Annotated in this window: 54 protein-coding genes, 1 tRNA gene and 1 rRNA gene (1 of these 56 running past the window's edge); 18 read left to right on the top strand and 38 right to left on the bottom strand. The window is 47.3% G+C overall.

Annotation, left to right across the window (positions count from 1 at the left end):
- The 3 genes from KWJ01_RS08530 to KWJ01_RS08520 form a co-directional block, all read left to right on the top strand.
- Positions 1-1,000 carry the end of a VCBS repeat-containing protein gene (locus KWJ01_RS08530; RefSeq protein WP_224996008.1) on the top strand. The gene continues 2,594 nt to the left of window position 1, outside the view, so only the last 1,000 of its 3,594 coding nucleotides appear in the window; its start codon lies beyond the left edge, outside the window; it ends in the stop codon at positions 998-1,000.
- Between the two features lie 223 nt (positions 1,001-1,223).
- Positions 1,224-1,796, top strand: coding sequence for a CDP-alcohol phosphatidyltransferase family protein (locus tag KWJ01_RS08525; RefSeq protein ID WP_224996007.1), 573 nt, complete (start codon positions 1,224-1,226; stop codon positions 1,794-1,796).
- An 86-nt stretch (positions 1,797-1,882) separates the two neighbouring features.
- Positions 1,883-2,116, top strand: coding sequence for a hypothetical protein (locus tag KWJ01_RS08520; RefSeq protein ID WP_224996006.1), 234 nt, complete (start codon positions 1,883-1,885; stop codon positions 2,114-2,116).
- A gap of 18 nt (positions 2,117-2,134) precedes the next feature.
- Here the strand turns inward: KWJ01_RS08520 and KWJ01_RS08515 are convergent, their stop codons facing one another.
- From KWJ01_RS08515 to KWJ01_RS08490, 6 genes are all read right to left on the bottom strand, one after another.
- Complete coding sequence (locus KWJ01_RS08515) at positions 2,135-3,391, bottom strand: SpoIIE family protein phosphatase (protein WP_224996005.1); 1,257 nt, start codon at positions 3,389-3,391, stop codon at positions 2,135-2,137.
- 9 nt (positions 3,392-3,400) lie between these two features.
- Positions 3,401-3,841 (bottom strand): response regulator, encoded by a 441-nt coding sequence (locus KWJ01_RS08510; protein WP_224996004.1) that lies wholly within the window; start codon positions 3,839-3,841, stop codon positions 3,401-3,403.
- 27 nt (positions 3,842-3,868) lie between these two features.
- Positions 3,869-6,160, bottom strand: coding sequence for an ATP-binding protein (locus KWJ01_RS08505; protein ID WP_224996003.1), 2,292 nt, complete (start codon positions 6,158-6,160; stop codon positions 3,869-3,871).
- 208 nt (positions 6,161-6,368) lie between these two features.
- Positions 6,369-7,271 (bottom strand): histone deacetylase, encoded by a 903-nt coding sequence (locus tag KWJ01_RS08500; protein WP_224996002.1) that lies wholly within the window; start codon positions 7,269-7,271, stop codon positions 6,369-6,371.
- Between the two features lies 1 nt (position 7,272).
- A complete protein-coding gene (locus KWJ01_RS08495) occupies positions 7,273-8,046 on the bottom strand; it encodes an enoyl-CoA hydratase/isomerase family protein (protein WP_224996001.1) in 774 nt (257 codons plus the stop codon).
- Positions 8,043-10,115 (bottom strand): ComEC/Rec2 family competence protein, encoded by a 2,073-nt coding sequence (locus KWJ01_RS08490; protein WP_224996000.1) that lies wholly within the window; start codon positions 10,113-10,115, stop codon positions 8,043-8,045. The genes KWJ01_RS08495 and KWJ01_RS08490 overlap by 4 nt, the downstream gene beginning before the upstream one ends.
- A gap of 88 nt (positions 10,116-10,203) precedes the next feature.
- Here KWJ01_RS08490 and KWJ01_RS08485 point away from each other — a divergent pair, with 88 nt between their 5' ends.
- Both KWJ01_RS08485 and KWJ01_RS08480 read left to right on the top strand, forming a co-directional pair.
- Positions 10,204-11,106, top strand: a complete 903-nt coding sequence (locus KWJ01_RS08485) for a mechanosensitive ion channel family protein (RefSeq protein ID WP_224995999.1) — start codon at positions 10,204-10,206, stop codon at positions 11,104-11,106.
- Between the two features lie 30 nt (positions 11,107-11,136).
- Positions 11,137-11,688 carry a hypothetical protein gene (locus KWJ01_RS08480; RefSeq protein ID WP_224995998.1) on the top strand — a complete coding sequence of 184 codons (552 nt, stop codon included), beginning with the start codon at positions 11,137-11,139 and terminating at the stop codon, positions 11,686-11,688.
- A gap of 113 nt (positions 11,689-11,801) precedes the next feature.
- Here the strand turns inward: KWJ01_RS08480 and KWJ01_RS08475 are convergent, their stop codons facing one another.
- Positions 11,802-12,233, bottom strand: a complete 432-nt coding sequence (locus KWJ01_RS08475) for a GNAT family N-acetyltransferase (RefSeq protein WP_224995997.1) — start codon at positions 12,231-12,233, stop codon at positions 11,802-11,804.
- A complete protein-coding gene (locus KWJ01_RS08470; RefSeq protein ID WP_224995996.1) occupies positions 12,208-13,197 on the bottom strand; it encodes a PhoH family protein in 990 nt (329 codons plus the stop codon). The genes KWJ01_RS08475 and KWJ01_RS08470 overlap by 26 nt, the downstream gene beginning before the upstream one ends.
- 98 nt (positions 13,198-13,295) lie before the next feature.
- Between KWJ01_RS08470 and KWJ01_RS08465 the strand changes: the two genes are divergently transcribed.
- From KWJ01_RS08465 to KWJ01_RS08445, 5 genes are all read left to right on the top strand, one after another.
- Entirely contained in the window at positions 13,296-14,144 is an 849-nt protein-coding gene (locus KWJ01_RS08465) for an S-adenosyl-l-methionine hydroxide adenosyltransferase family protein (RefSeq protein ID WP_224995995.1), read from the top strand.
- Between the two features lie 99 nt (positions 14,145-14,243).
- Positions 14,244-14,576: a putative quinol monooxygenase gene (locus KWJ01_RS08460; protein WP_224995994.1), complete on the top strand. Its 333-nt coding sequence runs from the start codon at positions 14,244-14,246 to the stop codon at positions 14,574-14,576.
- Between the two features lie 59 nt (positions 14,577-14,635).
- Positions 14,636-14,720, top strand: a tRNA-Leu gene (locus KWJ01_RS08455).
- A 592-nt stretch (positions 14,721-15,312) separates the two neighbouring features.
- On the top strand, positions 15,313-16,623 hold the full coding sequence (locus KWJ01_RS08450) for a phosphatidylserine/phosphatidylglycerophosphate/cardiolipin synthase family protein (protein ID WP_224995993.1): 1,311 nt from the start codon (positions 15,313-15,315) through the stop codon (positions 16,621-16,623).
- 203 nt (positions 16,624-16,826) lie between these two features.
- Positions 16,827-17,702 carry an alpha/beta fold hydrolase gene (locus KWJ01_RS08445; RefSeq protein ID WP_224995992.1) on the top strand — a complete coding sequence of 292 codons (876 nt, stop codon included), beginning with the start codon at positions 16,827-16,829 and terminating at the stop codon, positions 17,700-17,702.
- A 169-nt stretch (positions 17,703-17,871) separates the two neighbouring features.
- On the opposite strand, the gene KWJ01_RS08440 is transcribed toward KWJ01_RS08445, so the two are convergent.
- The 4 genes from KWJ01_RS08440 to KWJ01_RS08430 form a co-directional block, all read right to left on the bottom strand.
- Positions 17,872-19,341: a glycoside hydrolase family 28 protein gene (locus KWJ01_RS08440; protein WP_224995991.1), complete on the bottom strand. Its 1,470-nt coding sequence runs from the start codon at positions 19,339-19,341 to the stop codon at positions 17,872-17,874.
- Between the two features lie 116 nt (positions 19,342-19,457).
- Complete coding sequence (locus KWJ01_RS27965) at positions 19,458-19,586, bottom strand: hypothetical protein (protein WP_255651046.1); 129 nt, start codon at positions 19,584-19,586, stop codon at positions 19,458-19,460.
- A gap of 21 nt (positions 19,587-19,607) precedes the next feature.
- A complete protein-coding gene (locus KWJ01_RS08435) occupies positions 19,608-21,791 on the bottom strand; it encodes a hypothetical protein (protein WP_224995990.1) in 2,184 nt (727 codons plus the stop codon).
- A gap of 251 nt (positions 21,792-22,042) precedes the next feature.
- Entirely contained in the window at positions 22,043-23,074 is a 1,032-nt protein-coding gene (locus KWJ01_RS08430; protein ID WP_224995989.1) for a glycoside hydrolase family protein, read from the bottom strand.
- A 501-nt stretch (positions 23,075-23,575) separates the two neighbouring features.
- Here KWJ01_RS08430 and KWJ01_RS08425 point away from each other — a divergent pair.
- From KWJ01_RS08425 to KWJ01_RS08400, 6 genes are all read left to right on the top strand, one after another.
- Entirely contained in the window at positions 23,576-23,872 is a 297-nt protein-coding gene (locus KWJ01_RS08425) for a hypothetical protein (protein WP_224995988.1), read from the top strand.
- Positions 23,873-24,280: 408 nt separating this feature from the next.
- Complete coding sequence (locus tag KWJ01_RS08420) at positions 24,281-24,484, top strand: hypothetical protein (RefSeq protein ID WP_224995987.1); 204 nt, start codon at positions 24,281-24,283, stop codon at positions 24,482-24,484.
- Between the two features lie 445 nt (positions 24,485-24,929).
- Positions 24,930-26,405 carry a circularly permuted type 2 ATP-grasp protein gene (locus KWJ01_RS08415; RefSeq protein ID WP_224995986.1) on the top strand — a complete coding sequence of 492 codons (1,476 nt, stop codon included), beginning with the start codon at positions 24,930-24,932 and terminating at the stop codon, positions 26,403-26,405.
- Between the two features lie 99 nt (positions 26,406-26,504).
- A complete protein-coding gene (locus KWJ01_RS08410; RefSeq protein ID WP_224995985.1) occupies positions 26,505-27,470 on the top strand; it encodes an alpha-E domain-containing protein in 966 nt (321 codons plus the stop codon).
- On the top strand, positions 27,471-28,340 hold the full coding sequence (locus KWJ01_RS08405) for a transglutaminase family protein (RefSeq protein WP_224995984.1): 870 nt from the start codon (positions 27,471-27,473) through the stop codon (positions 28,338-28,340). It begins immediately after the preceding gene.
- 354 nt (positions 28,341-28,694) lie between these two features.
- Positions 28,695-29,414 carry a LysE family transporter gene (locus KWJ01_RS08400; protein WP_224995983.1) on the top strand — a complete coding sequence of 240 codons (720 nt, stop codon included), beginning with the start codon at positions 28,695-28,697 and terminating at the stop codon, positions 29,412-29,414.
- Between the two features lie 76 nt (positions 29,415-29,490).
- On the opposite strand, the gene KWJ01_RS08395 is transcribed toward KWJ01_RS08400, so the two are convergent.
- The 18 genes from KWJ01_RS08395 to hutH all read right to left on the bottom strand — a co-directional run bounded on the left by KWJ01_RS08395 (position 29,491) and on the right by hutH (position 43,893).
- Entirely contained in the window at positions 29,491-29,829 is a 339-nt protein-coding gene (locus tag KWJ01_RS08395; protein ID WP_224995982.1) for a hypothetical protein, read from the bottom strand.
- A gap of 345 nt (positions 29,830-30,174) precedes the next feature.
- Positions 30,175-31,368: a DUF2062 domain-containing protein gene (locus KWJ01_RS08390; RefSeq protein WP_224995981.1), complete on the bottom strand. Its 1,194-nt coding sequence runs from the start codon at positions 31,366-31,368 to the stop codon at positions 30,175-30,177.
- Positions 31,369-31,383: 15 nt separating this feature from the next.
- Positions 31,384-31,749: a 3-hydroxyacyl-ACP dehydratase gene (locus tag KWJ01_RS08385; RefSeq protein ID WP_224995980.1), complete on the bottom strand. Its 366-nt coding sequence runs from the start codon at positions 31,747-31,749 to the stop codon at positions 31,384-31,386.
- Positions 31,736-32,395 carry a hypothetical protein gene (locus tag KWJ01_RS08380; RefSeq protein ID WP_224995979.1) on the bottom strand — a complete coding sequence of 220 codons (660 nt, stop codon included), beginning with the start codon at positions 32,393-32,395 and terminating at the stop codon, positions 31,736-31,738. The genes KWJ01_RS08385 and KWJ01_RS08380 overlap by 14 nt, the downstream gene beginning before the upstream one ends.
- Complete coding sequence (locus KWJ01_RS08375) at positions 32,361-33,011, bottom strand: outer membrane lipoprotein carrier protein LolA (protein ID WP_224995978.1); 651 nt, start codon at positions 33,009-33,011, stop codon at positions 32,361-32,363. The genes KWJ01_RS08380 and KWJ01_RS08375 overlap by 35 nt, the downstream gene beginning before the upstream one ends.
- Positions 33,012-33,072: 61 nt before the next feature.
- Complete coding sequence (locus tag KWJ01_RS08370) at positions 33,073-33,831, bottom strand: polysaccharide deacetylase family protein (RefSeq protein ID WP_224995977.1); 759 nt, start codon at positions 33,829-33,831, stop codon at positions 33,073-33,075.
- Positions 33,828-34,910 (bottom strand): beta-ketoacyl synthase chain length factor, encoded by a 1,083-nt coding sequence (locus tag KWJ01_RS08365; RefSeq protein WP_224995976.1) that lies wholly within the window; start codon positions 34,908-34,910, stop codon positions 33,828-33,830. Before KWJ01_RS08365 ends, KWJ01_RS08370 begins: the two co-directional genes overlap by 4 nt.
- A 1-nt stretch (position 34,911) precedes the next feature.
- On the bottom strand, positions 34,912-36,114 hold the full coding sequence (locus KWJ01_RS08360; protein ID WP_224995975.1) for a beta-ketoacyl-[acyl-carrier-protein] synthase family protein: 1,203 nt from the start codon (positions 36,112-36,114) through the stop codon (positions 34,912-34,914).
- A 3-nt stretch (positions 36,115-36,117) separates the two neighbouring features.
- Positions 36,118-36,372 carry a phosphopantetheine-binding protein gene (locus tag KWJ01_RS08355; protein ID WP_224995974.1) on the bottom strand — a complete coding sequence of 85 codons (255 nt, stop codon included), beginning with the start codon at positions 36,370-36,372 and terminating at the stop codon, positions 36,118-36,120.
- A gap of 16 nt (positions 36,373-36,388) precedes the next feature.
- Positions 36,389-37,003, bottom strand: a complete 615-nt coding sequence (locus tag KWJ01_RS08350; RefSeq protein ID WP_224995973.1) for a hypothetical protein — start codon at positions 37,001-37,003, stop codon at positions 36,389-36,391.
- Complete coding sequence (locus tag KWJ01_RS08345; RefSeq protein WP_224995972.1) at positions 37,000-38,163, bottom strand: beta-ketoacyl synthase N-terminal-like domain-containing protein; 1,164 nt, start codon at positions 38,161-38,163, stop codon at positions 37,000-37,002. Before KWJ01_RS08345 ends, KWJ01_RS08350 begins: the two co-directional genes overlap by 4 nt.
- 10 nt (positions 38,164-38,173) lie before the next feature.
- The gene (locus KWJ01_RS08340; protein WP_224995971.1) at positions 38,174-38,593 is read right to left on the bottom strand and encodes a thioesterase family protein; all 420 of its coding nucleotides are present in this window, start codon (positions 38,591-38,593) and stop codon (positions 38,174-38,176) included.
- Position 38,594: 1 nt separating this feature from the next.
- Positions 38,595-39,035: a hypothetical protein gene (locus KWJ01_RS08335; RefSeq protein ID WP_224995970.1), complete on the bottom strand. Its 441-nt coding sequence runs from the start codon at positions 39,033-39,035 to the stop codon at positions 38,595-38,597.
- On the bottom strand, positions 39,013-39,933 hold the full coding sequence (locus tag KWJ01_RS08330; RefSeq protein WP_224995969.1) for a lipid A biosynthesis acyltransferase: 921 nt from the start codon (positions 39,931-39,933) through the stop codon (positions 39,013-39,015). Before KWJ01_RS08330 ends, KWJ01_RS08335 begins: the two co-directional genes overlap by 23 nt.
- Positions 39,933-40,193, bottom strand: coding sequence for an acyl carrier protein (locus tag KWJ01_RS08325; RefSeq protein ID WP_224995968.1), 261 nt, complete (start codon positions 40,191-40,193; stop codon positions 39,933-39,935). Before KWJ01_RS08325 ends, KWJ01_RS08330 begins: the two co-directional genes overlap by 1 nt.
- Before the next feature lie 22 nt (positions 40,194-40,215).
- On the bottom strand, positions 40,216-41,433 hold the full coding sequence (locus KWJ01_RS08320; RefSeq protein ID WP_224995967.1) for a beta-ketoacyl synthase: 1,218 nt from the start codon (positions 41,431-41,433) through the stop codon (positions 40,216-40,218).
- Between the two features lie 15 nt (positions 41,434-41,448).
- Complete coding sequence (fabG, locus tag KWJ01_RS08315) at positions 41,449-42,174, bottom strand: 3-oxoacyl-ACP reductase FabG (protein WP_224995966.1); 726 nt, start codon at positions 42,172-42,174, stop codon at positions 41,449-41,451.
- A 183-nt stretch (positions 42,175-42,357) separates the two neighbouring features.
- Positions 42,358-43,893, bottom strand: a complete 1,536-nt coding sequence (gene hutH, locus KWJ01_RS08310) for a histidine ammonia-lyase (protein ID WP_224995965.1) — start codon at positions 43,891-43,893, stop codon at positions 42,358-42,360.
- A gap of 252 nt (positions 43,894-44,145) precedes the next feature.
- On the opposite strand from hutH, the gene KWJ01_RS08305 reads away from it, so the two are divergent.
- Positions 44,146-45,384: an NAD(P)/FAD-dependent oxidoreductase gene (locus tag KWJ01_RS08305; protein WP_224995964.1), complete on the top strand. Its 1,239-nt coding sequence runs from the start codon at positions 44,146-44,148 to the stop codon at positions 45,382-45,384.
- A gap of 111 nt (positions 45,385-45,495) precedes the next feature.
- Here the strand turns inward: KWJ01_RS08305 and KWJ01_RS08300 are convergent, their stop codons facing one another.
- The 7 genes from KWJ01_RS08300 to KWJ01_RS08270 all read right to left on the bottom strand — a co-directional run bounded on the left by KWJ01_RS08300 (position 45,496) and on the right by KWJ01_RS08270 (position 55,837).
- The gene (locus KWJ01_RS08300; RefSeq protein WP_224995963.1) at positions 45,496-46,131 is read right to left on the bottom strand and encodes a hypothetical protein; all 636 of its coding nucleotides are present in this window, start codon (positions 46,129-46,131) and stop codon (positions 45,496-45,498) included.
- Between the two features lie 116 nt (positions 46,132-46,247).
- Positions 46,248-47,537, bottom strand: a complete 1,290-nt coding sequence (locus KWJ01_RS08295) for a phenylacetate--CoA ligase family protein (RefSeq protein WP_224995962.1) — start codon at positions 47,535-47,537, stop codon at positions 46,248-46,250.
- Entirely contained in the window at positions 47,534-47,920 is a 387-nt protein-coding gene (gene acpS / locus KWJ01_RS08290) for a holo-ACP synthase (protein WP_224995961.1), read from the bottom strand. Before acpS ends, KWJ01_RS08295 begins: the two co-directional genes overlap by 4 nt.
- Positions 47,913-49,595, bottom strand: coding sequence for a C45 family peptidase (locus KWJ01_RS08285; protein WP_224995960.1), 1,683 nt, complete (start codon positions 49,593-49,595; stop codon positions 47,913-47,915). The genes acpS and KWJ01_RS08285 overlap by 8 nt, the downstream gene beginning before the upstream one ends.
- A gap of 171 nt (positions 49,596-49,766) precedes the next feature.
- Positions 49,767-50,417, bottom strand: coding sequence for a YdcF family protein (locus tag KWJ01_RS08280; protein WP_224995959.1), 651 nt, complete (start codon positions 50,415-50,417; stop codon positions 49,767-49,769).
- 55 nt (positions 50,418-50,472) lie between these two features.
- Complete coding sequence (locus KWJ01_RS08275) at positions 50,473-51,984, bottom strand: NAD(P)/FAD-dependent oxidoreductase (protein ID WP_224995958.1); 1,512 nt, start codon at positions 51,982-51,984, stop codon at positions 50,473-50,475.
- Positions 51,971-55,837 carry a 1-acyl-sn-glycerol-3-phosphate acyltransferase gene (locus tag KWJ01_RS08270; protein WP_224995957.1) on the bottom strand — a complete coding sequence of 1,289 codons (3,867 nt, stop codon included), beginning with the start codon at positions 55,835-55,837 and terminating at the stop codon, positions 51,971-51,973. The genes KWJ01_RS08275 and KWJ01_RS08270 overlap by 14 nt, the downstream gene beginning before the upstream one ends.
- 434 nt (positions 55,838-56,271) lie before the next feature.
- Here KWJ01_RS08270 and KWJ01_RS08265 point away from each other — a divergent pair, with 434 nt between their 5' ends.
- On the top strand, positions 56,272-57,138 hold the full coding sequence (locus KWJ01_RS08265) for an aldo/keto reductase (RefSeq protein WP_224995956.1): 867 nt from the start codon (positions 56,272-56,274) through the stop codon (positions 57,136-57,138).
- A gap of 235 nt (positions 57,139-57,373) precedes the next feature.
- Here the strand turns inward: KWJ01_RS08265 and rrf are convergent.
- Positions 57,374-57,485: ribosomal RNA gene (gene rrf / locus KWJ01_RS08260) — 5S ribosomal RNA — on the bottom strand.
- Positions 57,486-57,671 lie beyond the last annotated feature (186 nt).

The following is a 57,671-nucleotide window of genomic DNA, read 5'->3' as shown; positions in this document are numbered from 1 at the left end:
TGGCGGTAAAAGAGCATTCACCAACATCACTCAGGCTGCAGGTTTAGCCAATACCACTGGCTGGTGGAACAGCATTGCGGCCGGCGATTTTAACGGCGACGGCCACATGGACTATGTTGCAGGAAACCTCGGCCTGAACAGCAGGTACCAGGCTTCCGTCTCTGAACCTGTTTCGCTGTATGCCAAAGATTACGACAACAATGGCAATCTGGACCCAATCATGTTCTACTACATCATGGGCGAAAATTACCCCGCGCACCCCAGGGATGCTTTAACCGGCCAGCTCCCCATGATGCGGCGCAGGTTCAAGAAATATGCTGATTATGGCAAAACCCCATACAAAGACTTTTTTGCTGAAGATGAAACAGCAGGTGCTTATGTACTGAAAAGCTATGAGTTCAGGTCTTCTGTGATCAGGAATGGGGGCGATGGTACCTTTACTGTAGCTCCCCTGCCAGCACTGGCACAGCTTGCGCCTGTGTCTGGCATTCTATGCAAAGACTTTAATGATGATGGTTTTACCGACCTGCTCCTGGCTGGCAACTCTTATGCAACAGAAGTGCACACGGGCAGGTATGATGCCTCCATTGGTAATTACCTAGTCGGTGACGGTGCTGGAAACTTCAAAGCTGTAGCAGCTAAAAACAGTGGTTTTTATGTTGATGGAAATGCCAGGGCAATGGCAGAACTTGTTAACCAGCAGGGCCAGTCGCTAATTCTGGTAAGCCAGTATGCCGATAAGCTGAAAGTCTTTGCGCCTGCGCAACAAGCAGCTGTGTTTACGTATCAAGCGGGGCCTATGGACCAACGGGCCGATCTGTATTTAAAGAATGGCACAAAGGTGGTTCATGAATTTTACCACGGCGCCTCTTACCTTTCCCAATCCAGCAGGGTTTTACCCATTAGCACCGAAGTTGACTCTATTGTGGTTTTTACTTATTCAGGCATCAAAAAGGCTTACGCCTACCCCACCAAGGCTACAATTGCTGCTAAACAATAGTCGAAACCATGAATATGCGTGAATGGTGAAATCGCTCTCCGGAATCTGAAACTCCTGTTCCGGCAGGGCTGTCGGATTACGGTAACACTGTAACATAAACAACAGAAACTGCCGCTGCCCCGAAAGCAAACTGTTTTTTTTTAAGCCCGGCGATAAAGCTTAGTAAGTTTAAACCAAACAACTTGCCGTTGTTTGGTATTCTTTTTCTGATAAGAAAAAAGATATGAACCTGAAAAGGCTTAATGCAGCCGAATTGTTTGCCCTCTGGCGTGTTGTTTCGTTTCCAATTATTCTTGTATTCATCTACCTGGGAGACAGGCATGTTACCGCATGGTTGTACATGCTCTTTTTTTCGACCGATGCCATTGATGGTTTGCTAGCCAGGCTGTTTGATATGGAAAGTGTAAGAAGAGCCCGGCTCGATACCCTGGGTGATATACTCTACCTGCTTACGGGCGTGCTTGGTTACTATGTTTTTGAAACCATCCATTTTGCAGAGCACCTCTTCCTGCTGCTTCCAGTATTAGGCTTATACCTCATTCAGTTTATCCTGGCCATGAGCAAGTGGGGCCAGCCCAGCACCTACCACACCCTGCTGGCTAAACTTGCTGCTTTTGTGCAGGTGGTGTTCCTGGTGTGGGTATTCTTTTTTGGAGTATATCAACCACTCTTTTACCTGGCTGTAGGCATTAGCCTTGTAGATGCCCTGGAAGATATTATCATCACTATAATATTGCACAAGCAAAAATCTCATATCCTGGGCCTGCCATGGTTGCGGAAGAAGAAAGAAAAATAAGCTCTGGGGCTGGATTTTCTTTCAGGGGAAGATGCTCAGAAACTATCATTACCTTTGCCTATCAGCAAATTTCACAAAGTACCAGTATGCGCATTATCAAAGAAGTACCGCTGCCCGACATGAAGGTTACCATCTACAACTGGAACAACAAATACCTCTTTAAACTGGAGCAGGGCCTGCTGGAGCAGACTTATAAAATACCCGAAACTGAAATTACCAGCGAACAGGAGCTGGATGTGCTGCTTGGCGAAGCTTTTCTGAACAAGGCACGGAAACGCTTCCGCGACATGATGTCAGATCTGCAGGAAGCGCTGTTTTGATCCTGCCTTTGTCAGAGATCAGGTCAGGAATTTTACAGAAATCAGGGTAATGTCGTCATTGATCTCGCCTGCTGTCCACTCCAGCTTAAGGGCCACCATGTTCTGGATAATGGCTTCGGCTGAGTGCTGTGCACTTTGCAGGTAACGCTTTTGCACAGGTTCAATGCCCATAGGCTTGTGATCCTTATTAAAGAGCTCAATAAGGCCGTCGGAAAGCAGCAATAAGCCGTCTCCTTTTTTCATGTTCAGAATTTCAGTCTGGATATCGAAAGCAATGCTCGAGCCCATGAACGGCCCCTTGAACACATGGATATCCACCTTTTGCTCCTCGGCAGAATAACGCAGCAGTGGCGGCATGCCGGAGGAGGCAATGGTAACCTCATGCCCGCGGATGCGCAGCAGCGTAAGGCCCATATACAGGTTACGCACCTTAAGGTTTCGGATGCCATCAGACATTTGCCGCAGCAGATCGGCAGGCTCCATCTGGTGCCCAAAGGTGTGAAAGTAGCTTTTGGCAACGGCCACCACGGTACCAGCCATTACACCATGCCCGGTAGCATCGCCAATAATAATGTAGAAATCTCCGTTCTCTGTTTCGAGGTAATCGTAATAATCGCCTCCTACCTCTGCATAGGTTTGCAGGTACATCTGCATCTGGATGTGTGAAAGCTTAGGCGGCTGAACAGGAAGCATGGAGAGTTGTAAGCGCTTGGCAGCCTCAATTTCTTCTGCCCTGCGTTTATTCTCCTGCTCAATGTCAATCATGGTAATGGAAGTCTGCAGCTGCATGCGTATCAGTTCACGCTGCCTTTCTTCCAGCAACATCTTTGCTTCGCGCAGCTGGCGGTTTTTCTCTACCAGCTCCTGCTTGCGTTTTTCTTCCTGCTCCTTTTCCCTGGCCCTGAGAACAGCATTTTTTACAGTTGTATAAAAATCCGGACCAATGCCCGACTTCTGTATATAATCGTAGGCGCCGGCCTTGAATGCCCTTGCCGCAATCAGCTCATTTCCGGAACCAGTCATGAAAATAATGCACAGCTGATGGTTAAATTCCTGCTGTAACAGGCTGAGGGCCTGCAGGCCATCCATATCAGGCAGCATATAATCCAGCAACACACAATCTGGCTTATGCTGATGTAAAGCGCTGAAAGCCTCCGATATAGTAGAGGTTTCTTCAAAAGTTACATCACTGCCATTCCCGGAAGCGCCCTTCTGGATAAAGCGCTTCAGGATCTCCCTGTCTTCCCGGTTGTCGTCTATGATTAAGAAGTGCATAGGTTCCGTTTATGCTATTGGTTCCATCTTGAAGGGCATCACAGACACTTCAAGCCAGTACTGTTTTATTAGTTGAACAACATTTAAGAAATCATCGAACTGCTGGGGTTTTCGCAAATAACTGTTGGCACCCCTGCGATAACACTCATTTATATCTTCTCTGTTGCCGGAAGTGGTAAGCACCACAACCGGTATTCTTTTCAGCACCGGTTTGTTCTTGATCCAATCCAGGAACGACCTGCCATCCATATACGGCAGGTTCAGGTCTAACAAAATTAAACACGGATAACGGTCCATCTGCTGTTCTTCTGCCGATAACAGGTATTCAGCGGCTCCCATACCATCGGAAAAACGAACAACAGGCAAGCTTATACAACATTTGCTGAAAGCCCGCTGCAGGATCAGGAAATCTTCATCACTGTCTTCTACTACAAGAATATAGGATTTCATCCCTGCTTTAACGTGTTTATGTGCATTTTAAGGTTCAAGTGTAAAGTAGAAAGTTGTGCCTTTTTCTTGTTCAGATTCCAGCCAGATCTCGCCCCCATGCCTTTCCACCAGTTTTTTTACAATTGTAAGCCCTACACCCGTTCCCCCACCAAAGGACTGGCGGGCATGCAGCCTCCTGAAGATACTAAACACAGCATCAAAATGCTGCTTATCTATGCCAATACCATTGTCTTTTACATAAAAAACCTTTCTGCCTTCTTTGAGATCAGCACGTTCCTGCGCAAACCAGCCTACTACTATCTTTACTTCCTCGCAGTTATTGTACTTAATGGCATTGGCCAGGAGGTTCTGAAAAACTTCATGCACCAGCAGCTCATCGCACTCCACTGCAGGCAATTCTTCTGCAATTGTAATAGTAACCTTTTTGCCTACCAAACGCGACTGCAGCGAATCCTGCACCGATTCCAGCACTTGATTCAAGTCTACAGTGGTTTTCTGCAGATCGGAACGCCCAACCCTTGAATAATGCAACAGCGAATCTATTAACTGCTCCATGCGCGTACTTAAGCGCATGAGTGTCGTTAGCTTTTCCTTGCCTGCATCATCCAGCTTATCATAATAATCTTCCAGCAGAAACTGGCTGTAATTATGTATGCCCCGCAGTGGTTCCTTTAAATCATGAGAGGCAATATAAGCAAAAGAGTCGAGTTCGCTATTGCTGCGCTCCAGTTCCTTGTTAAGGCGGGCCAGAATGCCTGCCCTGAGCTTGAGCTCTCCGGATATCCGCAGCACTACATCTACCAGCACTCCTCTGATTTCTTTTGCAGCACCAAGCTCCACAGGAGTCCAGGGCAACGAGGCTCCGCTCACCTCCTCGGCCCAGACTGCAAATGATTTGCGCGGACTTAACTGCAGTATGCCATCCGCTCCCTTTTGCTCATCTTTTTCAGGGCGGCCGGCCCAGCGAACGGTTTCCAGCACCTCGGGCCTGAACCAGAGTATGTACTCCCGCTGCACCCGTGAAATATTAATGGCAAGCAGCCCGCTGGCTTTGGCTTTATATGCAGCTGCGGGAGCATACAGCTGCGAAAGTGAACGGGTGCTGAATACATCTTCCTGTACCTCCTGCTGCAGCCAGCCTATGAGCTGCAGTATCTGCTCCATTTCGGGCGTGTCGCCCATGGTATAAAAATCATCACCAAAGCAAATAGCACAACCAGTACTGGGTATCAGGTCTTTGATCGTAGGGTTCTGGGCCTGCAGACTAAGTGCATAGTTTTCTGAATGCGAGATACGCTCCAGCAGCCTTGTCTGCATTTCCCTTACATACCTGAGGTAGCTTTCTTCTTCAATGCGCAGTTTATCCTGCAGAATGGTGGTAAAGCTGCGGCCAAGCAGGTAGCAAGTCTCCTGAAGTGCGTAAGAGAGCTGATAAGGCTCCCGGTGATGGCAGGCTATCAGGCCCCAGAGTCTGCCATTCAGGATCAGGGAAACAGACATGGAGGCCTGCACACCCATGTTCTGCAAATACTGCAGATGTATGGGTGATACACTTCTGAGAATACTTAGTGATAAGTTTAAAGCTTTGCCTGTAGCAGGATTCTCCCGTGGCAGCAGTGCCACAGGCTGGTAGCGGGTATCAGGAATGATCCTTAAGGGGTTGTGGAGGTAAAGCAAGCGTGCCTGCGCAGGAATATCAGAGGCAGGATAATGCAAGCCCATGAAAGGCTCCATGCCCGCAGCACTTGCCTCTCCTACCACCTCACCATGCTCATCATCATGAAAGCGGTACAGCATAACCCGGTCAAAGCCGGTAAGGGACCGCACTGCTTCGGCAGCCTTCTGGCAAAGCTCGTCTACCCCTGTGCTGGCCTGCAGCTTCTGCAGCATTTCACTGTACTGAGTTACCGTTACCTCCCTGGGTTGGCGTGCACATGAAAGTATTTCCAGTACAAAGCACTGCTCGTTCCGGTGCAGCACTACTTCGCAGGGCGCATCAAACCCTTTTAACGACAGATTGAAATTATGTTTGAAGGTAAGCGTTGCTATCTTTTTGCTTACCTGTTCGGCCAGTCCTTCTCCAATTATCTGCTCAAGCTTTTGCCCCAGCAAATCGGCAGGCTTACTGCCAAAGAATTCTTCTGCATTTTCACTGATCTGGCAAACTACCAGGCTTTCGTTAAGCACCATCAGCAAGCCGAATGGTTGTATAGCCCCCGGCACATGTATAGGTTCCCTGTCGCAGTTGGTGAGGTCTACAGCACTATTCAAAATAAAATTAGAACCATCGAAGAGGTTGAACACACTACCCTGCTGCATATATCATTGAAAATATTAGTACTGGTATAGCAGAATTATACCAGATAACTTCTGCCAAACATCAAAAATAAGGGACCGCACCAAAAATAACACAAAATCTTCACCATTTGAACCTGCAAAAACCGAATTATCAGCAGCTATTTAGCCAATTGTAACAGCTGCAGCTCATCAGCATTGAACCTTTCCTGCTATACAAGCCCCTGTTCTCTCATTCATAAAGCTGAAAAGCAGTGCGAACGGTATTGCAATGTGCATCAATAAGTTCTGATAAGGATGAATGGTAGCCGCCGCCCAGCGTTACCACCACAGGTAGCCTGTTGTCTCTGCAATAGCGAAGCACAAGCCTGTCGCGTTGGCGGCAGCCCTCTTTGCTTAGCGACAGCCTGCCCAGCCGATCACCTGCCAGCACATCTACGCCTGCCTGGTACAGCACTATATGGGGCCTGAACTGCTGCACCACATCCAGCATTTGCTGCTCCAGCAGCTGCAGGTATGCAGCATCGGCCATGCCAACAGGCAGCTCAACATCCCTGTCCGACTGCTCTTTCCGCAGCGGATAGTTGTTTTTGCAATGCATGCTGAAGGTAAATACCCCCGGTTCCTCCCTGAAGATACTGGCAGTTCCATTGCCCTGGTGTACATCCAGATCCAGGATGAGCACCCGCATACCGGCCTCCTGCTGCTGCAGCCATGCGGCAGCCACTGCAAGATCATTCAGGAGGCAAAAGCCCTCAGGCCTGCCCGCAAAGGCATGATGGGTGCCACCACCCAGGTGGATACCAATACCACTTTGCAGGGCATGCCGGGAGCTGATGAGTGTGCAATGAACGCTGTTCTGCGCCCTTAGCACCGTTTCTGTCACCAACGGCAGGCCCAGCTCCCTTACAGCTTTGGGTGGCAGGCTCAGTGCTTTTGCCTGCTCCCAGTATTGGTAAGTATGTATTCTTACAATATGTTCCTCTGGGCAAAGGCCGGGATCGAGCAGCTGCTCAGGCTGCACCAGCCCTTCGTACAATAGCTGCTCCCGCACCAAAGCATATTTAGCTATTGGAAAGCGATGGTTTTCGGGCAGCGAAGGGTAATATTGCCCGGTGTAGGTTAGCGGCAACACACTACCACTCCAGTTCTTCCTTGTTCAAAAAAGAGGAGATACCCCTGCGGCAGTCTTCCGTAGCCCGGGCAGCGGCATTTTGCTCTGCTGCATACTGCAGGGCCTCTTCCAGCGGCAACTCCTGTACCCTGGCTATCATTTGCTTGGTTAAAGCCATAGACTGTCCACTGTTTTGCGTACACAGCATGGTGGCAAATGTTTCAACCCGCTGCTGTAGCATACCGGTATCCACCACTTCGTTTATAAGGCCCCACTGTGCTGCTTTATCGGCAGTAATCAGCTGGCCGCCGAGCAACAATTCTTTTGCCCTCCCCTCTCCTATTTTTCTAAGCAGAAATACCTTAACGATTGCCGGTATAAACCCGATCTTTACTTCGGTGTAGCCAAACTTTGCCTCTGGCACAGAAAAAGAAAAATCGCAAACAGTTGCCAGGCCACAACCACCAGCCAGTGCATGTCCGTTTATGGCTGCTATTACAGGCTTGTTTAAGGTGTAAATCTGATGGAAGAGCTGCATCAGGTGCTGGCTGTCGGCCAGGTTTTCTTCAAAGGTATTGTTTTGAAGCTGCTGAAGATAAGCCAGGTCGGCACCTGCACAAAAAGCCTTTCCCTCGCCACCCAGCACGATAACCTTTACGGCACTATCTGCTGTAGCCTCCTTAAAAGCCTGCTTCAGCTCCGATACGGTTTCGGCATTCAGTGCATTCCGTTTTTCGGGACGGTTTAAGGTTATGTATGCAATGCGGTTTTGGATGTGGTAACGTATTGTATTCATAAAGAAATAATAAATGCGCCTCTGTCTGAGGTTACATAAAAGGGTAAATCTAAAGAATTTGCTGCAGAACTAAACTGCTGGCGGTACCAGCGGCTGTTGGAGGCATCCAGCACCAGGTGCCGAACCTTAAAGGCCTGCTGAAGAAACTCCGGAGCAAGCCGGGGGCTTTTCCTCAGCAGCAGCACATCTACTTCAAGGGGCTCATCGGGAAGAAGCAACGGTTTTCCTCCCTCCACCACAGCCACTGTTATTCCATTCCAGACTAAGAGCTGTACACCTCTTATGCTTTGTGAGGGCAGCTGAAAGTCCCGGGGCAGTTGCTGGTGCACCGGGCTGGATGCTACCCCAGCTGCTATGCGGGCAGGCTCTACATGAAATCCCAGCTGCTGCTCTGTTGGCAACGGGCCTATGGGCAACAGCAGCTCCTCCTGCCCATGCACAAACTGAAGGAGCGTATGGCCGGAAACCTGGTAAATGGTAAACTGGCGCTGGTTGCGGAGCTGGTACGTTCTGTAAATACCACTACAGGCCAGCAGCAATAAAAGTGAGAAAGTAGCACCCACCCAGAAGAAACTTCGGCGGCGCAGCAGCACCAGCAGACTGATGATGCCTGCATAAAGCAGCAGTGCATCCCAGCTGTTGATGAATGCCAGCAGCCTGCTGGCGGGCAGCTGTCCGGTAAGGTTCACCCAATCGTTCAATCCTATGGCCAGGTGCATCACAACCCAGCCGATCAGTACATTTAGCAGGGGCAGCCAGTGCAAAAGCAGCAGCACCAGTGTGGCAGCAAGAATAAAGAAAGCCAGGGGAACAGCCAGGATGTTACTGATAAAAAAGTAGGTAGGAAACTGGTGAAAATAGTAGAGGCCCAGCGGAAAGGTAGCCAGCTGTGCAGCAAGGGTTACAGTAAACAGCTGCCATAACTTTTTCAGAAAAGGATGCTCCGGCTGATACCAGCGCACAATCCGGGGCTGCAGGTATACAATGCCGATAACTGCCGCATAGCTTAGTTGGAAGCCTACCTGCTTTATCAGGAGGGGATTGATCACTAACAGCAAAAAGGCAGAAAATCCAATTGAGTTGTAGATGTTGCCCTTTAGTTTGATGGCCTTACCTGTGGCAATAACAGAGAACATCAGGGCTGCCCGCATGGCCGAGGGTGCAAGGCCTGTAATCCATGCGTATATCCATAATACCAGCAGGCAAAGAGCAAGCCAGCAGAGGCGCTTCCAGAGGCCCCGCTGAAAATAACGAAGGAGGAACAGCAAAAAGCTGTACACAATGCCCACATGCAGCCCCGAAACGGCCAGTACGTGCATCACTCCTGCATCTGCATAGGCCTGCCGCAAACTGCGGTCAAGCCCGGCACGATGGCCCAGCACCATGGCACTCACCACCCCTGCAGCCTGCAGATCTGTAACATAGCGCCTCACTACCTGCAACAGGTACTTTCTGCTGCCCAGGGCAGTGCGCTCCAAAGCCGAAAGTGTATTTATATGTTTACTCAGGGGCAGCACTGCCTGTGTAAAAAGCTGGTAGTGTATTCCCTGCAGGGCCAGGTAATCTTTATAGTCGAACTCCTGCGGGTTGAGAGGTGCGGGCACCTCCTGCAGCTGTCCTTTTACAAACAAAAGCTGGCCGGGCACGGGCGGGTCTGTTACCGCAGTTAGCGGAACCGTAAGCAGGGCCTCTGTTTTGTTTATAGCCCCGGCTGTATCCCACACACTGGCCCTGAACCGGTAGCTCCTGGCTGTCTGGGCAGGCTCCTCCTCTACCGAAGCAAACCATACACCGGCAGTGGCATCTGCAGGCGCTACTACCTCCAGCGAAATTGTGGTACGCCAGTAGCCAAAGCACAGGAGCATGGCAAAAGCCAGAATTCCCCATAGCAGTTGCGCAACAGCACTGTTCTTTTTCAGTAAAAAAACCAACAGCAGTAAAAGCACTGCTGCAGTAAGGGCAACATATAATGCAAGCATACCCCAGCCCCGGAAGTAGAAAGCAGCCAGAACTCCCGGAATAAGCCACAATACGTATCGAATCCATGGAAAAGCCAGCCAGTGCTGCATGTAAAACAGTTTTGTTTAAGAAAGAAAGGGTATCTTCTCAACCTTTTTGGCAGCTTCAGGTTTTAAAATGGAACTTGTTTAGAATCATATGGAAATAGCCAACGCATCAGAACTTATTTTAGACAAACTGGAGAACTGGGCCCGCGCCATTATACACATGCTGCCAAATTTTGCCCTGGCAGTGCTAATTGTAGTAGTTGCCTACCTTATTGCCCGCCTGGCACGTAAACTTGTGGCAGGCCTTATGCACCGGGTAACGCCGCAGCGCACCCTCCAGCACCTGTTAGCGAACATAGCATTTGTTGCCGTTTTATTGTTTGGTGCTTTTATTGCACTGGGACTGCTGCAGCTGGACAAGACTGTTACCTCCCTGCTGGCAGGTGCCGGTATTATTGGCCTGGCCCTTGGCTTTGCTTTCCAGGATATTGCCGCCAACTTTATGTCTGGCATCATCATGGCCATTCGCATGCCCTTCCGCGAAGGCGACATTATCGAGGCAAAGGATAAAATGGGAATCGTAACAGACATGAGCCTGAGGTCAACCATTATTCGTTCCTTTCAGGGCCAGTACCACATTATTCCCAACAAGGATGTTTTTCAGAACATCATCACCAACTACAACACCTATGGCAAGAGAAGGGTAGATCTGCCGGTAGGTGTTTCCTATGGCGACGACCTGGAGAAGGTAAAACAGGTGGTGCTTAATGCAATTAAAACCGTACCGCAGGTAAGGCAGAACGATCCTATTCAGCTTTTCTATAAAGAGTTTGGCGACAGCTCCATCAACTTTGAGGTTAGGTTCTGGGTAGATTATAAGTTACAGCCCGACTTCCTGGAGGCGCAGAGCAATGCGATCATGGCCATCAAGAAAGCCTTCGACGAGAACGACATCATGATTCCATTCCCAATCCGTACGCTGGATTTTGGTATCAAGGGTGGAGAAAAGCTGGACAGTATGTGGCCTGCAACCTTTCAAAATGGTAACCGTTAAAATACGGGAGAACCAATTTTTTTGGATATTATGAAACGCAATAACATTTTTAAATCCGCAGGTACTCTTTTAGTTGCTGGTATTTTTGCAACTACTTTTGCCGCCTGCGACGGCGATACAAACAGACAAAAAGGCTCAACTTATGAAGGAGCTGAAGAAATAGTAGAAGCCGAAGAAACAAGAATAAATCAGCCAACTGTAGAATACGAAAACGGAGATTATAACATAGACCAGGAATATGCTTACGAAGACCGTGAGCTGGTAAGAAACAGGCTACGTCAGGATATTGACCGTGCAGACCGCTCCCTGGAGCAGATCGAAGCTGATATGGAACGTGGCGGTGAAAACGTAGAAGCCCAGACCAGACAGGAGTGGGAAGAAAGCAAACAGGCTATACAGCGCGAGCGCGACAGGTTAAGCCAGCGTCTTGACGAAGTAGAAAATTCTACTGAACAGAACTGGGAACGTGTGCGTAACGATGTAAACACCACCCTGCGTGACTGGGAGCGCGAGTGGGACAATCTTAGAAATAAAGATGTAGATGTTGATGTAAATGTGCGTGATGAAGGCACTGATCAGTAATCTGCACAGAGACAGAGATTAAACTTTTAGAGAACTACTCCCTTATCTGAGGATATCTCTCTAAACCAAAAGAAGAGCAATGCCAAGCATTGCTCTTCTTTTTTATATTGATATTATTTTTTCATGAGATAGTGCCGTATGCCACATTCCAGGAACTCCGGCCCATCAGGCTTAAAGCCAAATTTAGAGTACAGGGGCATTGCGGTTATTTGGGCATGCAGGTACAGGGTTTTGCCATCAGCATCGGGCTGTGAGGATATATCATCCAGCACCTTTTGCACCAGCGCAGCCCCTGCTCCTTTGCCCCGCTGCTCCCCGAGTACGGCAAAACGTTCCAGCTTTATACCTTTAGGGGTATACCGCCAGCGGGCAGTGCCACAGGGCAAACCTTCGGCAGTGTAGGCCAGAAAATGACGTGAGCTTTCTTCAAACTCATCGTACTCTTCCTCGGCAGGTACCTCCTGTTCTACTACAAAAACCTTACGGCGAATTTCGAAAGCAGCATCCAGCTGCTGCTGGTTAGCTACCTGTTTTACTTGCACCATAGCTATTACCTCTTCCGGATTCGCCTACATCAGCTTTATCGTAAGCGTCGATAATTTTGCGTACCAGCCTGTGGCGTACCACATCTGATCCTTCCAGCTGTACAAATCCTATGCCTTCTACGCCAGCCAGAATGTTAAGCGCCTCTATAAGTCCGCTTTTTTGCCTGCTGGGCAGGTCAATCTGGGAAACATCACCGGTAACAATCACTTTAGAATTAGGCCCCATCCGCGTCAGGAACATCTTTAGCTGCATAGGGGTGGTATTCTGGGCTTCATCCAGCAGAATATACGCATTCTGCAGGGTACGGCCACGCATATAGGCAAGTGGCGCAATTTCTATGATGCCATTCTCCTGGTAAAACTTAAGTTTTTCTCCGGGAATCATTTCATGCAGGGCATCATAGATCGGGCGCAGGTAAGGATCAATTTTTTCCTTAAGGTCGCCCGGCAGAAAACCAAGACTCTCGCCAGCCTCTACCGCCGGGCGGGTAATGATGATCTTTTTAACCTGCTTGTTCTTAAGCGCCTTAACCGCAAGGGCAACAGAAACATAGGTTTTACCGGTACCCGCGGGGCCAATTACAAACACCAGATCATTGTTTATAACAGCATCCACCAGCTTTTGCTGGTTAGGCGTTTTGGGCTTGATACCAAAGCCGCCGGTGCCGTAAAGCAGCGTCTGGTCATTGGCATTGTCAAGCACTGTCTGCTCTTCCTGCTGCAGGTAGGTTTGAACGTTATCGGTGGTTACTTTACCGTAGCGGTGATAGTGCTGCAGCAGGGAGTTCAGGATATCGTTAATCTTCAAAATTTCAGGCGCAGACCCCCTTATCCTAATCTCATTTCCCCTGGAAACGATCTTACTTTTAGGGAAAGCCGCAGCTACTTCCTGAATATTTTTATTTTCCACTCCCAGGAAATCCGGCAGCGAAATGTTCTCTAACGTAATGACTTTTTCTACCAAAGGCTATCTAAATAAATTGGTTGCTCAAGTTCTAAACCTCTACAAAAATCAGTAAGTTTGTTTTCTATCAAATCTACGAAATAAATCCATCTTCGGCTATGGCAATAATCACATTTATGTCCGACTTCGGCACCACAGATCATTATGTGGCAGCAGTGAAGGCGCGCATGATGGCCATCCGAACCGATCAGATGATCGTAGACATCAGTCATCATATAGAACATTTCAATATAGCACATGGTTCTTTTGTGCTTGGTAATGTTTTCCGTGAATTCCCTGAGGGCAGCGTTCACCTGGTAGCCGTACATGCCACCGGTAACCTGGGCGAGCCTTATATAGCCATTAAAATGGAGGGCCACTATTTTGTTGGTACTGATAATGGCTTGCTTGGCCTGATCAGCGAAAAAGAGCCTGATGAGATTGTAATACTGGGCCATACCGAGGAGGAAAAGCAACTGGCACGCAACACCACCTTCCCTGCCCGCGACATACTGGCACCAGCCGCGGCACTCCTGGCGCAAGGCACCCCGCTTAGCAGCCTTGGGGAACCTACCCAGTATTTTAACCGGATGATTCCGCGCAAGCCAAGGCTAAGCAAACAGCTTATTGCCGGCCATATTATTCATATCGATCATTATGGCAACCTGGTGACCAATATTGTGCAGCATGAATTTGAGCAGCTGGTAACGGATAAGTTCCGCATTAAGCTGGGGCGTGAACAGATCAATAAGATCCACAAGACCTACAACCTGGTAGACGCCGGCGAACTGTTTGCCGTGTTCAACAGCATAGGTTTGCTGGAGATTGGCGTTCACAGCGGGCATGCTGCAGAATTGCTGGGAATGGAGTATGATAGCCCCATTCTGGTACACATTGCCACAGTTGATGAAGGTGACAGCATGCTAAAAGACAGCACCCGCAACAGAGGGCTTCGCCGCAGCTTCTAATTATTTCCGATTTATTCCAATTCTTCAGAGTTGCGTGTTGGATAAGGCTACCAAAGAGTGTAGTTTTGCGCCAAAACTGTTTAACCATTCCTACTGCTTATGGTAATCCGCGTAGTACGCATGTATTTTAAAGAAGAGCACATTGAGGATTTCCTGAAGCTTTTCAACGATACCAAAGACCGTATCCGGGCCTTTGACGGCTGCCTTAGGCTGGAGCTGTTACAAGACCACGGCCAGGAACATATATTAACAACCTACAGCTACTGGCGTGACCTGAAAGCCCTGGACAATTACAGGCATTCTGCCCTCTTTATGGAGGTGTGGTCACAAATGAAGAAATACTTTGCTGCCAAGCCTATTGCCTTCTCCTGCAAGAAAATAGTGGAAGTAGATGGGCAGGAAGCGCTACAGGAAGAAAAAGCTGAAAATTAAACCTACTCTGTTTGCAGAGCAGGCGTAATATCTATAGTTTTGTAAGCAACCAGACGCATGCCTGAATGGCGGAACTGGTAGACGCGCACGACTCAAAATCGTGTTCCTTCGGGAGTGCCGGTTCGATTCCGGCTTCAGGTACCATAAAGCCTCACGCAAGCTGATATCATAGCTAGTAGTGGGGCTTTTTCTGTTTACGAACAACAACCGAAACAACAATCATCATAGGCAATAGCATTTGGGTGTTTACGGGCTGGCTTGAAAGCTAGCATTTTTAGAGTATGCCAGCGTTCCGGAATGTACCTGCTTCGCCTAGCGCAGGCGGCAAGGTTCTCACACTAAAAGTAGCTGTCCTTAAAAGCATAAAAAACAGAGAAAAAGGCGCCCTGAAGGTGTCTTTATCTTTGCTATGCCCCATAGAACCGCAGCTGTGATAAAATTTGAAATATTTTTTTATGAGCTGTTTTCCAAAAGCAGTGCTTCAGCAATATATTTTGTTTTAGTATACAGGGAGCAGGCTGTTTAGCTTTTCAGGTGTTAAAGGTTTTTGCTTAAAATCATCTGCCTGCGCTTTAGCCTTAAAAGGTACTGGGGTATCAAAAACTTTAAGGTGAGAGAATTAGTCATCATTAGGCACCGCTGAAGGACGAAAGCCCAGGGCTTATACTGATTATACATAGTCCTTCATCCGGGCAAATCCAGAATATTTTTTTTGAGCACTCATTTTTTAATTGCCATGACTGAACAACCTTCTGATATAGCCCCAGAACTTTTTTCGCCTGTACGCACTGAAGGGAATCATACAGAGCTTTTTGTGGATGGTCCTGATTCTCTTGCAATGCTCCTGAGAGAGATTAAGCAGGCCCGCCACTACATTCACTTCCAGGTTATGCTGTTTTACAGCGATGAGGCTGGCTTCAAGATAGCAAAGGCACTGGCTGAGAAGGCTAGAGAAGGCGTAGACGTGAGGGTGATGAGTGATTCTGACATGAGCAGCATTGTTCGGATGCTGGAAAAATACCGCTCATCGGGCAGCTCTGACTTTTCTGACTTGAAAGATCTTTTTGTGCAAGCAGGTGTAAAATTCGTTGCCTCCGACAAAGAATCCTATAAGATGGATAACTGGGACGAAGAAAGGGCCAAACTGCGGAACAAGGGTGTGCCGGAAGAATTTCTGGCGATGCAGGATGTTATTCAGCAGGGTATTACGCTCAATGCCGATACCCTGGATCATAGAAAGATATTAGTTTTTGATGGTGAGAGTGCCGTAATAACCGGTATGAATATTGGTAATAAGTACCTCTATGAACAGTCGCCGGCAGACGAGCAGGAAAACATCGGGGAAATGTGGCATGATGGTGCAGTACTGATCAAGGGGCCATGTGTGGCTGTACTGAACAAGAATTTTGCTTCTAAATGGATGGTACGGGGTGGCGATATTTTTGACTTCCGGAAACGCCACAACAGCCAGGAAAGCTATGGCAATGATGTTTGTACCGTCTTTGGCTATTTTCCGGGCATGAAGGAGAATCATATCAGGAACTACTACCTGCAGAAGTTAAAAGAATGCAAAGGCACTTTTATTATCGAAAACCCTTATATAAACGACGAGCATTTCTGGAAGCAGTTATCTGAACTGAAAGAGGAGCAGGCAAGAAAGATCGTCCTTATCAACCCATACAAGGCCAAGGGGAATGATTATATGCAGAATGAAAGTGCGATTCAATGCCGCATGTGGGAGCCCTTACAGAAAGGAGTATCCTTCTACAGTTACAGAAAAAGAATGACGCACTGGAAAATTGCACTGGATGTAGCCAATAATGAAGTGTTCTTTGGTTCTTACAACTTAAACCACAGGAGTGCCCTGCACGATTTTGAAGTAAATGTACTGGTGGAAAGCCCTCAACTGGCCAGGCAGGTACTGGCAATGCTGAAGCATGATATAGAAGATGCTTCTGTTAAGATTAGCGATGCCAGTGAATTTCACCAGCACCCGCACCTGCACCCTTCCTGCCTGCTGTTGAATGCAACCGAATATTTTGAATAAAAGAAGCTATGCTTTGCCGCAATGGCATTTATTACAAAAATGCGGAAGAATGGTAAAGTAAGCCCCTGCTGTGTGGCCGGTGCACTAAACATTGCTTTTATCGAGGCAGCGGTAAACATACTGTCTGTTCTTAAGAACAAGGTTTAGATTGGGCTGTTTATCCTTGTGCAAGAGAGAAGGTTTAATATTCAAAGCTAAAGAACATGAGCAGCAGGTCGGCAGAGCAGGTAATTGAGGAACATAGTGCTTCCGGTAAATATGTAAATGTAGACGGGGTAAAGACCTTTTACCTTGACCGTGGGCAGGGAGAACCTGTTTTCTGTATTCATGGAGTCCCCACTTCTTCTTTTCTGTACCGCAAGGTACTAAAAGAGCTGGAAGCAAAGGGTTTGCGCGGTATTGCCATTGACCTGCCCGGGCTGGGACTCTCTGACAGACCCGAAGATTTTGACTACTCTTTCCCAAACTTTGCCCACTTCTGCGCCCGTGCAGCCGAGCAGCTGGGTTTAAAACGCTATCACCTAGTGATACATGACATTGGAGGCCCTATTGGTTTTGCCCTGGCTGCCCAAAACAGGGAAAAGATCCTGTCACTCACCATTCTCAACACCTGGATAGAGGTAGATAAATTTCAGAAGCCCCTGCCCATGCGCCCATTCGAAAAGCCTGTACTGGGCGAGGCACAGCTGGCTGCTACCACCCACACCACCTGGCAGCTCCTGTTTAAAACCATGGGTGTTTCCAATTCCGATCCCATTCCAACAGAAGAAATCAACGCTTATGTTGACCTGTTGAAACGGGATGATGGAGGGAAAGCCTTCCTGAAAATCATGCGCAATTTTGATCACTCCGCTGCTTTTCGGGAGCTCTGCCACAAGGCTGTACAGGATGTGCCTTATCCGGTGCAGGCCGTATGGGGTGCCGAAGATCCAGCCCTGGATTACGAACGCTATGGTGAGGAGATCAAACAGGTAGCCAGGCTAAAGGAAGTACACAAGCTGCCTGCCAAACACTTTCTGCAGGAAGATCAATGGAAGGCTATTGCAGCAAATATTGCTGCAATAGCCACAAAAAAATAGGGGTATTCCAGCAGCCGGATGTGTCCATAGATTACCCCTGGTTTTAGGGGTGATTCATGATGATGCAACCTATCCAGTATGGCTTCTATTACATTAAGCCAATCCTAATGCTATTCTCCCACTCATTCATGAGAGGGAAAGGAAAAGGCGGCAAACTTGTATTCTTCTGTTAATTGGCACCAGCCACATTACCAGCCCCGGCGTAAGGCTTACCGTTTATTGTTACATTTTCAAACTCCATATCTTTTACATGATCTGCCTGTACCGGAATTTCCACACCATTGATGGTACAGTTGATCAGCTTTAAGTTTTCTACAGGAGACTGTTCATAGGCGTTTACCAGCACCCCGTATTTACCGCCATTCTCCACCTGCAGATTTTCTACTATGATGTTCCGGATCGTGGGGATATGAGCACCCTCCTCTTCATAAAACATATTGCATTTCACAGCAGCTTCACGATAGGTACCTACTTTTACATTCCTCATGAAAATGTTTTCTACGGTACCGCCTCTCTGCGAGCTGGTTTTGATTCGCAGTACCCTGTCGAGGTTCGGGCTGTCCATGGTACAGTTTTGTGCCCAGATGTTGCGGGCACCTCCTGAAATTTCGCTGCCAATAACCACACCACCATGTCCTTCTTTCATGATACAGTCTTCTATGATTATGTTTTCTGATGGTCGGCCAATTCTTCTGCCATCTTCGTTTCTGCCGGATTTGATCGCGATGCAATCATCGCCAGTATCGAAATAGCATCCCCTGATCAGCACATTTTTGCAGGATTCGGGATTACAACCGTCATTATTCGGTCCCAGCGATTCTACCCTGATGTTCTCTACTGTTACATTTTCGCACAGCACCGGGTTTACATTCCACATGGGCGAATTAATAAGTCTGATGCCGCTGATCAGTACATTTTTGCATTTGTAGGGCTGCACAAACTGCGGACGCAGGTAATGACCGGGACCGTATATCCGCTGCTCTGTCGGAACTTGTTCCCGGTTTTGCTGATGCAGCAGTGCACGTGCAGGATTCTGCCTTCCCAGACCTTCCTTCCAGCCGTACTTTCTGGCTCCGCACCAGTACCACCAGTTGTCGTTATCTGAATTTCCATCCAGCGTTCCATTGCCGGTAACTGCTATATTTTCCTGCTCATAGGCATAAATGAAGGGCGAGTAGTTCATCAGCTCCATGCCTTCCCAACGGCTAAACACCACAGGCAGATAATCGGCTGTATCGCGACTGAACAGGATCGTAGCATCATCAGTAAGGTGCAGGTTTACATTGCTCTTCAGGTGAATGGCTCCAGTTAACCAGGTCCCTTCCGGCACTACTACCCTGCGGCCGCCACTATCGTGGCAGGCTTGTATGGCCTGTTTAAAGGCTTCAGAGTTTTTTGTTTTACCATCTCCTACTGCGCCAAAATCGGTGATCAGGAAATCTTTATCCGGAAACCGGGGTGCATTGATCTGGCTTCTGACGGTCTCCAGCCCTGCCCAGGGGTCATCTGCATCTGCTGCAATACTTTCGCCAGTACTGCTACGCTGCTGCTCCGAGCTCCCGGAGCAGGTGGCCATCAGGCCCAACACTGCTAAGCAGCTAAGGCCTGATAACCATTTCTTAAGAATGGTAAATTTCATAGGTTCATTCATCTTGTTTCTTTCTTATTTATCCAGTTCAGGATTCGCCAACAGAGCAGGGCCAGTACCTTATAGATTATTTAACCCTTTGGCCAGGGCATACACAACTCTACCATTTACAGGGCTTTCTGCGCCGCTGCTGCTGAATTTGCTGCTAAGGCAAAGAGGAGCAGGCGGGACAGCAAACCCTCTACCCCAATGTTACTATTACACTTATTAAACTCGTATTTTATGATAGACAGCATGTTGTCTGTTTCATTAAGCGTTCAGGGCATTTTATGCAGTCCTTCCCAGCGAACCTTCCAGCTACCGTCTTTAGGGAAGCCGGGGGCATGGAGATCGGGAGCACCGTCCCAGCCGGCAGCCATCATGCCTACTGCCGTGAGGAGACCTCCGTTTCCTGGCAGATATATGCGAAGCCTTTTGTCCTGGTAATTATGCCCGTTGGGCAGGTAAGTGTTCTTTTGCAGGTTCATGAAGAGGGCATCAACTGCTTTTTCCGGCATGTGAAGGCGGGCTGCATTCATGGCCATCATGGGGTAATCCCAGCCCCAGGTCGATTCCCAGTCCCATCTTTCCAGTACTTTATGGTGAGTGGCCTTCATGACTGCGGTATCTATCTGATCATAATGAGGCAGCATACCAAAAGTGCCCAGCACAATGGGGTGGTCTCTCATGTATTCAGGATTGGTGTAAGCATCGGGATGCGCAGCCGTGGGAAAGAGAACACCGTCTACAACCGGAAGGGGCGCTAACTTATCCAGCACTTCCTGCCACTTTTCATTTGGCTGCATGCCAAGGCGCGCTCTCCACTGCTGGGCCATGTTAAGGCCAAAATGCCAGTAAGCCAGTTCAAAAGGAGGGTCCAGGGTTTCGTTCGATGGCCACAACTCCTGCGCAGGCTTTACAGGAGCACAGAGATGGTAATAGCCGGTTTGGGGATTGTACTGCGGAAAAGAGGCCATAAAATCAGCTGTTTCAAATACCAGCTCCTTGTATTTCTCCAGGGTCTCTGCCGTAGGATGCTGCCGGTAGATCAGTTCTGTGAAGTATAAAATGTGCGGTTGCTGCCACACCAGGTATGGCGCTACGCTGGAGGGACTTTCATCTCCGTAGGGATCGGTCATTTTCTGCCACCTCGCCCCGCTAAAACCCTGCATTTTTGCCACAGCCTTTGCTTTTTCCAGGGATTTAAAATACCAGGGGAGTGATTTTTCCAGCAGAGGCAGGCGATCCCAGAGAGCGAAATGAACACCGTGCCACCAGTGCATTTCAACATGAAACTTGCCATACCAGCTGTTGAAGGTAAGACCGGTTTCCTGCGGCGGCAGCGAGCCTGCACAGTTAATCCTGGTAAGATACTGCGAAAGAACCACTCTTCTTTCCAGCTCATGTGCCCTGGGGTCGGTAGATCCTGAAAAGTCCACTACGCCACCTTCTGTCCAGAATTCCTCCCATCTTTTTTGGCTGTTACTCTGGGTAGCCGAAAAGTCAGCCATTTTTGATTTAGCCGCTTCCTTATCAAAAAGAACACTGAATTCAAAAGTACCCTCCGAAGAAGCAGGCGTCAGCTCAAAAGAGTGCTTTGCTTTTTCTATAAGCTGTCCGCCCCTGCCCCACTGTATGTGGGTGTAGTAAAGGGTGGTATCCAGCTTCCGCTCCAGCTGTGCTTTGTTTTCACCTGTGTTTGTAAGCCTGGTGGAGTGGGCGTCGGGCTGACTCCAGTCATAGCCAGGGCACACGTGGCAGCCAGAACCATAAGGAAATTTAAGTGTAACTTTCAGGCGGTTTTGCTCAATGAGCGGAGAGCTGATGCGGGCAGCAACCTGGTCCTGGTCCTGATGGCCAAAAAGCTCCACCGTCACAGGAACTCCTTCTACTTCGTAGCGGCTCTTAATTTCGCCCGTCCACATGTTCAGCTCCTGGTTTATGTTTTGAAGATCGTGAACGGACGCCACTTCTCCGTTTTCCTTTAAAAGCTGGAGCCCAACTACGCCTAAATGTAAGCGATGTGGGTTTGTTCTGAGCCAGTCGGCAGCCCTTTGCTCCCGGCCACCATTATGCTGCACCGGATGCGCAATAATGTTGCCGGTACAGGAAGTGTCGTAGCGGTAGGTTTCTTCTACCCTATAATGCTGGTCGGTAGGAATTACATGCCAGCCCCACTGCGACTGTGTACCAAGCGCAACGCCTCTTTCGTAATATTCAGGAAAGCTTTGCAGGCCGCTTACATCTACCGTAAAGGCAAACTCCCCATTTCCTACAGAAAGGGAAGCCAGTGTATCCGCACTATTCAGCTTTACACTGTGGCGGGTCACCAGCGCCTGGCGGTCAATTTTGTCTGTTTCAGTATTGCTTAACTCGCTGGTAGTACAAGCACCAATATGGAGAGCAAAGGCTGCCAAAAACACCCACAGCCCCCTTTGGGCAGAAAAGGTTTTCCTTGTCATTATTATTTTGCACTAAAAAATTATTCAATTTTAATGGCCTGAAGCCTGTTTCTTTCTTTCTACACAAGGCTCACCCCATCCGTTCTATTACTTTATAGCCGTCACAACATGGGTTTTGCTGTAACGAACGCTTTTCTACAGAAGGGAGTCAGCCTCCTTCTGTGCACAGGAGAAGGGGCTGAAAAGGCAAATGGCTGCTCCTGCGGCTAAGCCTGCCCTTGTTATAAAAGCCTTGTAGTGTAACTCCTCACCTATCCAATTTTAAACACAAAAGTACTGGAGGTCATGTATGCCCCTCCCTGAGTAGTCAGGAACAGGTAAGCAGGCTTTCCATTCTGCAAAAGCAACTGCGGCCGCTCAAAGCGCCCGTATTTCGACAGGTGCCTGGGCGCAGGCGGTTGCCTGAAATAATGATCCGTTTGATAATAGGCGATCTGTGGTTCACGCCAGTTGATACCATCTTTCGATTCTGTGTAAAGGCCATACTGATGATTGAAGATGCCCATATCGCGCATTACCATTTTATATTTATCCTCTTCAAACCACACATAAGCATCCTCTGCCTGCACGTTTTTTCCCGGTCGATTTGAGTAATCGATCACAGGGTTGCCTGCATATTTTACATAAGGGCCCTGCAGGGATTCAGCAATGGCAAGTCCATACTTTCTGTTGCCCCGCACTTTGGGATCGGTATAATTTTCATATTCTTCCGTATTCCAGGATTTATAGTACAGTCGGTACTGCCCTTCCGGGCTTTTTACGAAAGATGGGTTAGAGGTACAGTGGCTATCCCATGCCTTATCGTCCTTGCTGGCATCTATTAAAAAATGGTCCGGACGCTTCCAGGGGCCCCATGGGCTGTCTGCAACTGCAAGTCCTACTCTTTTGGTGTCTGTTTTCCTGTTGGCATTGCCCATGTAAAACAGGCAGTATTTTCCATCCACAAACTTTATATGGGGATTATGGCAGGTGGAGCCATCCCAGAAGCCCTCACCGCGTGGCGCTAAGACTGTAGACACATAATTGAATTCAGACTCAGGCGTACTGGCAACAGCATGGGCGATCTCCGATTTATGGATCCACCCTCCCATTCCGTATTCTTTCGGCCATCGGGAGTAAAAAACATGAATCTTTCCGTCCGGTCCTTCAACAGGACTTGTTCCCCATACGTAATAGCCTTCTGTTTCCAGCCGGCGGCCTATGGGCCTGAGCTTTTTGCAGAAGTCAGATTCCATTCCCTCCCCTTCCCCGGGCTTTTTTTGTGCCTGCGCAATCGATTGCACTTTCCGGGCAAAAAAAGGGGAAAGTATTGGAGACAAAGCAAGCAGGGAAAAAAATGACCTTCTGTCCATTGGAGGTTTAAGGGTATTAGTATCTGGTACTGCTAATTACAGCTTCCATAAAAAGAGCGGTAAAATATCATTGCCGTGCTGCCGCGTTACAAGAAAGATGGCCCTTGGTTAATATAAAGTACCACCCTAAAGCTGGTAAGCACAGCCCCACCGTTAAATGACAAGATAAAGAAAAAATGTTCATCCGCCTGACTTCCAACAGAAATTGAGCAAAAGATTAAGCTGCTAAAGGTTTTGTGTTATTAAGAGCCTCCATTTGTGCAGGTGTAGGCAAACCCGGGCAGGAGCAACTCAGCAGAGCGAAACAGCCTGGTGCTGCACTCCGCTGCCGCCGATACTTTCTGCCACAGCATTATTAGAGTTTTTCATCTTCCTGCTATCCACCTAAAGCTCAATTCTGCGTATAATCCACTACATAACAGGTGATTACCCATGGAAGCATATACCGACCCAAATATCATCATACAACGTATAACAAGACTCCTACAGGATGAAGACACCCGCAACTGGAGGATTGGTGTTGGCCTGATCAGGACACTAGGAAACCCTTATGAATTAGGTGTTGAGCAGATGCATACGTTCAAGTGCTCCCCAAAGATAACCTTACAGGTCATAGACTATTTATTCAAGCATCTTGGTGTTAAAAGAGACGATGGCTGGACATATCCCGAGATTGACAATACAGAGCTGGTTCTTTACAAAAAGAAGGCTAAGTCTTTAGCAGCGTAACTCCCTGCAATGGGATGCATTATATGAATTTTCTTACTGCCGCTTTTCCCTGGAAAACCATTGATAGAAGCAGTTCTATTCCCGTTCTTCTGTTGTCAATGGTTTTCAATTTCGGCGCATAAAGCGGCCAAAACCTTTAGAACCTCAAAAACAGGTCCTACTAGTTTAACATTTTTTGTTTCATGAAAAGCCAGTCGTCCCCTGCTGTATTGTTCAATACACAGATGTATGGTTTGGCTGTTTTTTTAATAAAATGTGGGCTATATCTAAATATAAAATACTTTAATGCTATTAATAGTGTAGTGGAAACGATTGCTATGAACTTTCTAAGACAGTAATGTTTTGCCTCTGATCAACTTTTTAAGGGTATACCCTTAGCCTAATTTTGTTAGGAATTATAAGGGTGACATGAAAAATACAGATAATAACAAGGCAGAAGACTTGATTCAGAGGTTAAAGCAACTTAATGAGTTTTTGAAAGCTTCAATCAAGCGGATAAACCACGAAGTGGTAGACATGGAGAACGAGCTGAAGCAGGCAAAAACCACTTATTTAAGAAAACCGGTAGTGTGCAAAGAACTCTTGCTTGGCATAAATTTCAGCCTGAACTAATAATTACCTTATTCCATATTGAAGGTGTAAAACCTGTTGTACGAAGCTTAAGAGCCTGCCATAGTGGTAGGCTTTTTTATTGTTTCAAAACTCCTTACAGGCTTTTGCTCCCCCTTGTTTGTTCCCAATCCTCAAAAATTAGCTATCCTTTGCGCTTCAGATACCGGAGCGCACTAATAATAGACACAGCTGCATTGAGTACCCTTTCGGGTACAGACTGCGCAGATGCAAGCTTGCAGCCTCCCGGGTACAGCAGGCTATTCCTGCAGTTTTAATGATATTCTGAAACAAAGCACCAATATTCAAACGCTTAGATCAGGCTTTTCTATGTTTTTCCTGGTGTTAAGGGTCAATTTGAAGGCTGCTCTGTACAAAGGCTAACGCACCACATGTATAAATTGATTTATTATGCTTAAATTATAGAAGCATGTAAAATCTACTTTTTATGATCCCGGAAACCTTTTTAGAAAATCTGCTCAAGGATTACCCCAATGCACCTGGCTTTTATGATGAAGTATTCGACGAGAACAAGTACATAAGGGAACACTACCGGAAAATTACAGATCATCTTGCTAAAATCAGGCTGGAAGATTTCCAAAACATGAATGAATATGCCCGGAGGTCTTCTTTTGAGCAGGGGATCACTTTTAATGTATACTCTGATACTTCACAGGGGGTGGAGCGTATATTTCCCTTTGATCTGCTTCCCCGCATTATTCCGGCTAAGGAGTGGGATACGATAGAAAGGGGGCTTGCTCAGCGTAACCTGGCCTTAAACATGTTTCTGAAGGATATATATAATGAGAAAAAGATCCTGAAAGACAAAGTGGTGCCGAAAGAACTGCTTTTCTCCTCGCAGCACTACAGCAAGTACATGATGGATTTTGTGCCTTACTCACAGGTCTATGTACATATATCGGGCACCGACCTCATCCGCCATTCAGATGGAGAATATTATGTACTGGAAGATAACTTACGCACACCCTCTGGTATTAGCTACGTGCTCTCCAACCGTATTTCTACCAAGCGGATCCTCCCCACCCTTTTCTTTAACAGTAATGTACAGCCGGTGGTTGATTATTCCGAATCGCTGCTGGAGGTGATTAAAAGTGTTGCGCCACAGGGGGTAGATGATCCCGTATGTGTGGTGCTTACGCCTGGTGTATACAACTCAGCTTATTATGAGCATGCCCTGCTGGCACTGCAGATGGGTATGCAGCTGGTAGAGGGGCGCGACCTCTACGTAGACCATAACTTTGTGTACATGAAAACCATTCATGGACCCAAGAAAGTAGATGTGATCTACCGCCGTGTTGACGATGATTATATAGACCCCCTGGCATTCAGGCCTGATTCTACCCTGGGCGTACCAGGCCTTATGACGGCCTACCGGCAGGGAAATGTAAACCTGGTAAATGCACCGGGCACAGGCGTGGCAGATGATAAAGCAGTTTATACCTATGTACCTGATATTATCCGCTATTACCTGAATGAAGAGCCCATTTTAAAGAACGTTCATACCTACCGCTGCGAAAAAGACAATGACCTGAACTATGTGCTGGAACACCTGAACGAGCTGGTTGTAAAGCCGGTGGATGAATCCGGAGGATATGGCATTTTTATCGGTAATAAGGCCAGCCAGCAGGAGTTAAGGGATTTTAAGGAGGTGATTAAAGCCAACCGCCGCAAATATATTGCCCAGCCAACAATGGCGCTGTCGGTACATGCCACCTATATCGAAGAGACTGGTATGTTTGAGCCCCGGCATATAGACCTGCGAACTTTTACCCTAAGCGGCGATCGGTCTACCTACGTTTGCAAAGGCGGGCTTACGCGGGTGGCGCTGCGCAAGGGTAACCTGATTGTGAACTCATCACAGGGTGGCGGATCTAAAGATACCTGGGTATTGCAGGATGAATAAGCCTGTACTATAGCCCCCCAACCACCTTCATTGCCCTAAACTCTTTAAATCAATTCCGGAGGCACTGCTCTGGCAGTTGTTTCCTAAAATATCAGCTATATGTCATCATCCTTTATGCTTTCAAGAACAGCAAACAGTTTGTTTTGGATAGGCAGATACATTGAAAGAATAGAACATCTATCCAGGTATATTAACGTTCAGTACCTGTCTTCTTCAGATGCACCGCGTGCCTTCAACAAGCAGCTCATGCTGGAATCTATGCTGTATATGGCCCATGCCTGGGATAGCTATCATGCCTGTAATTCCGGTATGTACGATAACCATGTGGTCTATTTCCTTACAATTGATGATAAGAACCCTTTTTCGGTAAAGAATTATGTAGGTTTGACCCGTGAGAATGCAAGGGGGATCCGTAATAACATCACCACAGAATTGTGGGAATCTATCAATCGCTTTTACCACACCACTAAAGGATTCAACAGGGATTCTTTAGAAAAGAAAGGTCCCTACGATTTCTGCAAAACTGTAATGGAGTCTACAACCATTATCAAAGGTGTAGCAGACGACACCCTACTGCATAACGAGGCCTGGTCGATGATCAAAACAGGCATTCACCTGGAAAGGGCTATCCAGATTACCCAGATCATCTTATCAAAACTAAATGATATAAAAGCCACGGGGCACTCCCCCATGAGTCAGGCCATTAACAGCTACCACTGGGCAGCCCTGCTGCGTAGTTCCGGTGGTCTCGATGTAAGCCGCAACTTTTATGGTGGTGTACCACCCAGCCGCGAAAGAGCCATTAGCTTCCTGGTGCTCAATGATAAATTCCCAAAATCGGTGCTCTTTAATCTGCAAAAGCTAAAGACAGATTTAAATATCATCAGCAACAACAAACCCATCACACCGGATTGCGTTGAGTTTACTATTGGAAAGCTAACTGCAAAAATGGATTATTGTACCCTGGATGAAATTCTGAATAATGAGGAGGAGTTTGTGCTGACTCTTCAGGAAGATTTAATCCAGATTGGAGTACAGCTGGAAAAACAATATCTTACTTATTAGATGGTTACTTATCAGGTTATTTACGAGGCTGAAAATCATTATGAGCACGAAGTGACGGAAGCCTTATTCAAATTTCTGGTGCTTCCCTGTACAGATGATACTCAGGAAGTGCTGGAAGAGACTGTTGAAAACTCTTTAGATTTACCTGTGTTCCATGCCAGTAATGTTTTTGGATACCAGCTAATCTGTATTCGGGTAGCACAGCCTTTCCAGCATTTTAAATTAAAGGTGAGCTGCACGGTCAGGAAAAAGACCACTGGCATGCTGCACATTACTGAAGAAAGCCTGCCGCTTGAAGAAGAACTGAAGGTGCTGCAATCAGAAGATTTTATCGTAGACCATTTTCTCTACATTCAGCAAACATCCCTTACTGATCTTCCTGTTGCAAGAATCCCCCGGGACCTCCTGTTTCAGAAAGATAAGCCCCTGTTCGATTACATTACTGATCTGAATAGCAGGCTGCACAATATGATGGAATATCAGACCGGTGTTACTACTTTTTCCACACGTGCCTGCGATGTACTGGATAATCCAAGAGGTGTTTGCCAGGATTATACTCACCTGATGCTGGGCATTCTCCGCCAGCAACAGATCCCCTGTCGTTATGTATCGGGCTATTTAAACCAGGGACAGGTATTTTTAGGCTCACTCCAGATGCATGCCTGGTTAGAAGTGTATATCCCAAGCATGGGCTGGGTAGGTGTAGATCCTACTAATAACATGATGTCGGACCAGCACTACATTAAAGTAGCCGATGGTGCCGATTTTGATGACTGCAGCCCCCTGAAGGGCCATATCAGACCAACCGGACCTAATACCACCAGTCACACTGTAGAGGTAGTAGAGCAGTCGCAACAGCAGCAGCAATAAAAGCAGCCGCCAGCTTTTCTCCAATTTTTGCTTTATTCTTTGACAAATCCTTAAATCATCTGGCTCTTAAACTGATACAACAGAAACGCAACATTGAATCAGTAGTAGTTGAGCAACTAAACAGATATTAACAGGCATGGCCTGATAATACTAAAACTATTGTAACCCCGAGCCTTGTTTTACAGTAAGAAGTACAGCTTGGTATAGAGGCTGCTTGATGTGCCTGCAGTTTCAGCTTACCCCAACAAAGAAGTAATCTTATTCTCAGGTGTAGTTGCAAATTGGTAATGTTTATAAAGCGTTATGCTTGCCGAATAAGCATTATCCTTAAAGGAGAAGGAAAGGGAAAGAAGTATGTTTGAATCGTTTGAGCTGTCGGCGCTACTGATTTCTATTATTGCGGGATTATTTCTGGGTGTACCCAGTGGTCCTGCCCTGTTTTTTGTGCTGGACACATGCCTGAAAGAAAGCAAAACTGCTGCCTTGAAGGTATACGGAGGCCTGATGGGTTCCAAGCTGTTGTACATAGCACTGGCACTGCTCGCAAACGATTTTATCTCTACCCACCAGAAGTTAGAATCCGTTTTCTACCTTATTGCTTCTTTCCTGCTGATGTTGTGGGGCATCGTTATCATTATCAAAAGCAGCCAGAATAATGATAAAAAGAGGGAGTTTAACCATGGCTCTTTTTACCGGAACGGGTTTATTGTTGGCCTGAGCAATCCAGTTATCCCTTTTGTTTACCTCACCTTTCTGCAGTTCATTAAAATTTATGCACGGGATGTGAATACCTTCAAATACATCCTGAACATTGCCATTATGGAGGCGGTGAGCTTTCTGGTATTGGCAGGAATGGCCTCTGTATTAATAAGTGGCGGGCGCATCATTCAAAACCACTGGAATAAGCTGGTCAGGCTGATGGGCATCTTCCTGTTCTGCGCCGGTTCCTACCAGGTTTACCAGCTCATAGATTTTAAAACGGGAGGAGGAATTGGCATCAAGAGCAATGAGAATGTACTGGAAAAACAGCTGGAAAAGGTGGAAGAGGAAACAAAAAGCCAGCCCCCAAATTAAGAAATTAAGCTGCAAATATCCTGGCCCAGCTAATTCAGTGATCCATTGTGGCTTGCATAACAGCAGTATGCGGCCCTTATTCAATTACCTCAGCAGCACTAGTTTTGCGGATGATCAACACCAGAAAGCTGTTGATTACACAGATAGCAATCAAACCAATCCACAGGTCCTTTATAAAGAGTGCCTGGTTCCAGACTGCTTCCCCAGATGCTTCCCCGGCTTTAAGATCTCCCTTGCCGGAGCTTACTATTCCATTAGCCGATTCATCGAGAGCTGCCGCACGCATTGCGCCAGATTTTTCAGTTGTTGCAGTATTTTGCTGTGTGATCGGATATGCATCGGCATGGAAGTATGCAACTGACAGCACTAAACCAAGATCCAGCAGAAGCACCAGTACAATAAGTCTTATGTTCATCCGGGGTAAGCTTTGCTCTCTAATATATAGGATATATTTTAAAAGTCCTATTCCAACCAGTATGTAATTATATTTTAATCTGTTGCTCCTCTTAACGGTACAATATAAAATGGAACAATCAGCCTATAGGAAATGAACGGTGTGCTCAAATATTACCGCAGAAAATGAAAGTAAGAGTCTGCCAAACAATCAAATTTCTGCCAGAAATATACAGCAGCCTGTATTGTACTTTATGCTGAACCATAGCAGCGTAAACTCTGGCTGCTGCTTGAACTATTTCGATCAGGCTATATGAAAATTCAATGGTTTTAATAATTTGTTCTACCCTAAGCCTGCAACTAACGGCTAAACACTTTTTACAGGCTTAACAGCAAGGCGCCTGTTGCGGGCAATATAGAAGTAGAGGTAAGAAAAAAGGCCGCAAATCACTGCCATACCAACCGAAAGCAGCACTGCTCCGGCCAGGTACTGAAACAGGTTGTCTTTTACTGCTTCTACTGTAAGCCCATCGCTGAACAGAATATCATTCTTTGGATTTTCCATAAACACCCCACCCAGCAAGTAACTGCCATATATGATGAAAGGAACTGTTGGCGGTATGCTTACGTGCGCTGCCGTAATAAAGAGTGCTTTGTTAAGCTTAAATACATGCGCCAGTGGTATGCCAATGAGCAGCTGAAAACCCCATACAGGAAAAATGCCCATAAACACTCCAAAAGCAATGGAAAGTGCCTTAATATGCAGGGGCTCATTCCTGTCAAAGAAGTTCTTGCTGATGAAATTCCGGATGTTTTCCCGTGTTAGGGATTTGAAGAAGCGCAACGGAATATAGTAAAGCAGCGCAAGTGTTACCAGGTAGGTGTTGAGTACACTAATGCGGGTAAAATCGCGGAGCGGCCTGAAATGTGTAATTCTTTTTTTGCCAGGCTCGTAATGCACCTGTATCGGAATATTCTTTACCGGAATTCCGCGCCAGGCAGCTTTAACAATGGCTTCAATTTCAAACTCAAAAAGGCTGGTCCGGTACTGAATACCCTCCATTTTACGAATTGGGTACAAGCGGAAGCCCGACTGGGTATCATCCATTTTATAGCCGGTTTCAACCCAGAACCAGAAGTTGGAAAACTTATTACCAAAGCTACTTTTGCCTGGCACATGCTCGCCTTCCATGTTTCGGGCGCCAATGAGCAGTACCTCGGGCTGCTTCTCCAGCTCTGCCAGGAAGAGCGGCAGGTCGGAGGGAAAATGCTGGGCATCACTGTCGATGGTAATGGCATAGTCGTAGCCCTGCGCCAGCGCATGGCTGAAGCCATTCCTTAGGGCCATGCCTTTGCCTGAATTCTGCTCGTGCCGGATAATCTGCACCCTGTCTTCAAAATGCTGCAGAATCTCATGGGTGTGATCAGTAGCACCATCGTTCACCACAATAAGGTCTTCGGTATAGCGCAGTACCTCCTCTATAACCTGCTGCAGTGTACCTCCATTATTATAGGTTGGTATAATTACGCAACAGTTGTGCTTTTTAAACAGCTCTTTCATAGGCACAGGAAATAATCAGGCAAAGAGGGCTTTCAGCTTAAAGTTGACGGAGCCATCTCCCAAATAAGAATTAGCTGTTACTTTTAGTTCCGTTTCCCCCTCAACTATTGCAATCTCGAACAGTAGTGCAGGTTCAGCCCTGGGATCTACCACCTTCAGGAATTTCATATGGGCAGCGCTTATAAGCCTGCAGGGCCTTCTTCTGATTTGCCCCAGGATCTCCTTTACCATCTCGAGCAGGCATACCCCGGGCAACACAGGCTGTCCGGGAAAATGACCTGTAAAAATGGGGTTGGAGGCATCCAGCAACACAAGCGCCTTGTAAACGCCAGCCTCCTGCTCTTCTAAAGAATTGAGTGTGTATAGCTTATCTTTCAGCATTAATCACTTTTAACAGGTTTAAATCCAGGCGCATGGCTACATTACTATGCTTCAGAGAGATCTCTTCCGGTATATCGCCATCTTCTTTGTAAAGAAACGAAACTTTTGTTTTAACCGGATTAATAAAGCCCCTGTTTTCAGCATAGAGTACTCTGCCGGTTTCAGCCTCTGCCCTAAGCCTTAGGCCAGGATCGCTTTTAACTTTATAGGTAAGCTCCCCGCCCTCCTGCTTCTGCAGCTTTAATTTGCCCGGATTATCCAGACCAGTCAGCAGAAGCACCCTGAAATCGCGCTCCAGCATCTTTTCCACCCTTTTCTTCCCCAACTGTTCAAAGGTTTTTATCCATTGTATTCCCCCCTCATTCAGCTTAAATTCCATGAGGCTAACGCCAAACTTGGAAAGCAGCACCACGTGGTATTCAGATGGCTGCACCCTTTTTGCAACCAGCAGGCCACTGGCCTGAAAATCTTTGTACCGAAAGGTGGCATTGTATACCAGCCCCCCATCTGCCCCCGCCATATACGACTGCGGATTTTTTATCGCTGCAGCCTCTTTTCTGGCAGTGCTGCAGGCCCCAAGCAGGCAAAGCAGGAGGCAGAAAACCAGCAGGCTACTGCTTTTTCTTCTTTGCAGCAAAAATATCATCAGCAATGCTTTCGTTCAGCCTGGTATTCTTAAAGGTAATGAGCGTATAATCATCTTCCGGCTCGGTAAGTCTAATTTTGGCTACTGTATAATTCGCTTTATCGAAATACACATCTATGCCTTTCAGGAATTTCTTCATCTGTTCTTCTTTTGGCTGCAGCTGTGCCTGGTAATGATTTTTGCTCTCCAGGTATTTAATGCTAAAGCGTTCTTCGTCCAGGATATTTCCCTGCACACTGTTTACGATCAGCTCATTAATTTGCTTAAAGGCCTGGCTTGAGGCAATATCGAAAGAATTTTCCTTACCCTGGTCGTTGATGATCAGCTCTTTGCCATTGAGGATTATAGCGTACTGGTACGGAGTGGTGTACTCCCACTTCAGGAGGTTAGGCTTTTTAAACTGAATTGTGCCTTCAGACTCAATGGTGTTGGCCAGAATGGCCAGGTACTTCTCCTGGGTAAAGGAGGCTTTGATAGATTTAGTGGCAGCTGCCATTTTAGAGAGTCCGGCCCGGAAAGCTGCCACATCTTTCATGGCTGTAAACTCTTCTTTACCTGGCTGAAACGAGCAGATCGCCACCGCCAGCACTAAAAGGAGTATATTTCTGTAAAGCATTTTCTGTTGAGCGTAATTATATATTTACTGGTCTGTAGCGCTATAAAAGCCCCTCCCCTCTTTATTCATGAATAAGCTCTTGCGCCTGTATGTAGCGAAGGTTTAGCCTGCTGGCATGGGCCAGAATGGCATCCACTATTTTAGGGGTATTTTCCCTGTCGTCGTGCAGCAAAAGCACCGCACCCGGACCTATCCTGGGCAACACCCTTTCCACCACTTTCTGGTAGTCTTTTGTCGTAGTATCGAAGGAGCGGATGTTCCAGCCGATTACCTGCATGCCACAGGCTGCAGCAGCTTTTGCAATGGGCGGATTCAGCACCCCGTATGGTGGCCTGAAAAGCCTGCACTCCTCTCCCGTCAGCTCCTGTATCAGCCTGTTGGTCTTTTCGATCTCATCCACTACCATATTTTTTCCGAAGATTGAAAACAGGTTACTATGGGTGTAGGAGTGATTGCCAATGCGGTGCCCTTTCTCCTTTATCTTCCTTACCAAAGCTTTATTTTGCTCCATACGTTCACCAATACAAAAAAAGGTTGCCGTAGCTCCCCACTTGTCAAGCACCTCCAGTACGGCCGGAGTATGTTCGGCAGAGGGGCCATCATCGAAGGTAAGGGCTATGGTATTTCCCCTGCCCCTGGTATAACTCCTGGTAAAGAAGTTGAGGCTCATTACAGACGAACCAGCCACTACCAGGAGAATGTACAGCAAAGTAAGGGCCAGATATACCCAGGGCGACAGGCTAAGAAAGAAATAGTCTGCCACTGCCAGCAAAAGCATGAGCAGCAGGTAGCTGTTGCGTGCCACTACAAAGGCCGTCATGAGGAGAGCAGCATTAGTGAGTGATATTTTCCCTGGCTACGGTTGTAGAGCAGTATGTTGTTGAAAGGGCTCTTTAATTCTCCACTAAGCAGTGTGCCAGAAAAGGCCTGCTGCCGCTGCAGCATAATGGCTGCCAGGTGTAAGCCAAAAGCCGATGCCGTAAAATACTCGCCACACAGGTTCTTAAAGCCCAGGAGCGGTTTATCAGGAAAATAGCTTTCTGCAATTTGGCTGTAAATTTCATCCTCCTGCCGGTTGCCGGTAAAGCCCATCATAAGGGCATCTACCGCCCCAGTATCCATTCCACAGTGCTGCAGAAAAGCTGCTATCTGCTCCTGTACCTCCCGGGCAGTGGCTGCGCCGTAGAACGTATGCATGCCTTCTATGCAGGCCAGTGCATTTGCTGATGGTTCCCTGGTAAGGGCAAAGAAGGTGGCGCCTTCTCCCCAGGCAGGCTGTTGTTCGCTGGTTTGCAGATGGGGATAGCGCCCCACTGCCCCTTCGGCACAACCCAGCTGCTGCAAAATTTGAAATAAGGTAGGCGTAACTTCGTCTACACCACCTAAAAGCACCTGTGGCACACCTTCGCCTATTTGCAGCAGGGCATCTTCCAGGGCTCTTTCAAAAGAAAAGCCTCTTTGAACAAAGGTAAAGTTATGGTGCGGGCAGCCCAGCAGGAGCGCAATCTGTCCGGCAATGGTATTGTGGGTTGACTGTATAAAAGCGGTAGGCGACAGCAAGCCTTCACGGGTCTCTACTATTTCGGCCAGAAACTTCTCGGTATCCTGCAGGCAGCCCAGGGCAGTACCTACAATGATGGCACCAGGCATAGCTTCTGCAGTACCTCCAGCCTCTGTTGCTGCTCCTGCCTGCTCCAGGCTTTTTTTAGCCGCAGCGATGCTCATTTTTATGATGCGTGCCATACGGCGCGAGAGCTTCGGATCGATGTACTGCCTGTACTCAGGTTCCAGCGCAGCCAGATAGGCCTGTTCAGGCACCTGCAATTGCTGCAGGTATTGCTCCTGCTCAAAGGTGGATTGTGGCGAAATGGCCGATGTACCGCTAATGTATGCCCGCATCTTACCGTGTGAATAATAAGGATGTACAATTGCCCCCAAAGCCAAAAGAATTGGAGAGCACAGTATCTACCCGGCTCCCGGCATGCAGCTTCTGCAGCGGCGCCGATGGCAGCACGTCCATAGGCTGCCCCAGGTTCAGGTTTGGGAATTTCAGGTTATGGTTGATGGCCAGCAGCGAAAACACAGCTTCTATGCCGCCGGCAGCACCCAGGGTGTGGCCGGTGTATGATTTGGTAGAGCTGTAATCCGGTAGCTGCTCCCCAAACATAGCCTGCAGGGCCATGCTCTCTGAAAGGTCGTTGTTGGCAGTGCCCGTGCCATGGGCATTTACATAGTCGATCTGTAAGCCTTCTCTGCCACCCACCTCCAGTGCTTTTTTCATGGCCAGGTAGGCACCTTTGCCCTCTGGCGATGAGGCTGTCTGGTGATACGCATCATTGGTATTGCCCCAGCCAATCAGCTCTGCCAGTACTTTTGCCCCGCGTTTTGCTGCCGACTCTTCAGATTCCAGTACCAGGTAGGCAGCCCCTTCGCCCAGGTTAAGGCCCATGCGGTTTACATCAAAAGGCCTGCACCAGGCCGGGTCCAGTATTTTAAGGGAGTTAAATCCATTGAGGGTAAAGACAGCCAGTGCATCGGTACCACCGGCCAGCACCCGTTGTGCCGCCCCAGCTCTGATGAGCCTGCCCGCCTGCATAATAGCATTGGCAGAAGAAGAGCAGGCCGTGCTGATGGTGCTAAGATGGCCCTTAATGCCCAAACGCTCTGCCATAAATTCGGTAGAGATGCCGCAATCATGACCTGCAAAAGCCCTGTGATAATCCAGGGATTCCCCTTTTAGCAGCGCCTCGTAGTGCTGTTCAGAAATATCCATGCCCCCTACCGAGGTGCCATTGATCAGGCCTGCAGTTTTCAACTCCTGCTGGCTTAAACCCGCAGAATCGGCCGCTTCTGCAGCTGCCAGCAAGCCCAGTAAGGCTGTTCTGGAAATTTCACTAGCAGGGCTAACACCTGCCCAGGCAGCCAGCTGGCTGTTGGCAGCTTTTACTTCGCCTGTTACCAGCTCGTGTTTGTGCAGCGTTTTCAGGTGCTCGGGATGGGCAATACCCGTCCGGCCCCCCTTAAGAGCGGCTAGATTTGCCTCTACTCCCCTGCCCAGGGCCGAGATGATACCCCAGCCGGTAACAAACACACGAGCAGCCATGCTTTACTTGCGGTTTTGCTCTATATAGCTGGCCATGCTGCCAACCGACTGGAAAACCCTGCGTCCTTCTTCAGGATTATCGATCCTGATGCCGTAGTTTTTTTCCAGCAGTACGATCAGCTCCAGGGCATCGATAGAATCCAGGCCTACAGCGCCGCCAAACAAGGGCTCGTTGTCGCTGATGTCCTGGGGCTGCAGGTCTTCCAGGTTCAGGTGCTCTATAATATCCTGCTTTAATTTTTCTGTTAACTCACTCATGATCCACAGATCCTATTTATATGAAATCGTAATCGAATTTACGCAACACCGGCTTATTGACCGCTGCTTTTTCCACTAAAAACAGACATGCCTTATAATTTCCTGCTTTGTAGTCTACCCAGCCGGTAATACACTGCTGGTAAGCCTCCTGCTCAAATAAATGCTGCACATAGCGGTACAGGAATCTGCCATCTGGCGCCTGCATCAGGAAACAGGAGTTCTCACCCGTAACCTGGTGCCTGATACAGATTTCGCCGAGCATAATATTGGGCAGCGTGTAAACGAATACCGCCGGACTGGGAAAGTAATTACTGCTGTCGCGGTAGCTTTCCAGGTGCTGCAGGTCTGATGCGATGGATGAACTCCTGTTGCCCAGGATCAGCGCCACATCGGCCCCTTCTGCATTGCTGCTTATTTTATCTTCACTGAGCAGCGCTTCGGTGGCCAGGAATGCCAGCTTGCACAGCTCATCCATTTTATGGAACTTGGAATAGACGGGGTTCAGGAAGCGGTATACCTCTTTTGCAAAAGGGACAAAGGGCTCCTGTCCCTCATTCGCCAGCAGCAGGATACCATTTTTATACAGCCCCTTCTCATTCAGCTCACTATATGCCGTTATGCCTAAGTTCATGCCTTACCATATATAACAGCGGCGTTGCAGCCCCCAAAACCCGATACTGTTTTCAGGGCATACTGCAGCCGATGGGCCTGCTGGTTTTCCTGCAGCACATTCAGGCTTCTGCTCACACCGGAGCTGGCATAGCCAGGTGATTGCAGCAGCAGCCCCCGGTTAAGTTGCCGGATGGTGATGATGGATTCTACCACCCCTGCCGCACCCAAGGTATGCCCAAAGTAACCTTTAAGGCTGTTGAGCGGCAGCTCCTGCAAATCAAGGTCACTGAAAGCTATGGCCTCCATTTCATCATTGAAAAGAGTAGCCGTACCATGGGCATTGATGTAGCCAAGCTCTTTTCCGGCCAGGCCTGCACTCTTTAAAGCATTGCCTACTGCAATTTTAAGTCCTTTGCCAGTACGGGAAGGGCCGGAAATATGGTTGGCGTCATTAGACTGTCCGCCACCTGCAATCAGCGAAAAAGCGTCTTTGTTGGTATTAAGTGCAGGATCATTGCTGATGAGCATGGTACCCACTGCTTCGCCCAGGTTAATTCCTTTGCGATCAGCATCGTAGGGCCTGCAGGGCTCTTCGCTGATGGCTTTAAGGCATTGGAAGCCGGAGAGGATAAACTTATCCAGCAGATCGCCGCCTGCTACCAGGGCATGGTCGCAGAGCCCCATGCTGATGAGCTTACGGGCCACCAGTACAGCAGATACGCCTGAAATACAGGCATTAGAAACTACCACCGGTGCATGGGGCAATTTAAAAAAGCTGTTGATGGCTTGTGCCATGGCTGGCAGCTCTATTCTTTCAGCGCCAACAGCTCCAGTGCCTTCCCTGCCGATCAGGTCAATATTTCCCTTGGTGCTGGAAATTACCAGCACCAGCCTTTGCTTGTTAATACCCGGGACTGTACGCAGCACTGCCGCAATAGAGCGGATAAAACCCTTTTCCAGCCGGGTATAGGCCTTCCAGTTTGCTCTTTCAGCCTCCTCCTCTTCTAAAGGCTCCTGCAGCAGATCTCCTGCATAGGCAGCATAAAGCGCTTCGGGGAAAAGATGGCCTGCTTCAATTTTCTGTACACCACGCTGCCCACGCAGCATAGCCACAAAGTTCTCCTCTGTGCTGGAACCTAAGGGACTGATGATGTTATCGGCAACAGAATAAATATTCAAGGCTTTTGTGCTAGGCGGGCAGGAGCCCTTTTTCTTTTTTCCACTTAACAAAAAACTCGGGAACAGTCAGGTGCAGTTCACGCTCCCTGGTGAGAAACACCTGCTCTGAGCTTCCGGTAGCGTAAACATCGCCACTTTCTTTATTATACAGTTTATACTCAAATACGATTTTAGCGGCAGGCGTATCAATGTACCTGGTTTCGATCGTGAGCGGGCCATTGTATTCAATGGGCTTTTTATAGCTGCAGTTAATGTTTACAATGGGGATAAAAAAGCCCTTTTCATAAACATCCATATAACCCAGGTTGTGCTCACGTCCAAAAGCTTCCCTTCCGTCTTCAAAGTATTTGATGTAGTGCCCGTGCCAGACAATCCCCATACTGTCTACTTCGCTAAAGCGGACTTCAGTTTCTTTAATATTCTTCAGCATTTTACTCGTCACCTTTAATAAAGATCCTCAACTCGCAACGGGCAATCAGCTGATCTTGTTCATCAAATATATTACCTTCCACTACCTGTATGTTCATCAGATCGTGGGTAAGGGTTGTGGTTGTAAATATTTTAGAGCCCACCGGAGGCAGGCTTTTTATCTCCAGTTCCTTAATGCCGGCAATGTAGCCTACCGGCACAGGCAGCCCCTGGTCTACAAACCTAACCCCGGCAAAGAGTGCTGCCGTCTGGGCAATATTTTCTACAAGGCCACCCTCTGTTAACACCCCCTGCTGCACCATGGGATGATCAGCCTTAATGCTAAAGCCGCTCTGCACATGCAGCGCTCCCTTTTCGTAAAGCGTATCTACCAGCACAAAGGGCGGGCGCTGTGGAATGTAATCAAAAAGGGCTTCGCCTTTATGAATGGGTACTGACTTCATGCTGTTGTTTTTCATATATCCCACCCTTTAGGTCCTCACTCCAGAATTCATAATAGTTAAACCATTGTAGCGGATACTGCCGCAGTTTGGTTTCAAGCGAACCGGCGTATGCTTTCAGAATCTCCAGTGGCCTGCCGTTTGGCTGCTGCAGGGGTGTTGCCGACAGGTGGTAATGGGTTTCGCTGTCCTTAACGGCATAAACAAAAGAGTAAGGTACGCCAAGCTTAGCTGCCAGTGTAAAGGGGCCCAAAGGAAAATTAGCCTTTTTGCCCATAAATTCAACCGCTGCCACCCTGCTGCCTTCCACAAAGCGATCACCATGCATACAGATAATCTCTTTGTTGCGGATGGCCTTGTTGATGAGGAATATATGCGAAAGGTCTTGTTTTACCGGAATGATGTTGATGTTCCGGTTCTGCATTACCTGCCCGAGGTACTCCTTGATCTTTTCATGCTCGGCCTCAAACATCACAATATTAATGCGCATATCGAGCCTTTTCAGCAGAAAACCGGCTATCTCCCAGTTGCCTAGGTGTGCACTGATGAGCATGCCCCCTGTATTTTCTTCCCTGAACCTTCGCAGGTGCTCCTCACCTTCAAAAGTATAGGTAAAGGGCGTTTTAAGGCCGGCCATCAGGGCAACTTTATCGAGCAGGGTCTGGCCAAAAACATAGTAGTTTTTGTACAAAGCCCCCAGGGCTCCTGCAGTGCTGTAGCCCAGGATGTTCCTGAAATAGGCGTACATGCTCTTGCTGGCAGTTGGTGCAAACAGAACGAAATAAGCAGCCACTACCCGCAAAAGTGCGTAGGCTGCCCGTATTCCTGATCTTCGCAACACGAAGATGAATATTTTGTACCCCAGTAATCCGCCCCGGGTCTTACCTTTCCAGGAAGACATTACTTTGTTTCTACCGGTCCTTTTACCTTGGCGATGATGTACTCGTAAAAGTCCTGAAAAGTATGGATGGTTTGAAAATCTTCAGGCTTAACCTTAAAGCCAAAATTGCTTTCGATTTCCACCACCAGATCCACATAATCCAGACTATCCAGCTTTAGGGTTTCCTTCAGGTTTGCCTCTGGCTTAATCGCATCGGCATCCACTTCGAACTCTTCTACCAAAAACCCATTGACTCTATCAATAATCTCTTCCCTGGTCATCTCTAACAATATTTCTTATTTGTTATACTTTTCGTACAATTAGCGAGGAGTTGGTACCCCCAAACCCAAATGAGTTGGAAAGAAACACATTTATATCCTTCTCCACTACATTATAGGCAAAATTCAGCCCCAAGAGTTCCTCCTCCGGGTTCTCCAGATTAATATTCGGAGCAACAAATCCATTTTCCATCATCAGCATGGAGTACACAATTTCGCTGGCGCCGGCCATCCACATTTCATGGCCTGTCATGGATTTTGTAGAGCTGATCAGCGGGCGGCTGTCTCCAAAAACATTGAATATGGCCTTGCCTTCACTTAAATCTCCAGCTATGGTTGAGGTGGCATGTGCATTGATATACTGCACATCATTTGCCCTGATGCCCGCCTGCCTGAGGGCCATCTCCAGCGATTTGGTTGGACCGGCCACATTAGGTGCAGAAATATGATCTCCATTTGAGGAGAAGCCATACCCTATGATCTCTCCCAGGATGTTAGCACCCCTTCTTACAGCAGATTCGTAGCTTTCGATGATGACCGTAGCACCGCCACCGCTCGGGATCAGGCCATCCCTGTTTTTATCGAAGGGCCTGGAGGCTCTTTCCGGCTCCTGTTCGCGCACAGAGAAGGTGCTTAAGCCATCGAAGCTACCCATGGAATGATAGTTGATCTCCTGGGCACCACCGCAAATAATAAGCTCCTGCATGCCACTCTTGATCATCATATAGCCCAGGCCTATGGCGTGCGAGCCGCTGGCACAGGCAGCACTTACCGTAAAGTTTATCCCCTTCAGTTTAAAGATGGTAGATAAATTCATGGTAACGGTAGAGTTCATAGACTGAAAGATAGAACCACTGCCAATAAGGGTAGTATCTTTTTTAATGCGCAGCTGCTCGAAGGCTTCGATAGAGGGCTTGGCAGAACTGTCGTTACCGTAGATGATGCCTACTTCTTCCTTTGCCAGAAAATCTTCATCAAGGCCGGCTACTTTAAGCGCCTCAAGGGTAGCCATGTAAGCATACTCGCCCTGCTCCGAAAGGCCAACGCGCTGCCTGCGGGTTAGCAGTTCCTTCAGATCAGGCTTGTTGACAACACCTGTAAGTGCAGAACGGAAACCCCATTCCTTCCTGACAGGATCCAGCCCAATACCGGATTTGCCCTCATAAAGAGAGTTGCGAACCTCCTCAAGATTTCTGCCAATGCAGGAGTAAATGCCAATACCTGTAATTACTACCCTATTCATATCCTTTCCCCCGTATTAATACAAGCCCCCATTAATGGAAATCACTTCTCCGGTTATGTAAGAAGCTGCCGGAGATGCCAGGAAACCCACCAGCTCTGCCACTTCTTCTGCAGTACCGAACCTTCGCAGCGGTATATTTGCCTTATATTCTTTCTCGTCTATGCCTTCGGTCATTTCGGTTTTTATAAAACCAGGTGCAACCGCATTAACAGTTATGTTGCGGCGGCCTACCTCCTGTGCCAGGGCCTTGGTTGCGCCAATTACAGCGGCCTTAGCAGCAGAATAGTTGGTCTGGCCGGGCAGGCCTTTTAAACCTGAAAGCGACACAATGTTGATAATTCTGCCACTCTTGCCTTTTATAATTTCAGGAAGCACCTGTTTTGTAACGTTGTAAAACCCGCCTAAGCTGGTGTTGATTACACTGTCCCATTCCTGGTCCTGCATCCAGATCATCAGGTTATCTTTCCTGATGCCGGAGTTGTTTACCAGTACGTCAATGGTATGGTCGGTATTGGCAGCGTACCAGCCGGTAAGTACCTCACGCACTGCTTCCCTGTTGGAGACATCAAACTTCAGCAATGCTGCCTTTACACCTTTTTGTTCCACCAGCTGTTTTGTTTCGCTGGCAGCACTCTCATTTGAATGGTAATTGATCAGGATGTTAAACCCCTGATCTGCAAGCTTTAAACTTACTGCCCTACCAATTCCACGAGAACCTCCCGTTACCAATGCGTATTTCATTATATAAGTTACAACGAAAGTAAATTATCTTATAATTTTTTCACAAAAAATATAAGAAATAACAGATGAATTTTTGTAATTTTTCAGTTTATAAAATCCGAGCCTACCCTCATAACCAAAGCTTTAGCAGTATAATTATGTTGTTAAAGTATGCTTTTACCCTGGTTATTGTGCGAAAACCGGCTAAGTAGCAAATGGAGAATGCTCCATCAGGTGCTGTTTCACTTTTGCAAGATCCCGATAAACAGGATAATCTTCCACAAATGTAGGCACAATACTACGAATGTTGTTGTAGGTATGCCTTGACTGTGCAGATAATCCGGTTGTTTTTTTCAGATAGTCCAGTGCCTGCACAATAGTTACCAGCTCTATGCTTAGTACCTCAAAGGTATTTTCAACAACCTTTTTAGTGCAGAGGGCTGCATTGGTGCCCATGCTCACAATATCCTGGTTATCGTTATTGTTTGGAATGCTGTGCACATACATAGGGTTGGACAGCATCTGGTTTTCGGCAGTGGTAGAGGTGGCCGTAAACTGAATACCCTGCATACCAAAGTTAAACCCAAGCTTGCCCAGGTTTACAAATGGCGGCAGTATGCTGTTAAGCTTGGGGTTCATTAAAAAGTTAAGCTGCCGCTCTGCCAGCATCGATAACTTGGTAATGGCAATCTTAAGCTTATCCATTTCAAAGGCCACATAATCGCCATGGAAATTGCCTCCGTGTAGTACATTCCGGCTTTTTACATCCACAATCGGGTTGTCGTTGGCCGAGTTTGCTTCTTCTACCAAAAGCTTCTGGCACTGCTGCACAGTCTCCAGGATGGCACCTGCAATCTGCGGCACACAGCGAATGGAGTAGTACTCCTGCACCTTATCGAGCAGTATTTTTTCCTCACTCAGCTTAACATACAATTGCTGCTCACGCTTGCGAATGTACTGGCTCTGGTCCAGGTGTTCTTTGATAAGCCCGGCTACCTCCTGCTGGCCGGCATGCTTCTTCGACTGGTTCAGCTCTTTGGAGAAGTAATCATCGTAGGCATCCACCATTTCGCAGATCATAATGGTAGCCATTATGCTCCACTCCAGGGCACGCATCGCATAAACAGAGTTAACAAGGCCAATGCCCGTCATAACGCTGGTGCCGTTCATTACACCCAGGCCTTCGCGCAGGCTTACTTTCATGGGTGCTATGCCAAGTGATGCAAAAACCTCTGCTGTTGGCCTTACCCGCCCCTGGTATTCCACTTCACCCTCACCAATCATTACCAGCGCCAGGTGTGCCAGCTGTACCAGGTCACCACTGGCACCAACACCTCCATGCTCAAAAATGAGCGGGCTTATATCGTGATTGATAAGGTTGGCAAGTACTTCCAGGGCAGAGATGTGCACGCCCGAATAGCCCAGGGAAAGGGTATTTAGCCTGGCCAGCATAGATGCCTTAACATAAGGCTTGCTCAGGTAATTGCTGCTGCCGGAGGCATGGCTCCTGATCAGGTTATACTGCAGCTGGATTTGCTCCGATGCCTCAATCTGGTATTGGGCCATCGGTCCGAAGCCGGTATTGATTCCATAAATAATCTTATTTTGGGAGAATTCTTTCAGGAAGTTAAAACTCTCTTCCACCCTTCTTTTCGTCTCGTCAGAAAGCTCAACCTTTTCCCCTAAGATTACTTTTTCTATATCGGCAAGTTCTAAAGAAGCAAAACCAATCTGCACCATTTTGGTATATCTGAAAATTACGGTTTTAACTGAAAAACCGTTTAATTTTAAGCTTACAAAAAAACCGATTATTAAACTTCAAAGCAAAAAATAATCTGTTGTTTTTATGGTTAATATTACATTAGTCCCTACTTCAGGCTTTCTGCATATCTTTCTTCTTTTTCCCTAATTTTGTTTACTTTTGTTCTAACTACGATCTACTGAAGATACAATTACTCCCTCCCTGCCTTTCCTCTTTATATAGTATCAGGAATGAACACAACACAACTTACCGGCGAGCACAGAGACGTGCTGGTGATTGGTGCCGGCCCCTCTGGCACAGTTGCAGCCTCTATCCTTAAAAATGCTGGATATAATGTTAAAATTGTAGAAAAACAGCTGTTTCCACGCTTTGTGATAGGCGAAAGCCTGCTGCCGCGCTGCATGGATAACCTGGAGTATGCCGGTTTACTGAAAGCTGTGGAACAGGGCGGCTTTCAGCAGAAATTTGGGGCCAAGTTTGTGAAAAATGGCGAGACCTGCGATTTTGATTTCTCTGAACAATATACAAAGGGCTGGAACTGGACCTGGCAGGTACCCCGCGCTCAGTTCGACCACCTGCTGGCAAAAGAGACCGAGAAAAAGGGAGTACCCGTTGCATACGAAGAAGAGGTAGTGGGCGTAGACTTCCGCAATGATGGCTCTTCCACCACCACCGTGCGCAAAAAAGACGGCACTGAATACACCATTAACGCCCGTTTTATGATAGACGCCAGCGGCTATGGCCGTGTGCTGCCACGCCTGCTGGACCTCGACAAGCCTTCAAATTTCCCGGTACGGGCTTCGTTTTTCTGCCACCTGCAGGACAATCAGCGCCCCCAAGGCATCGATGGCAACCGCATTACCATTGTAATTTATTCACAGGACGTCTGGATCTGGATCATTCCTTTCTCCAGCGGCATTACTTCTGTGGGCGTGGTTGGTGCACCAGAAACTATTAACCGCTTTGAGGGCAGCCCCGAAGAGCAATACCAGCAGTGGCTGAACGATGTACCAGAGCTAAAGGATCGCTTTGCCGGGAGCGAGCGACAGTTTGAGCCCCGCAAAATAACAGGCTACTCTGCCTCCGTAAAGCAGCTGTGGGGAAGGGGATTTGTGCTCACCGGCAACAGCACAGAGTTTCTTGATCCGGTTTTCTCCTCTGGTGTTACCCTTGCAACAGAATCAGGTGCTGTAGCGGCCAGGCTTGCCGTTCGCCAGCTGGGTGGCGAAACTGTAGATTGGGAAAAGGAGTATGCCGACTATATGAAGCATGGCGTTGATGTATTCAGGACCTTTGTTACCACCTGGTACGATGGCTCCCTGCCCAGGATCTTCTTCAGCAAGGAATCCAATCCTGATATAAAAAGACAGATGTGCTCGGTGCTGGCCGGTTATGTTTGGGATATGAATAACCCCATTGTTCGCAAACATGAGCGTGCTGTAAAAGCCCTGGCGCAGATATTAAGCTAACCAGCCCACGCAAATGTAAGCGTAAGGGTGAAGTGAAGACTATCAAAGAAAACGCCTGCTCCTAAAGAAGAGCAGGCGTTTGTATTTTCTCACCTTACCGGCACTTTAATATTACTTGCTTGCTTTGGTTTTTGAAGCCTTTTTCATGGCTGATTCGTAATCCTTTTCGCTGGACCTCATTGTTTTGTAAATAGCACCAGCCCAGTAATTACGGAAGCCAAAGCCTTTGGGAGATTCTTTATACTGCTTGTTCCACAGGATGTTTTTAGATGCAATATCAAAGAATACTACATTGATTACAGCTTCCTGTTCTGTTTTATTCAGGCTCTCCACTACATAAACAACGCCCAGGCCTTCGTTGGCCATTTCCAGATCGTAAGATTTGATGATCTTTTCGAGCTGCCCCTCCTTAAAAGCATATGGCTCATTGATAACCAACTCGTCAACCTCAGGCATTTCATTGCGTTTGTTTACCACACTCAGGTCATTGGTCTGCTTGTTCTTGGAGTAGAATTTCTGAACATCATACTTATCACTCTCAGTCAATACCAACTCATTCCAGGAGCTAAAATACCTGTCTTTTACCTGGTCGGGTTCATTAAAGCCATCAGAGCCAATGCATTTCGCTTCGGAAAAATCAATACCACACCACACGATCTCTTTGGTGGTGAATACTTTGGAATCGGGATTGCTGAATGCAAACGAACAGAAGGCAATCAGCGCCAGCAAAAAATGTTGTTTTTTCATGATAATAAAGGGTTGAGTTAAGGTAGGCGAAATTATGCAATTCAATAATAAAAAAAATACATTTATTGCATTTTTTTATTTACTACCTCCTTATAAACCAGCGGCTTAACACTGAATCACCTTAAACGTTTATCAAAAAACTTCACTGGTTTTCTGCTCATCTGCGGGAACATCAGGCGGTTGAGCTCCTCCTGGGGTGTTGCTACCAGCTCAGGGGTAACCCTTACTGTTGTTTTGAAGTGGTCTGCCAGCTCTTTTTCATTAAAGCCGGCATGCGCAGCATACCTGATTCTCACCTCATCGTTTCCAAATTCATTGGAATACACCTCTACCAGGTAACTGATCAGCTGCGGGGTATGGTCTAATACATTGAAGAGTGAAGGCGGATAGAGCGTGGTGCCCTTGTACTTGATCATCTGGTTTTTACGTCCCACCACCGGACCTATCCTGTAGGTTGTTCTGCCACAGCTGCACACCTCTTCGTGCTTCCTGCAGATATCGCCTGTTTTGAAGCGAATGAGGGGCATTGCCTCCACGCCAAGGGTGGTGATGGTAAGCTCGCCTGACTCACCGGCTGCTACCGGCTGATTATTATCATCCAGCAATTCTGTAATGATCAGCTCTGGATGAAAGTGCCCTCCCCTGCCCGCCTCACATTCGGTAAAGGCTGTGGCCATTTCGGTAGAGGCATAGGTAGAGTACAGGCCTATATTCCACTTTTCAAGAATACGCTTACTTAACGCATTAGGACTAAAATCGGCGTTCCTGATAGATTCCCCTATACATATTGCTTTTTTAACAGAAGAAGCACGAAAATCCACACCATGATGCTCGGCCCATTCTATCAGCTTCAGTAAAAAAGAAGGCACCACGATCAGTGCTGTGGGCTGCACCTCCTGAATGGTTTTCCATTGTAACTCCGGAATGCCCGGCCCTACCCTAACCATACCGGCACCAAGCTTTCTGGCGCCCATTACGTATGCCAGGCCTGCCATAAACCTACGATCTGTGGTAGTGGTAAGCTGGTAGACCTCCTCACTGCTACCGCCGGCACAGGCAAAGGAAATAGCCTCATTATAGGCCAGGCGCTCCAAGTCGTTTTCTGATAAAGGAATGGTTACTGCATCTCCCTCTGTGCCGGAGGTATTGCTGTAATCACGTATGGCAGTGCGGGGTACGCAGTAAAACTGCTGGTTGTAACGCTGCAGCTCTGTTTTGCTTACCGGGGGTATTTGCTGCAGGTGGCTCAGTTGCCTGATATGGGCTGGCTGGATGCCATGCTGTTTAAACCAGTGCTGATAGAAAGGGGATTTTTCGTTTACGTACTTCAACAGCTCTTGAAGGGCTTTTTCCTGATAGTTGTTGATTTCAGCTACGGGGGCCCATTCTATTTGAGGTAGTCTCATCCCAGGCTCAGTTTTTCGATGATCACAACCGCTGTGGCATAAGCCTTGGCATGTGAAATGGATATATGGATATTTGTGCTGCCGAGCGCCTCCACTGTTTTAAGGGTATCGCCGGTGAGATGTATATAAGGCTTGCCCCACTGATCGTTCACAACAGATACTTCGTTGAAGGCCAGCTTGCCACGCCAGCCGGTGCCCAGCGCTTTAAAAAGGGCTTCTTTCGCTGCAAACCTGGCAGCATAGCTTTGGTAGGCAGTGGCCTGTTTTTCGCAGTAGAGGATCTCATCAGTAGAAAAAACAAGAGTCTTGAACCGCTCGTTTTTTTCTATGGATTCCCTGATCCTATCTACTTCAACAATATCGATGCCTGTGCCGCTAATCATTGTTAAGCTTTTCCCTGCACAAGTTAATACCTTCCTGCATATGTTTACGCTCACTGGTACGGGCAATTTCTTTTGTGAGCCCCTTTTCAAAATAACCTATGGCCCGCTGCCAATCCTCCTGGTTCTTGAAGTAATCGCCAAGGTAGTACCAGGTCAGGAATGAGTTGGGATTGCTCTCTTCAAAAGCTTTTACCTCCTCCTCGCTAAGCGGATCTCCCTTACCTGTAAACATATAGTGCTGTATGCGATCTCTTGTTCTGGCAAAGTATTCGTACTGTTTGTAGGCAGGAGATGCCAGAAAAGGATCTGCTGCTATGGTAAGCGAGTCGGTATAGGCATAAGAAGCCGGAGCAGCTCCTGGCTCATCTGCAAAGACCTGTTTAAGATCATAAGCTACATACTCGCCCAGCTGGTATGGAGCCGCCGATACCCACACCAGCAGTTCATCTGGTGAGAAAATAACAGAATGGTGGGCTATCAGCTGGTTTACTGCTTTTTCGTTACCCAGGCCAATGTTTTTACCATCGAGACCTGCTTTATCGCGCAGGATGGTTGCGGCTTTTGCAGCTGTGATAGGCTGCAGCGAATCCAGCAGCTGCTCCACCCGCTGGTACCGATAAGTAGACACCTGCTCCCCAACGTACTCCTGGTTGAGCGGATCGGGGAACAATTCTTTGCTTTGAAAATGGTTCGTGATGATCATCCTGTCATCTTCAGCAAAATGGAGGGCTGTTTTGCCCGGAGATTTTTCAATGAGGCCTACCTTTCCATCCAGCTTTGAACCAATCAGGAAGGTTTCTGCCACAAATGAATCGAAGGATGCCGCTATTTCGTATGCCTCCTGGATGGTGGAAGCGTACTGCAGTATTTGCCGTGCAATCAGCGAAACAGGGGTCTTGCCTTTTGTGGGGATATCTGATTTTGCAGAGTTGAGTGTAACGGTAAGGCCTTTTTCATTCATGCCAGATACTACCCCGCTAAACCCTGCCCAGGTTACCGACATAAATTTATAGCCCTGGTCGGGCCTGTAAAATGCCACTACCTTGTCTCTGGCAAAATCTTCTCCGAAGTAGAAATCGAAGTTACGCCCAATCAGCAGCCTTTTACCTTCCGATTGCTCCTGCCATGTGGCAAAAGAGGTACAGCCCACCAGGTTCATATTCTGCAGGGCATGTCCAATGTCGTGTGCACCGTGGTAGCTTAACGCCCTGTGAAATTTGGGGGCAATGTAGTCGAAATGGTCTGCCATCAGCTGCGACGAACCGTAAATCTCCAGCAGCTGCTCCTGGGGCACATATTCATCCATATCGCGGTTAAACCAGCCCACCAGGTACTTCAGGAAGTTCAGGAAAGCTTCTGAAGGTACGCGGTTCCGGATCTCCCCAATGAAAGCTTCTTCCTTCTGGCCCATCAGGCTTTTACCCAGGGCTCCAAAAGCAACACCCCTTTCGTAAGGCGCACCTACCAGGTGGAGCTCCCAAAGGCCTTTGTCGTTAAGCTTAAGCGCGCTTTTCCCGTATGTGTAATAGTTAAGGCCAAGGGTATCTATGCGGGTATCTGTTATTCGCTCCTCCTCCAGCACCGGATCGGCTATGCGGACCTGGGTATAGAATACAACAGCCAGGATAATGAAGAGGCCCAGAACAGCACCAAGTATATAGGTTAACACCCTCATAAGCACAATGGAATAGCGGCAAAATTAGAAACAACAGGCTATTTTACCTAAAGGTCTTAACTATTTCGGGCGTGGATTAATTCATGCAAAGGCAGCAAAATAAAAGCCGGTACTACTATGCGCAGCCCGGCCTCTGATACTTCATGTACTTTCTATTCGTAATTTGTTAAACTACTGGTATAAGGTAGGATCTATATTACCACCAAGGGTACCTTTGAATCGCTTGAAAAACCCTACTTTATCGGGCAGCGAAACAAAATCAGGCACATAGGCAATGGATGGATCAATTTTAGGATCAGTCTTTTCTATTTTTCCCAGGGTATCAAACATAATAGGCAGGAAGTCTACATCCATGTTATTCTTTTTGGCAAAACGCACCAGGAGAGCATTCTGAAATGGATCTGTTGCCACCGCTATTTTATTAAATCCCTGCTTTTTGGCAAGCTGATAGGAATAGTAAAGGTTTTCGGTACTATGCTTGGCGAGGCTTTCCGTTATGATTTTGTCTGCCGGAATACCAAGGGCAATGCCATATTCTTTCATGATTTTGCTCTCGATATATGGCGTGTAAACTGCACTGCCAGAATAGATTACATTATGAGCATACCCATTTTCATAGAGGTAGTGCGACCAGTACACCCTGATCTTCATGATATCATTCCAGACGCTATCCTGAAACGGATATCCTGGAACAATTATAGCATCATAAGGGGCTTTAGCTATGTTTTTGGTAAAAGATTTGTCTGCTAACTGCTTAAAACAGGATGTACAGGAGATTGCCAGCAATAAGAAGACAAAACTAAGTTGAAAAAATCTTTTCATAAAAACAGCCATTTCTCAAGCTTACGTTTAATAAAAAATAAGGTTTCTTAAACAATCACGCTTCTTTGACTTTCTTCATCAAATATTCATTTCCCAGGAATTCGGAACAGGTTACCACTGCACCTATGGTTACGCCTAAAACCCCGTGCATGTTCAGGTTCTGGCCGGTAAGCAACAGGTTAGGAATTTTAGTACGGGCAGAAATAAAGGACTTCATCGGGTCTTTGTAGTCTTTTACAATCCCATAGAGCGATCCGTCCCTGGTGCCAATATAATCCCGGTAGGTGAGCGGTGTAGAGGTATAGTAACGATAGATTTTATCCCGCAGGCCTGGAAAGCGCTTCTCCATATGCTCCAGCAATACCTCTGCTTTCCGGTTTTTGAATTCCTCATAACTGCTGCCCCGCTCATCCTCATAACCTACGGTGTTAAAAGTACGCTCCCACTCCTTAGTTTCTTCATAATTCATGTATGCCATTGAGATAAGGGTATCGGCATAGCCATTTTCTTTAGAAGATGTACCGGTGAAGACGGCATAGTTGTGGGGCCAGTTATCCTGTGTATAAGACACGCCCTCCCACACATCTGGTTTTACAAAATGGTAGTAGTTGCAGTTAAATGACTCGAGTGTGTTTTTTTTCAGAACGATGTATAGAATGAAAACCGACACAGAGTTTTCCAGGCTGTTAATCCTTTTACGATAAGCATTGCGAATTTTGCCTTCCTCTACCATATCCAGTGTAACAGCCGGGTGCACATTGGATATGAAGTGATCTGCTTCAAACCTCCTTCCATCCTCCAGTTCTACAGCCTGGATAAGGTCACCCTCAAACACAAACTTCTTTGCGTTGGCATGTTTAAGCACCTTGCCTCCATTATTAAGAATATTCCGCTGCAGTAAAATAGCTATTTGCGAACCTCCGTCAATACAGCGGTACGAACTCTCGATGTAGGAGTTAATTACCAGGGCATGTGTGTAGAGGGGGGTTTTATCTCCTTCCCCCGCATACAGGAGGTTTGTGCCGGCCAGTACGGCCCGCAGCTTTTCGTTGGTAGTGCAGCTTTCTATAAATTCTTTTGCACTTACATCATGATAGGCTATGTTGCTCCAATCGCCTCCGCTCGGATTCAGGTTATACATAGGAAAGTTGCGGCACACCTCCTTTATCTTATTGCAATACGCGATGATACCTTCGCGCTCCTCCGGAAAATGGCCCGACATGATCTCAATAAAATTGTCGTACCCCTGTCCGTAGCGGTACTCGGTTGGATCACCTTCAAATGTTACAATATCAAAACCATTTTCATCCAGCTTTTTCAGCTTAAGGCTGTCCATGATGCCCAGGTATTTGAAATACTGGTACAGGTTCTGCCCTTTTTCCAGCCCGCCGATGTAGTGAATGCCTGTATCGAAAATACATTTATCACGGGAGAAGGTTTGCAGGTTGCCACCAATCTGCTTGTTCTTTTCAAGCACCAGCACCTTATAGCCTTCCCTGCTTAAAATAACCCCGCACTCCAGCCCACCAAGGCCGCTGCCTATAATAATTACATCATACTTCTCCATGGTAGCCCTTATGCCTTAGTACAAATACTGTGTTTGAAGTAAGCTTGGTATTGTCAATAATTTCCAGCTCCAGCCCATGTTCGGCAGCAAAATCTTCTACCATCCGGCCTGATATAAAATGGAGCTCATTCTTGGTTTTGTTAAATCCTGATCCGGTAGAAAACACCTCTGTTAGCTTTGTGCCTTTATGCCGGTCCTTTTTGCTGCTGTCGCCATCGCGTAATATTATCTTACCGCCGGGCTTCAGCTTTTTTACCATATTATTCAGCAGTAACTGCTGGTCTTCCGGCAAAAGGTAGTGGAGTACATCACTCACCACAAATACATCGGCCTCGCCATAAGGATAGGTAGTTACATCGCCATGATCGAACTGTACATTTGCAGGTTTAACCGGGCAGTTTTTCGCTACTTCTATTTTAGCCGTATCGTAATCGATGCCTGTAACCTGGCGCCCCTCGCCACTAAAAGCCAGCGAATAAGGCAAAAAGCCATAGCCACAGCCCAGATCAACCACACTTGCATTTGCCGGTATCAGCGAATGAAACAGCTCGTAACCCTTCTCCAGTCCATATTTTACCCGCAGGTACCACTCCAGCACCGGTCCTTTGTAAATGTAGTTTTTTATGATCACTTCTTTGAAGAAATCGGGATTCTCCTGCTGCTGCCGGAGCTGCTGGTATTCACTTTTAAAGTACCTGCTGATGCTTTTTGCTCTTTCCGAATAGTTATTGCCCCAGGCGGCATCATCAAAAGCAATGCGCGGCAGGAATTTAACCGTTACGGTTCCATTCTTGAGGTAAAAACCATCAGCCCGGGGCATGGTATAGCTGGTGCCATGCAGGAGCACCGGCTGTATATCAAGCTTATAATGTTCAGCCAGGTAAAAGGCTCCTTTATGAAAGCGGTTAAGACTGGAAGAATCTGAGCGGGTACCTTCGGGGAAGATGATGATGGAGTAACCTTCCTCTACCAGCTTTCCTATTTTATCCAGCTGGTTCTCTACTCCGTTTGAGGTTGGAATAAAGTCGGCAAACTGCACTGCTTTACCAAAGAAAGGCGAATGGTACACCCAATCGTTGGTAACCATCACCACCTTGGGGTGAAACATCAGCAGCAGGATGATATCCAGAAAAGAATGGTGGTTGCTGATGATCACAGAAGGCCTGCTGAAATCGGCCAGTTCCCGCCCTATAACCTTCTTCTTCACATTCACCATAATGTAGATGAGTGAGCGGCAGAAGAGCATCATAATCTGGTGGTAGAGCCTCTTTCTTTTTCTTTCCGATGCAAATGGAAAGAGGAAGATCAGCCTGATCAGCATGAGCAGAAGGCAGCCGAACAGAAAATACAGAAAAGCAAACAGGCTAAGGAAGAGTGTAAGTACAGTGAAGGGCGGCAAGCCTTTTTCTTTACGGCCCTGGATCAGGAAATTATAGAGAATGGGCTCTACTGTAAAGGTGAGGAAAATAACCGACAGGATGCCAATAATAGCCAGCAGGGCAATGGATCTTAGCGCCGGGTGCTGAGCAAAGGCCAGTACACCAATGCCCAGCAGGGTGGTTACCGCAGAAAGAATGATTGACTTCTTGTAGGATAGTATGTTTGCCAGGCCAAACTTATATTGCTGGGTAAGGCCTCTCATTACAAATATGCTGTAGTCTACCCCAAGCCCAAAGATGAAAGTACAAATAATAATGTTTACGATGTTGAAGGTAAGCCCCAGCAGGCCCATGAGCCCCAGTATCCATAACCAGCTTAGCAGTATTGGAATAAAGGTAATGAGCGCCAGTTCTATGCGGCCATAGCTGATCAGGATAATCAGGAAAACCACCACCAGGGATAGATTAACCAGGAGGTTAAAATCTTCCTGCAGCAGCTCTACCAGGCGATTGGTGAAATGGGCCTTATCGAAAATAAGGGTGCCCTCTGCCCTATTGAATGCCTGCAGTACCAGCTTTTTGTTGGCAGCATTGGTTTTTACGGTGGTGATGATGGCCACACTATCGCCGCTCTGGATGATCATGTCTTCGCCCACAACCGAAAAGATTTCACTGGCATCTTCTTCTTTCAGTAGACTGAAATCCTTCCTAAGCAGCTGCTCAAAGTCTTTAAAACCAGCTGCCTGAAAGCCTACCTGCTGTGCACTCTGCTGAAAATCCAGCAGCAGGCTATCCCTGTTACGCTGCTGCCAGAAGGAGTTCCAGCGCCTAAGGCTTTGCTCCTGAACCGAACGTGGCGGAACAATATCGCTAACAGCCAGGTAGTCCATGATCACCCCCTCCTGCTGCAGGCTGTCCAGGCGACGCTTCATGGCAGCTTCGCTTTCCAGGGCAGACCATAAGTCCTTGCCCGTGCTGATCAGGAAAACATTATTAGCAGAATAGGTGGATACCCTGTTCAGGTTCTGCTCATAGCGGGCCAGGTGATCGGGCATGTAGTTGAGCTGGAGCATATTGCTCTCGAAGCTGTAGTTTTGCCAGGTAAAAAGACTTACAGCTGAAAGCAGTGCAAAAACTGCTATGGCCCATTTAGATTTATCGAATGGAAAAGCGGCCAGGGCAGCTACACCTCTTTCAACTAAATTCTCCCTGCGTTTTACAGTTCCTACAGATCTGTTAACAATAAAATGTGGAAGTACTACAAGCGTATATAAGGCAGATGCAATTACGCTCACTCCCGCAAATATGCCCAGATCGGCCAGTGCATTGGAGCGAAGAAACACAAGCGACAGAAAAGCGCAGGCAGTAGTGAGGCTGCTCATCAGCAGGGGCAGGCTCAGGTCCTCAAACAGCACCCGCATATCCCGCTCCACTTTAGAGTGGGTAAACAAATGCAGGGCATAATCAATGGTGATGCCTAATAATACCGATCCTACTCCAAGGGCTATCACAGAGACCTCATCCCGCAGCATCACCAGAACGGCTATGGCTACCAAAGCGCCGAATATACCTGGCGTAACGGCAATGAAGAACACAAAAGCACTTCTATAAAAAAGGGAGATAAAAAGAAACAGCGCTACAATAGCAATACCTACCGTAAGGTAAATATCCTGCTTGATCTGGCCTGCATTGGCCACTGCCACTGCCGATGAGCCAAAGTACTCTACAGTTACGGACGGATAGAGTTGTTGAAAACTTTCCTCCAGTTTCTCCAGGCCGCGGATCAGTTCTGCATTTTGAGCTGTTTCGCTTGCAGGATTGGCCAGGGAAACAAAAAATATCAGATGCCGGTGGTCTTTTGTCAGGAGGTGATTCTGGTACAGCTGTATGTTATCATCCATCTGCAGGTTGCGTGCTCTCTGCAAAGGCATGCTCACCAGGCTGTAGGGATCTTTTACCAGCATTTTTTTAGTGCCGATGCCCATGGGCGACATCAACGCTCTAAAATTCCTGTTCAGGGTTTCCCTGGTCCCCTCCTGACTGGTTCGTTCCTCTATGGTGGTGTAATCTCCTTCCTGCAGATAAAAGGGCAGGTGCCTGTAATAGAAGTTATACAGCGTTTCAATGTTAGTGTCGGCAATCTCCAGCCTGATTTCGCTGATGTACTCCTGGTAATTTTGCTGCAGGCTATCGCTTAGCCCATGAGCAGCTGCGATCAGCTGTTCAGGATCGGCCTGAGAAGAATCTTTATAATACAGGTGCAGAACCAGCCTGTTGTTCATCTTAAAGCCTTCGAATGCCCTGTTTAGGCGGGCAAGCTCTTCATCCTGCGGAATAACACTGGAAATATTTTCTTCCAGCTTAATTCTGCTGCTAACAAGAGCCAGTGCCGATAAGATTAGAAAGAGTAATAGGAAGGAGCCGGTTTTATGCCTGTTAATAAAGACATAGATCCGATAGAATATATTGATCATTTAACAGGTAATGCTCATCATGTTACCTAACATCCTGAAGGCAGGCAGCCGATTCATCAGATGATTAGAGGCTAAAGATAAGTAGTTTTAAGACACTGTAAAAGCCAATTTATTAGGCCTTTAGCTATTATTAAAGGTAATGTAAGATTAGAAAACTACTTAAGTAATAATTGATAAGCCTAAAGTATTTACTCATGCGGTCCAGCAAATAAAGCACGATGAAGTCTGATAAAATATTCAATTTAATCTGCCTGCCAGCATAACTCTACACCGGCTCCCGGGTTGATATATATATTAAAACTGCAACCAGCAGGAATGATCATATTACAGAAGCTTTCTTTGCTGTTCAGGAAATAGAACATAGGATAACAGCTCTGTTTTTACATTAAATCCTGCTGAAAAAGCTGTAAGAAGTTTAATTAAAACATAAAATCATGGCAGATAAAGCAAGAGAGGGATTTGAGAAGCATTTTACCATTGGCGGCGATCTAAAAGTAAACAGGATGGGCTATGGTGCCATGCGTATTACAGGAGATGGCATTTGGGGACCTCCAAAGGATAGAGATGAGGCCATCAGGGTGCTTAAGCGTACTGTAGAGCTAGGCATCAACTTTATCGATACCGCCGATAGCTATGGACCCCACATTTCAGAGGAACTGATAGCAGAAGCCCTTTACCCCTATCCTGAGGACCTGGTTATTGCCACCAAAGGAGGACTGCTCCGTACAGGACCCAATCAGTGGCCTATCAACGCACATCCTGATCATTTGCAGGAGGCACTGGAAGGCAGCCTGAAGCGTTTGAAACAGGAACGTATTGATTTGTACCAGCTTCACCGTGTAGATCCGGAAGTTCCTTTTGAGCAAAGCCTGCAGTTTCTGAAAAGGGTTCAGGAACAGGGACTGGTAAAGCACATTGGCCTTTCTGAGGTATCTGTTGACCAGATCAGGAAAGCACAGGAATACATAGAGATTGTATCTGTACAGAACAAGTATAGTGTTGACAATCGGGACTGGGAAGATGAACTGGAATACTGCCGTGAACAAAACATAGCCTTCATTCCATGGTATCCCCTGAATGCAGGCAATGTACAGGCGCTGGAGGTCTTGAAAAAGATTGGAAACAAATACGAGGCTAGTCCCCATCAGATTGCCCTCAGCTGGCTGCTGCACCATGCTCCAAATATTTTGCTGATTCCTGGCACTTCTAAAGTAAAGCACCTGGAAGAAAACTACAAAGCAGCTTCTATCTCACTATCTGAGGAAGATATGCAGCAGTTAAACAAGTTAGGCAGCAGATAACCCTGCAAAAAGTACAGTACAAGTAAAAGCCCTTCCAGTTATAGTTGGAGGGGCTTTGTCTTTTAAACTGATTTTAGCACTGTTTGAATGCAGCTGAAACCATAAAGCATTTCCAGACATCTGTAGTGGTGCATAGCTCAGAATGCAAGAGCATAAAAATTCCTTCCAGATGATTCTGCAAGAGCTTAGGCAAAAAAAAGCCTCACACTTTACAGTATGAGGCTTGAGGTTGATGGGTTGGCGGCGACCTACTCTCCCGGGTGTTACCCAAGTACCATTGGCGCTACAGGGCTTAACTTCTCTGTTCGGAATGGGAAGAGGTGAACACCTGTGCTATAGCCACCATTATTTCTTTTGGTAGTGAGTCCTTAGTAGTGGGTTGTGAGACTTTGGCTCTGCTACACGCTTTCTACTGTACTCATAGCTACTATAATATTTTTAGTATCTGTAGTTAAGATCAAGTACTGACTTAGTCTCAATACTCAATACCCACTACTCAATACTATTTGACATGTAAAAGTGAGAGGAAACAA

This window comes from Cesiribacter sp. SM1 (genome assembly GCF_020178975.1).
In the GTDB taxonomy this organism is placed as follows: Bacteria; Bacteroidota; Bacteroidia; order Cytophagales; family Cyclobacteriaceae; genus Cesiribacter.
The sequence above is the reverse complement of the archived record's forward strand: the minus strand, read 5'-3'. Positions and strand labels throughout refer to the sequence as shown.

Coding starts and splice junctions, on each gene's coding strand:
- KWJ01_RS08370 (WP_224995977.1), bottom strand. CDS start 33,831: ATGACGGCCTTTGTAGTGGCACGCAACAGCTACCTGCTGCTCATGCTT.
- KWJ01_RS08495 (WP_224996001.1), bottom strand. CDS start 8,046: ATGAATACAATACGTTACCACATCCAAAACCGCATTGCATACATAACC.
- KWJ01_RS08515 (WP_224996005.1), bottom strand. CDS start 3,391: ATGCACTTCTTAATCATAGACGACAACCGGGAAGACAGGGAGATCCTG.
- KWJ01_RS08395 (WP_224995982.1), bottom strand. CDS start 29,829: ATGAACATAAGACTTATTGTACTGGTGCTTCTGCTGGATCTTGGTTTA.
- KWJ01_RS08480 (WP_224995998.1), top strand. CDS start 11,137: ATGAAACGCAATAACATTTTTAAATCCGCAGGTACTCTTTTAGTTGCT.
- KWJ01_RS08390 (WP_224995981.1), bottom strand. CDS start 31,368: ATGAAAGAGCTGTTTAAAAAGCACAACTGTTGCGTAATTATACCAACC.
- KWJ01_RS08465 (WP_224995995.1), top strand. CDS start 13,296: ATGGCAATAATCACATTTATGTCCGACTTCGGCACCACAGATCATTAT.
- KWJ01_RS08365 (WP_224995976.1), bottom strand. CDS start 34,910: ATGCGGGCATACATTAGCGGTACATCGGCCATTTCGCCACAATCCACC.
- KWJ01_RS08360 (WP_224995975.1), bottom strand. CDS start 36,114: ATGGCTGCTCGTGTGTTTGTTACCGGCTGGGGTATCATCTCGGCCCTG.
- KWJ01_RS08475 (WP_224995997.1), bottom strand. CDS start 12,233: ATGGTGCAAGTAAAACAGGTAGCTAACCAGCAGCAGCTGGATGCTGCT.
- acpS (WP_224995961.1), bottom strand. CDS start 47,920: ATGATTAGCGGCACAGGCATCGATATTGTTGAAGTAGATAGGATCAGG.
- KWJ01_RS08300 (WP_224995963.1), bottom strand. CDS start 46,131: ATGAAAAAACAACATTTTTTGCTGGCGCTGATTGCCTTCTGTTCGTTT.
- KWJ01_RS08405 (WP_224995984.1), top strand. CDS start 27,471: ATGGTTACTTATCAGGTTATTTACGAGGCTGAAAATCATTATGAGCAC.
- KWJ01_RS08285 (WP_224995960.1), bottom strand. CDS start 49,595: ATGAGGGTGTTAACCTATATACTTGGTGCTGTTCTGGGCCTCTTCATT.
- KWJ01_RS08325 (WP_224995968.1), bottom strand. CDS start 40,193: ATGACCAGGGAAGAGATTATTGATAGAGTCAATGGGTTTTTGGTAGAA.
- KWJ01_RS08275 (WP_224995958.1), bottom strand. CDS start 51,984: ATGGAGAAGTATGATGTAATTATTATAGGCAGCGGCCTTGGTGGGCTG.
- hutH (WP_224995965.1), bottom strand. CDS start 43,893: ATGGTGCAGATTGGTTTTGCTTCTTTAGAACTTGCCGATATAGAAAAA.
- KWJ01_RS27965 (WP_255651046.1), bottom strand. CDS start 19,586: ATGCTGTCTATCATAAAATACGAGTTTAATAAGTGTAATAGTAACATT.
- KWJ01_RS08420 (WP_224995987.1), top strand. CDS start 24,281: ATGAAAAATACAGATAATAACAAGGCAGAAGACTTGATTCAGAGGTTA.
- KWJ01_RS08450 (WP_224995993.1), top strand. CDS start 15,313: ATGACTGAACAACCTTCTGATATAGCCCCAGAACTTTTTTCGCCTGTA.
- KWJ01_RS08525 (WP_224996007.1), top strand. CDS start 1,224: ATGAACCTGAAAAGGCTTAATGCAGCCGAATTGTTTGCCCTCTGGCGT.
- KWJ01_RS08355 (WP_224995974.1), bottom strand. CDS start 36,372: ATGAGTGAGTTAACAGAAAAATTAAAGCAGGATATTATAGAGCACCTG.
- KWJ01_RS08425 (WP_224995988.1), top strand. CDS start 23,576: ATGGAAGCATATACCGACCCAAATATCATCATACAACGTATAACAAGA.
- KWJ01_RS08520 (WP_224996006.1), top strand. CDS start 1,883: ATGCGCATTATCAAAGAAGTACCGCTGCCCGACATGAAGGTTACCATC.
- KWJ01_RS08270 (WP_224995957.1), bottom strand. CDS start 55,837: ATGATCAATATATTCTATCGGATCTATGTCTTTATTAACAGGCATAAA.
- KWJ01_RS08385 (WP_224995980.1), bottom strand. CDS start 31,749: ATGCTGAAAGATAAGCTATACACACTCAATTCTTTAGAAGAGCAGGAG.
- fabG (WP_224995966.1), bottom strand. CDS start 42,174: ATGAAATACGCATTGGTAACGGGAGGTTCTCGTGGAATTGGTAGGGCA.
- KWJ01_RS08460 (WP_224995994.1), top strand. CDS start 14,244: ATGGTAATCCGCGTAGTACGCATGTATTTTAAAGAAGAGCACATTGAG.
- KWJ01_RS08490 (WP_224996000.1), bottom strand. CDS start 10,115: ATGCAGCACTGGCTGGCTTTTCCATGGATTCGATACGTATTGTGGCTT.
- KWJ01_RS08335 (WP_224995970.1), bottom strand. CDS start 39,035: ATGAAGTCAGTACCCATTCATAAAGGCGAAGCCCTTTTTGATTACATT.
- KWJ01_RS08440 (WP_224995991.1), bottom strand. CDS start 19,341: ATGAAATTTACCATTCTTAAGAAATGGTTATCAGGCCTTAGCTGCTTA.
- KWJ01_RS08340 (WP_224995971.1), bottom strand. CDS start 38,593: ATGCTGAAGAATATTAAAGAAACTGAAGTCCGCTTTAGCGAAGTAGAC.
- KWJ01_RS08400 (WP_224995983.1), top strand. CDS start 28,695: ATGTTTGAATCGTTTGAGCTGTCGGCGCTACTGATTTCTATTATTGCG.
- KWJ01_RS08510 (WP_224996004.1), bottom strand. CDS start 3,841: ATGAAATCCTATATTCTTGTAGTAGAAGACAGTGATGAAGATTTCCTG.
- KWJ01_RS08305 (WP_224995964.1), top strand. CDS start 44,146: ATGAACACAACACAACTTACCGGCGAGCACAGAGACGTGCTGGTGATT.
- KWJ01_RS08330 (WP_224995969.1), bottom strand. CDS start 39,933: ATGTCTTCCTGGAAAGGTAAGACCCGGGGCGGATTACTGGGGTACAAA.
- KWJ01_RS08485 (WP_224995999.1), top strand. CDS start 10,204: ATGGAAATAGCCAACGCATCAGAACTTATTTTAGACAAACTGGAGAAC.
- KWJ01_RS08265 (WP_224995956.1), top strand. CDS start 56,272: ATGGCAGATAAAGCAAGAGAGGGATTTGAGAAGCATTTTACCATTGGC.
- KWJ01_RS08505 (WP_224996003.1), bottom strand. CDS start 6,160: ATGCAGCAGGGTAGTGTGTTCAACCTCTTCGATGGTTCTAATTTTATT.
- KWJ01_RS08410 (WP_224995985.1), top strand. CDS start 26,505: ATGTCATCATCCTTTATGCTTTCAAGAACAGCAAACAGTTTGTTTTGG.
- KWJ01_RS08375 (WP_224995978.1), bottom strand. CDS start 33,011: ATGCTTTACAGAAATATACTCCTTTTAGTGCTGGCGGTGGCGATCTGC.
- KWJ01_RS08380 (WP_224995979.1), bottom strand. CDS start 32,395: ATGATATTTTTGCTGCAAAGAAGAAAAAGCAGTAGCCTGCTGGTTTTC.
- KWJ01_RS08445 (WP_224995992.1), top strand. CDS start 16,827: ATGAGCAGCAGGTCGGCAGAGCAGGTAATTGAGGAACATAGTGCTTCC.
- KWJ01_RS08350 (WP_224995973.1), bottom strand. CDS start 37,003: ATGAACTTAGGCATAACGGCATATAGTGAGCTGAATGAGAAGGGGCTG.
- KWJ01_RS08415 (WP_224995986.1), top strand. CDS start 24,930: ATGATCCCGGAAACCTTTTTAGAAAATCTGCTCAAGGATTACCCCAAT.
- KWJ01_RS08320 (WP_224995967.1), bottom strand. CDS start 41,433: ATGAATAGGGTAGTAATTACAGGTATTGGCATTTACTCCTGCATTGGC.
- KWJ01_RS08435 (WP_224995990.1), bottom strand. CDS start 21,791: ATGACAAGGAAAACCTTTTCTGCCCAAAGGGGGCTGTGGGTGTTTTTG.
- KWJ01_RS08280 (WP_224995959.1), bottom strand. CDS start 50,417: ATGAAAAGATTTTTTCAACTTAGTTTTGTCTTCTTATTGCTGGCAATC.
- KWJ01_RS08295 (WP_224995962.1), bottom strand. CDS start 47,537: ATGAGACTACCTCAAATAGAATGGGCCCCCGTAGCTGAAATCAACAAC.